This window comes from Methanoculleus sp., from assembly GCF_035363275.1.
Classification (GTDB): domain Archaea; phylum Halobacteriota; class Methanomicrobia; order Methanomicrobiales; family Methanoculleaceae; genus Methanoculleus.
Genome location: NZ_DAOSET010000018.1, coordinates 1 through 48,687 on the forward strand (window position 1 = coordinate 1; position 48,687 = coordinate 48,687).

Annotated in this window: 62 protein-coding genes and 2 tRNA genes; 30 read left to right on the plus strand and 34 right to left on the minus strand. The window is 62.5% G+C overall.

Features of this window, described 5'->3' with window-relative positions:
- Positions 1-7: 7 nt before the first annotated feature.
- A tRNA-Arg gene (locus tag PLN84_RS05220) sits at positions 8-79 on the plus strand.
- A gap of 174 nt (positions 80-253) precedes the next feature.
- Here PLN84_RS05220 and PLN84_RS05225 read toward each other — a convergent pair.
- A complete protein-coding gene (locus PLN84_RS05225) occupies positions 254-1,390 on the minus strand; it encodes a PAS domain S-box protein (RefSeq protein ID WP_292386090.1) in 1,137 nt (378 codons plus the stop codon).
- Entirely contained in the window at positions 1,380-2,528 is a 1,149-nt protein-coding gene (gene ercA, locus PLN84_RS05230) for an alcohol dehydrogenase-like regulatory protein ErcA (protein WP_292386091.1), read from the minus strand. Before ercA ends, PLN84_RS05225 begins: the two co-directional genes overlap by 11 nt.
- Before the next feature lie 294 nt (positions 2,529-2,822).
- Between ercA and PLN84_RS05235 the strand changes: the two genes are divergently transcribed.
- Entirely contained in the window at positions 2,823-3,296 is a 474-nt protein-coding gene (locus PLN84_RS05235; protein WP_292386093.1) for a nuclear transport factor 2 family protein, read from the plus strand.
- A 144-nt stretch (positions 3,297-3,440) separates the two neighbouring features.
- On the opposite strand, the gene PLN84_RS05240 is transcribed toward PLN84_RS05235, so the two are convergent.
- Together PLN84_RS05240 and PLN84_RS05245 are read right to left on the minus strand one after the other, a co-directional pair.
- Positions 3,441-4,724: an STAS domain-containing protein gene (locus PLN84_RS05240; RefSeq protein ID WP_292386095.1), complete on the minus strand. Its 1,284-nt coding sequence runs from the start codon at positions 4,722-4,724 to the stop codon at positions 3,441-3,443.
- Positions 4,725-4,880: 156 nt separating this feature from the next.
- Positions 4,881-4,965 (minus strand) — tRNA-Leu (locus PLN84_RS05245).
- A gap of 180 nt (positions 4,966-5,145) precedes the next feature.
- Between PLN84_RS05245 and PLN84_RS05250 the strand changes: the two genes are divergently transcribed.
- Positions 5,146-5,649 carry a regulator of amino acid metabolism, contains ACT domain protein gene (locus PLN84_RS05250; protein WP_292386098.1) on the plus strand — a complete coding sequence of 168 codons (504 nt, stop codon included), beginning with the start codon at positions 5,146-5,148 and terminating at the stop codon, positions 5,647-5,649.
- Here the strand turns inward: PLN84_RS05250 and PLN84_RS05255 are convergent.
- From PLN84_RS05255 to PLN84_RS05275, 5 genes are all read right to left on the minus strand, one after another.
- Positions 5,642-6,127, minus strand: a complete 486-nt coding sequence (locus PLN84_RS05255) for an HD domain-containing protein (RefSeq protein WP_292386099.1) — start codon at positions 6,125-6,127, stop codon at positions 5,642-5,644. The two genes, PLN84_RS05250 and PLN84_RS05255, sit on opposite strands and share 8 nt — an antisense overlap.
- Entirely contained in the window at positions 6,120-6,641 is a 522-nt protein-coding gene (locus PLN84_RS05260; RefSeq protein ID WP_292386101.1) for a transcription factor, read from the minus strand. Before PLN84_RS05260 ends, PLN84_RS05255 begins: the two co-directional genes overlap by 8 nt.
- A gap of 125 nt (positions 6,642-6,766) precedes the next feature.
- Positions 6,767-7,843: an ATP-grasp domain-containing protein gene (locus PLN84_RS05265; protein WP_292386102.1), complete on the minus strand. Its 1,077-nt coding sequence runs from the start codon at positions 7,841-7,843 to the stop codon at positions 6,767-6,769.
- Positions 7,840-8,364 (minus strand): tRNA (cytidine(56)-2'-O)-methyltransferase, encoded by a 525-nt coding sequence (locus tag PLN84_RS05270; RefSeq protein WP_292558938.1) that lies wholly within the window; start codon positions 8,362-8,364, stop codon positions 7,840-7,842. Before PLN84_RS05270 ends, PLN84_RS05265 begins: the two co-directional genes overlap by 4 nt.
- Position 8,365: 1 nt before the next feature.
- Positions 8,366-8,647 (minus strand): MarR family transcriptional regulator, encoded by a 282-nt coding sequence (locus PLN84_RS05275; RefSeq protein WP_292386104.1) that lies wholly within the window; start codon positions 8,645-8,647, stop codon positions 8,366-8,368.
- 133 nt (positions 8,648-8,780) lie between these two features.
- On the opposite strand from PLN84_RS05275, the gene PLN84_RS05280 reads away from it, so the two are divergent.
- The gene (locus PLN84_RS05280; protein WP_292386105.1) at positions 8,781-9,173 is read left to right on the plus strand and encodes a hypothetical protein; all 393 of its coding nucleotides are present in this window, start codon (positions 8,781-8,783) and stop codon (positions 9,171-9,173) included.
- Here the strand turns inward: PLN84_RS05280 and PLN84_RS05285 are convergent.
- From PLN84_RS05285 to PLN84_RS05300, 4 genes are all read right to left on the minus strand, one after another.
- Positions 9,170-9,886 carry a UPF0280 family protein gene (locus PLN84_RS05285; RefSeq protein WP_292558939.1) on the minus strand — a complete coding sequence of 239 codons (717 nt, stop codon included), beginning with the start codon at positions 9,884-9,886 and terminating at the stop codon, positions 9,170-9,172. The two genes, PLN84_RS05280 and PLN84_RS05285, sit on opposite strands and share 4 nt — an antisense overlap.
- Positions 9,883-10,281 carry a 4Fe-4S binding protein gene (locus tag PLN84_RS05290; protein ID WP_292386108.1) on the minus strand — a complete coding sequence of 133 codons (399 nt, stop codon included), beginning with the start codon at positions 10,279-10,281 and terminating at the stop codon, positions 9,883-9,885. The genes PLN84_RS05285 and PLN84_RS05290 overlap by 4 nt, the downstream gene beginning before the upstream one ends.
- Complete coding sequence (locus tag PLN84_RS05295; protein ID WP_348531960.1) at positions 10,278-11,786, minus strand: homocysteine biosynthesis protein; 1,509 nt, start codon at positions 11,784-11,786, stop codon at positions 10,278-10,280. Before PLN84_RS05295 ends, PLN84_RS05290 begins: the two co-directional genes overlap by 4 nt.
- 135 nt (positions 11,787-11,921) lie before the next feature.
- A complete protein-coding gene (locus PLN84_RS05300) occupies positions 11,922-13,223 on the minus strand; it encodes a PEGA domain-containing protein (RefSeq protein ID WP_292386110.1) in 1,302 nt (433 codons plus the stop codon).
- 262 nt (positions 13,224-13,485) lie between these two features.
- On the opposite strand from PLN84_RS05300, the gene PLN84_RS05305 reads away from it, so the two are divergent.
- The 5 genes from PLN84_RS05305 (at position 13,486) to PLN84_RS05325 (ending at position 19,593) form a co-directional block, all read left to right on the plus strand.
- Positions 13,486-14,196, plus strand: coding sequence for a Nif3-like dinuclear metal center hexameric protein (locus PLN84_RS05305; protein ID WP_292558937.1), 711 nt, complete (start codon positions 13,486-13,488; stop codon positions 14,194-14,196).
- Positions 14,193-14,510: an SWIM zinc finger family protein gene (locus tag PLN84_RS05310; RefSeq protein WP_292386112.1), complete on the plus strand. Its 318-nt coding sequence runs from the start codon at positions 14,193-14,195 to the stop codon at positions 14,508-14,510. The genes PLN84_RS05305 and PLN84_RS05310 overlap by 4 nt, the downstream gene beginning before the upstream one ends.
- Positions 14,511-14,572: 62 nt before the next feature.
- Complete coding sequence (gene alaS / locus PLN84_RS05315) at positions 14,573-17,317, plus strand: alanine--tRNA ligase (protein ID WP_292386113.1); 2,745 nt, start codon at positions 14,573-14,575, stop codon at positions 17,315-17,317.
- Entirely contained in the window at positions 17,310-17,927 is a 618-nt protein-coding gene (locus PLN84_RS05320) for a helix-turn-helix domain-containing protein (protein WP_292386114.1), read from the plus strand. Before alaS ends, PLN84_RS05320 begins: the two co-directional genes overlap by 8 nt.
- A 718-nt stretch (positions 17,928-18,645) precedes the next feature.
- The gene (locus PLN84_RS05325) at positions 18,646-19,593 is read left to right on the plus strand and encodes a nucleoside recognition protein (RefSeq protein WP_292558935.1); all 948 of its coding nucleotides are present in this window, start codon (positions 18,646-18,648) and stop codon (positions 19,591-19,593) included.
- Between the two features lie 14 nt (positions 19,594-19,607).
- Here the strand turns inward: PLN84_RS05325 and PLN84_RS05330 are convergent, their stop codons facing one another.
- Positions 19,608-20,102 carry a DUF5946 family protein gene (locus PLN84_RS05330; protein ID WP_348531961.1) on the minus strand — a complete coding sequence of 165 codons (495 nt, stop codon included), beginning with the start codon at positions 20,100-20,102 and terminating at the stop codon, positions 19,608-19,610.
- A 111-nt stretch (positions 20,103-20,213) separates the two neighbouring features.
- Between PLN84_RS05330 and PLN84_RS05335 the strand changes: the two genes are divergently transcribed.
- On the plus strand, positions 20,214-20,717 hold the full coding sequence (locus tag PLN84_RS05335; protein WP_292558933.1) for an SRPBCC family protein: 504 nt from the start codon (positions 20,214-20,216) through the stop codon (positions 20,715-20,717).
- A gap of 59 nt (positions 20,718-20,776) precedes the next feature.
- Here PLN84_RS05335 and PLN84_RS05340 read toward each other — a convergent pair whose 3' ends face one another.
- The gene (locus PLN84_RS05340; protein WP_348531962.1) at positions 20,777-21,283 is read right to left on the minus strand and encodes a DUF5946 family protein; all 507 of its coding nucleotides are present in this window, start codon (positions 21,281-21,283) and stop codon (positions 20,777-20,779) included.
- Positions 21,284-21,395: 112 nt separating this feature from the next.
- On the opposite strand from PLN84_RS05340, the gene PLN84_RS05345 reads away from it, so the two are divergent.
- From PLN84_RS05345 to PLN84_RS05375, 7 genes are all read left to right on the plus strand, one after another.
- Complete coding sequence (locus tag PLN84_RS05345) at positions 21,396-21,887, plus strand: SRPBCC domain-containing protein (protein WP_292386117.1); 492 nt, start codon at positions 21,396-21,398, stop codon at positions 21,885-21,887.
- A gap of 86 nt (positions 21,888-21,973) precedes the next feature.
- Positions 21,974-22,954: an alpha/beta hydrolase gene (locus PLN84_RS05350; protein ID WP_292386118.1), complete on the plus strand. Its 981-nt coding sequence runs from the start codon at positions 21,974-21,976 to the stop codon at positions 22,952-22,954.
- 2 nt (positions 22,955-22,956) lie between these two features.
- A complete protein-coding gene (locus PLN84_RS05355; protein ID WP_292386119.1) occupies positions 22,957-23,778 on the plus strand; it encodes an alpha/beta hydrolase in 822 nt (273 codons plus the stop codon).
- A complete protein-coding gene (locus PLN84_RS05360) occupies positions 23,775-24,575 on the plus strand; it encodes a CPBP family intramembrane glutamic endopeptidase (protein ID WP_292386121.1) in 801 nt (266 codons plus the stop codon). Before PLN84_RS05355 ends, PLN84_RS05360 begins: the two co-directional genes overlap by 4 nt.
- Before the next feature lie 46 nt (positions 24,576-24,621).
- Positions 24,622-25,041 carry a MarR family winged helix-turn-helix transcriptional regulator gene (locus tag PLN84_RS05365; RefSeq protein ID WP_292386122.1) on the plus strand — a complete coding sequence of 140 codons (420 nt, stop codon included), beginning with the start codon at positions 24,622-24,624 and terminating at the stop codon, positions 25,039-25,041.
- Positions 25,042-25,128: 87 nt separating this feature from the next.
- The gene (gene lon / locus PLN84_RS05370) at positions 25,129-27,480 is read left to right on the plus strand and encodes an endopeptidase La (RefSeq protein WP_348531963.1); all 2,352 of its coding nucleotides are present in this window, start codon (positions 25,129-25,131) and stop codon (positions 27,478-27,480) included.
- A gap of 120 nt (positions 27,481-27,600) precedes the next feature.
- Positions 27,601-28,053 (plus strand): DUF1579 family protein, encoded by a 453-nt coding sequence (locus PLN84_RS05375; RefSeq protein WP_292386126.1) that lies wholly within the window; start codon positions 27,601-27,603, stop codon positions 28,051-28,053.
- A gap of 59 nt (positions 28,054-28,112) precedes the next feature.
- On the opposite strand, the gene PLN84_RS05380 is transcribed toward PLN84_RS05375, so the two are convergent.
- Both PLN84_RS05380 and PLN84_RS05385 read right to left on the minus strand, forming a co-directional pair.
- Positions 28,113-28,949, minus strand: coding sequence for an SDR family oxidoreductase (locus PLN84_RS05380; RefSeq protein ID WP_292386128.1), 837 nt, complete (start codon positions 28,947-28,949; stop codon positions 28,113-28,115).
- A gap of 11 nt (positions 28,950-28,960) precedes the next feature.
- Positions 28,961-29,755, minus strand: a complete 795-nt coding sequence (locus tag PLN84_RS05385) for an acetoacetate decarboxylase family protein (protein WP_292386131.1) — start codon at positions 29,753-29,755, stop codon at positions 28,961-28,963.
- A gap of 523 nt (positions 29,756-30,278) precedes the next feature.
- On the opposite strand from PLN84_RS05385, the gene PLN84_RS05390 reads away from it, so the two are divergent.
- From PLN84_RS05390 to PLN84_RS05400, 3 genes are all read left to right on the plus strand, one after another.
- Complete coding sequence (locus tag PLN84_RS05390) at positions 30,279-30,929, plus strand: hypothetical protein (RefSeq protein WP_292386132.1); 651 nt, start codon at positions 30,279-30,281, stop codon at positions 30,927-30,929.
- Positions 30,926-31,543, plus strand: coding sequence for a hypothetical protein (locus PLN84_RS05395; RefSeq protein ID WP_292559045.1), 618 nt, complete (start codon positions 30,926-30,928; stop codon positions 31,541-31,543). The genes PLN84_RS05390 and PLN84_RS05395 overlap by 4 nt, the downstream gene beginning before the upstream one ends.
- Positions 31,544-31,733: 190 nt before the next feature.
- Positions 31,734-32,021: a VOC family protein gene (locus PLN84_RS05400; protein ID WP_292386136.1), complete on the plus strand. Its 288-nt coding sequence runs from the start codon at positions 31,734-31,736 to the stop codon at positions 32,019-32,021.
- A gap of 23 nt (positions 32,022-32,044) precedes the next feature.
- On the opposite strand, the gene PLN84_RS05405 is transcribed toward PLN84_RS05400, so the two are convergent.
- From PLN84_RS05405 to PLN84_RS05420, 4 genes are all read right to left on the minus strand, one after another.
- A complete protein-coding gene (locus PLN84_RS05405; RefSeq protein WP_292386138.1) occupies positions 32,045-33,280 on the minus strand; it encodes a PQQ-dependent sugar dehydrogenase in 1,236 nt (411 codons plus the stop codon).
- A 104-nt stretch (positions 33,281-33,384) separates the two neighbouring features.
- Positions 33,385-33,693, minus strand: a complete 309-nt coding sequence (locus PLN84_RS05410; RefSeq protein WP_292559044.1) for a hypothetical protein — start codon at positions 33,691-33,693, stop codon at positions 33,385-33,387.
- Between the two features lie 177 nt (positions 33,694-33,870).
- On the minus strand, positions 33,871-35,244 hold the full coding sequence (locus tag PLN84_RS05415) for a hypothetical protein (RefSeq protein WP_292386142.1): 1,374 nt from the start codon (positions 35,242-35,244) through the stop codon (positions 33,871-33,873).
- A gap of 248 nt (positions 35,245-35,492) precedes the next feature.
- A complete protein-coding gene (locus tag PLN84_RS05420; protein ID WP_292386144.1) occupies positions 35,493-36,083 on the minus strand; it encodes a class I SAM-dependent methyltransferase in 591 nt (196 codons plus the stop codon).
- 576 nt (positions 36,084-36,659) lie between these two features.
- Between PLN84_RS05420 and PLN84_RS05425 the strand changes: the two genes are divergently transcribed.
- Positions 36,660-36,953: a hypothetical protein gene (locus PLN84_RS05425; protein ID WP_292386147.1), complete on the plus strand. Its 294-nt coding sequence runs from the start codon at positions 36,660-36,662 to the stop codon at positions 36,951-36,953.
- Positions 36,954-37,230: 277 nt separating this feature from the next.
- Here the strand turns inward: PLN84_RS05425 and PLN84_RS05430 are convergent, their stop codons facing one another.
- Both PLN84_RS05430 and PLN84_RS05435 read right to left on the minus strand, forming a co-directional pair.
- Positions 37,231-38,136 (minus strand): 4Fe-4S binding protein, encoded by a 906-nt coding sequence (locus PLN84_RS05430; RefSeq protein ID WP_292559043.1) that lies wholly within the window; start codon positions 38,134-38,136, stop codon positions 37,231-37,233.
- Between the two features lie 242 nt (positions 38,137-38,378).
- Positions 38,379-38,771 (minus strand): VOC family protein, encoded by a 393-nt coding sequence (locus PLN84_RS05435; RefSeq protein ID WP_292386151.1) that lies wholly within the window; start codon positions 38,769-38,771, stop codon positions 38,379-38,381.
- 201 nt (positions 38,772-38,972) lie between these two features.
- Between PLN84_RS05435 and PLN84_RS05440 the strand changes: the two genes are divergently transcribed.
- Positions 38,973-39,134 (plus strand): hypothetical protein, encoded by a 162-nt coding sequence (locus PLN84_RS05440; RefSeq protein ID WP_292386153.1) that lies wholly within the window; start codon positions 38,973-38,975, stop codon positions 39,132-39,134.
- Between the two features lie 37 nt (positions 39,135-39,171).
- Here the strand turns inward: PLN84_RS05440 and PLN84_RS05445 are convergent, their stop codons facing one another.
- The 4 genes from PLN84_RS05445 to nudC are packed head-to-tail and all read right to left on the minus strand — an operon-like array spanning position 39,172 to position 42,213.
- Complete coding sequence (locus PLN84_RS05445; protein WP_292559042.1) at positions 39,172-39,897, minus strand: TetR/AcrR family transcriptional regulator; 726 nt, start codon at positions 39,895-39,897, stop codon at positions 39,172-39,174.
- A gap of 59 nt (positions 39,898-39,956) precedes the next feature.
- The gene (locus PLN84_RS05450) at positions 39,957-40,757 is read right to left on the minus strand and encodes an EFR1 family ferrodoxin (protein WP_292386158.1); all 801 of its coding nucleotides are present in this window, start codon (positions 40,755-40,757) and stop codon (positions 39,957-39,959) included.
- On the minus strand, positions 40,754-41,374 hold the full coding sequence (locus PLN84_RS05455; protein WP_292559041.1) for a flavodoxin family protein: 621 nt from the start codon (positions 41,372-41,374) through the stop codon (positions 40,754-40,756). Before PLN84_RS05455 ends, PLN84_RS05450 begins: the two co-directional genes overlap by 4 nt.
- Entirely contained in the window at positions 41,371-42,213 is an 843-nt protein-coding gene (gene nudC / locus PLN84_RS05460) for an NAD(+) diphosphatase (RefSeq protein ID WP_292386165.1), read from the minus strand. Before nudC ends, PLN84_RS05455 begins: the two co-directional genes overlap by 4 nt.
- 700 nt (positions 42,214-42,913) lie before the next feature.
- On the opposite strand from nudC, the gene PLN84_RS05465 reads away from it, so the two are divergent.
- On the plus strand, positions 42,914-43,312 hold the full coding sequence (locus PLN84_RS05465) for a DUF3795 domain-containing protein (protein WP_292559040.1): 399 nt from the start codon (positions 42,914-42,916) through the stop codon (positions 43,310-43,312).
- Between the two features lie 93 nt (positions 43,313-43,405).
- Here PLN84_RS05465 and PLN84_RS05470 read toward each other — a convergent pair whose 3' ends face one another.
- From PLN84_RS05470 to PLN84_RS05490, 5 genes are read right to left on the minus strand one after another with little or no spacing between them, the layout of a single operon-like run.
- Positions 43,406-44,056 carry a phenylalanine--tRNA ligase beta subunit-related protein gene (locus PLN84_RS05470; RefSeq protein WP_292559039.1) on the minus strand — a complete coding sequence of 217 codons (651 nt, stop codon included), beginning with the start codon at positions 44,054-44,056 and terminating at the stop codon, positions 43,406-43,408.
- A gap of 21 nt (positions 44,057-44,077) precedes the next feature.
- The gene (locus PLN84_RS05475; RefSeq protein WP_292386172.1) at positions 44,078-44,296 is read right to left on the minus strand and encodes a type II toxin-antitoxin system PemK/MazF family toxin; all 219 of its coding nucleotides are present in this window, start codon (positions 44,294-44,296) and stop codon (positions 44,078-44,080) included.
- A gap of 5 nt (positions 44,297-44,301) precedes the next feature.
- The gene (locus PLN84_RS05480) at positions 44,302-44,412 is read right to left on the minus strand and encodes a type II toxin-antitoxin system PemK/MazF family toxin (protein WP_292386174.1); all 111 of its coding nucleotides are present in this window, start codon (positions 44,410-44,412) and stop codon (positions 44,302-44,304) included.
- A gap of 1 nt (position 44,413) precedes the next feature.
- Positions 44,414-44,944 (minus strand): hypothetical protein, encoded by a 531-nt coding sequence (locus PLN84_RS05485; RefSeq protein ID WP_292386175.1) that lies wholly within the window; start codon positions 44,942-44,944, stop codon positions 44,414-44,416.
- On the minus strand, positions 44,934-45,275 hold the full coding sequence (locus tag PLN84_RS05490) for a transcriptional regulator (RefSeq protein ID WP_292386176.1): 342 nt from the start codon (positions 45,273-45,275) through the stop codon (positions 44,934-44,936). Before PLN84_RS05490 ends, PLN84_RS05485 begins: the two co-directional genes overlap by 11 nt.
- Before the next feature lie 108 nt (positions 45,276-45,383).
- On the opposite strand from PLN84_RS05490, the gene PLN84_RS05495 reads away from it, so the two are divergent.
- The 4 genes from PLN84_RS05495 to PLN84_RS05510 all read left to right on the plus strand — a co-directional run bounded on the left by PLN84_RS05495 (position 45,384) and on the right by PLN84_RS05510 (position 47,064).
- Entirely contained in the window at positions 45,384-45,620 is a 237-nt protein-coding gene (locus PLN84_RS05495; protein ID WP_292386177.1) for a type II toxin-antitoxin system HicB family antitoxin, read from the plus strand.
- 78 nt (positions 45,621-45,698) lie between these two features.
- Entirely contained in the window at positions 45,699-46,016 is a 318-nt protein-coding gene (locus tag PLN84_RS05500; RefSeq protein WP_348531964.1) for a nucleotidyltransferase family protein, read from the plus strand.
- Positions 46,013-46,384, plus strand: a complete 372-nt coding sequence (locus PLN84_RS05505) for a DUF86 domain-containing protein (protein ID WP_292386181.1) — start codon at positions 46,013-46,015, stop codon at positions 46,382-46,384. Before PLN84_RS05500 ends, PLN84_RS05505 begins: the two co-directional genes overlap by 4 nt.
- A gap of 542 nt (positions 46,385-46,926) precedes the next feature.
- Positions 46,927-47,064: a type II toxin-antitoxin system HicB family antitoxin gene (locus PLN84_RS05510; RefSeq protein ID WP_292386276.1), complete on the plus strand. Its 138-nt coding sequence runs from the start codon at positions 46,927-46,929 to the stop codon at positions 47,062-47,064.
- 54 nt (positions 47,065-47,118) lie between these two features.
- On the opposite strand, the gene PLN84_RS05515 is transcribed toward PLN84_RS05510, so the two are convergent.
- Both PLN84_RS05515 and PLN84_RS05520 read right to left on the minus strand, forming a co-directional pair.
- Positions 47,119-47,343 carry a type II toxin-antitoxin system HicA family toxin gene (locus PLN84_RS05515; protein ID WP_292386183.1) on the minus strand — a complete coding sequence of 75 codons (225 nt, stop codon included), beginning with the start codon at positions 47,341-47,343 and terminating at the stop codon, positions 47,119-47,121.
- On the minus strand, positions 47,340-47,573 hold the full coding sequence (locus PLN84_RS05520; protein ID WP_292386185.1) for a type II toxin-antitoxin system HicB family antitoxin: 234 nt from the start codon (positions 47,571-47,573) through the stop codon (positions 47,340-47,342). Before PLN84_RS05520 ends, PLN84_RS05515 begins: the two co-directional genes overlap by 4 nt.
- Positions 47,574-47,747: 174 nt before the next feature.
- On the opposite strand from PLN84_RS05520, the gene PLN84_RS05525 reads away from it, so the two are divergent.
- From PLN84_RS05525 to PLN84_RS05535, 3 genes are all read left to right on the plus strand, one after another.
- Complete coding sequence (locus PLN84_RS05525) at positions 47,748-47,945, plus strand: hypothetical protein (protein WP_292386187.1); 198 nt, start codon at positions 47,748-47,750, stop codon at positions 47,943-47,945.
- On the plus strand, positions 47,930-48,265 hold the full coding sequence (locus PLN84_RS05530) for a type II toxin-antitoxin system PemK/MazF family toxin (protein WP_292386189.1): 336 nt from the start codon (positions 47,930-47,932) through the stop codon (positions 48,263-48,265). The genes PLN84_RS05525 and PLN84_RS05530 overlap by 16 nt, the downstream gene beginning before the upstream one ends.
- A 113-nt stretch (positions 48,266-48,378) precedes the next feature.
- Positions 48,379-48,687: AAA family ATPase (locus PLN84_RS05535; protein WP_292559038.1), on the plus strand; the 309-nt coding region annotated here is incomplete at its 3' end.

Here is a 48,687-nt window from a genome sequence, read left to right on the forward strand (position 1 = left end):
TTCTCGTGTCCCGGTAGGGTAGTGGATATCCTAGAAGCCTGCGGAGCTTTTGACCCGGGTTCAAATCCCGGCCGGGGCGTCTTTTCGGGGTTACACCCCCATCCGCTTTATGATACGCGAGCCCGTCGCGCTTTGCGGGCGCCGACCGCCGGGAAGGTACTACTCTCATCAATGACGGGGCTCAATTCGCCCCGCACGAGTCGGCCCGCGAACCTGACGCTCCCGAAAAATCCGATCCGAAAAAAAACGTGTATCAGGAGTCTTCTTCCTTCGCGGCCGATGAGCGGGCGAGCGTCTCTGCAGGAGGATCCGCATCACCGCCGCGCCTCCGCAGGAAACGCCGGACGTTCGTCGACTCCATCCATCCCTGGTCGAGTTGCGTAACGATCTCGTCGATCCGGCCTGATTGATCGAGGATCTTTCTGATGAGAGGGTCATCGATCATCTCAGCATACCCCACGATCACCTGCAGCGAGTTCCGGATATGATCCCCAAGAATAGCAAACTGCTCGATATTCTTTTCAAGCTGCGCGTATGCCTCCCGTTTCATCTGGTCGGCGAGTATCCGCTCGGTAATATCCATGACGATCAGCATGATGCAGAGCGGCTGTCCGGCATCGTTCTGGACGACACTGCCTGAGACCTGAATGTGAAATGGAGACCGGTCGTTTCGCAACCCGATCGTCTCTTTCATAATCGCGTTGCTATCAAGGATATGGACCGTAATCTCTCCGCCAAAGGTGGGATCCACAAAGAATGCATCCATGTTTCTCCCTGTGATTGCTTCCCCTCGTTCGTATCCGAAGATTGAAGCAAATCCCGGGTTGGCATACATGATGGTCCCGGTGAGATCAGCTATGAGAATGCCGTTAATCGAGGACTCAAGGGCGCTCTCTTTTATTTTGAGTTCTTTCTCGGCAAAGATCCGGTTCGTGATGTCCCTCGCAATCGCTACGATGTACGGTTCGCCGTCGAAGGTGACGGACCGGACGGTGATCTCCACCGGGATCTCCACTCCCCCACGCGACAGCAGCGATGCGATGCAGGTCTGCCGGGATCCGGAGGGGTGATCGCTCTTCTTCCGGACGAGATCGACAAACCGGGCGCTCTGTTGCGGGGAGAGCAGGTCGGCAAACGGGATCGCAACCAGTTCCTCCTTTGAGTAGCCAAGATATGCCCCCGCAGATGCGTTAACGTCCGCAAGTTTTCCGGTCTCCGTACGGATCAGGAATATTGCGTCATGTGTCTGGTCGAGCAGGGCCCTGAACCGTTCGAGTTCCGCAAGCCGGCTCTGGAGTTCCGGGTAGTAACTCTTGTGCAGGGATGCCTCTCCAAGGCCGATGATCTTCTCCCGGAGCAGATCCCGGTCATCAGGAGGTTTAGAGCGCATATTCATAGATCCGTTCGATCTCTTCACAGGTGAGCCTGCGGGGGTTCGTCACCATACAGGGGTCGGTATACGCCTGCCAGGCAAGTGTGGGGATCATCTCCTTCCGGAGGCCGAATCCGGCAAGGGTCCCCGTGATCCCGAGCGACCTCCTGAACGCCGCTACCCCCTCTGCAAGAGAGGCTCGTTCGTCATCTATCGGGCCGATGATCTCTCCTATCCGGTCGTATCGATCCGGTGCCGCCTCGTAGTTGGCCGCGATCACGTGCTCGAGGAGGAGCGTGTTGCACCGCCCGTGCACAAGATCGCAGGCCCCTCCGAGGCTGTGCGCCATCGCATGCACGGCCCCCAGGCTGGCGTTCGAGAACGCGAGGCCGGCATGAAGGCTGGCAAGGAGGGTCGAGAAGCGCAGGTCCAGGTCACCGGGCTCCCGTATGGCCGCAGGCAGTGCGCTCCGGATGAGCCGTAGCGCCTCAAGGGCATGCATGTCGGTCATCGGGGAACTGGCATTGGATACATACGCCTCGACCGCATGGCAGAGGGTGTCCATCCCGGAATCCACGGTCAGTTCCACCGACATCGTCGTCAGGGGTTCGGGATCGAGCAGGGAGATGTCGGGAACGAGTATTTTAGAGATGATGGCGATCTTGCGCTTCTTCACCTCGTCCGTGATGATGGCGAACTGGGAGACGTCGGCGGAACTCCCGGCGGTCGTCGGGATGCAGATGAGCGGCGGCGCGGGAACCGGCACCCGGTCGACGCCCTCAAACGTGAGGATATCCCGCATGTTGGAACTTGCGATCCCGATTCCCTTGGCGCAGTCCATCGGGCTCCCTCCGCCGACGGCGACGATGCCGTTGCACTCTTCGGCCCGGTAGACCTCCATGCCCGACATCACCTCCCCGGCGCGGGGATTGACGGAGACGGCATCAAAGATGGTGAACGATACCCCTGCTTCGGTCAGGCTCTCGCCGACGGCATCCGCCCAGCCTGCGGCCCGGACACCCGGGTCGGTGACGAGAAGCACCTGTTTCATTCTAAAATTGCGTGCATACCGGCCCGCAAGGTGCAGCGCTCCGTATCCGCAGATAAACTCCGGAGCGACAAATTTTCTCAGGTCAAGCTGGCTTCTCGGTATCATTGTATGATGCAGACCATTCCGGGACAGAAAGCAAGACTGCTACCCACCTGTACGAAGTCGGAACCATATATACTTTGGCGATGTGTTCTGAAGGGTAGATAGATATTATGGTGTTGCCGTCGTAGAATACACGCAGATTGTCAGATTCGGTATACGCATCGGGCGCTATTTATATGGATAACAGCGAGTCCACAGGAGAGAAAACCTCTGCCGATCGGATTCTGTCCGCACATAGACCCTGCAGTCATGCAGAGTGACCGCACCTATATCAACCTGTACGGGCTGAGAGGGCGTATGGCCGAGAAGAGTCGTCCGCCACTGCCGCCGTTCACGTATGAAACAGCGGTGCAGAAGGTCCGTATGGCCGAAGATGCCTGGAACTCCCGCGATCCCGATAGGGTTTCGCTTGCCTACAGTATCGACAGCGCCTGGCGCAACAGAACGGAGTTTATCAACGGCCGTGAGGAGATCGTCGCGTTTCTGAAGCGAAAATGGGCAAAAGAGCTCGATTACAGGCTGATAAAAGAGGTCTGGGCGGTTCATGAAGCACGTATCGCCGTGCGGTTCGCATATGAATGGCACGATGATTCGGGTACCTGGTTCCGCTCCTACGGAAACGAGAACTGGGAGTTCGACGAGTCCGGCCTGATGCGCCGCCGCTACGCGAGCATCAACGATCTGCCGATCCAGGAGGGGGAGCGGAAGTATCGCTGGCCGCCGGGACGGCGTCCCGACGATCACCCGGGACTCTCCGATCTGGGGCTATAACCTTCCCGGAGTTTGGGGCAAAGATCGATTCCGGAGCCGCCGCCGGACCGCAACTCTACAGAAAGGGGTGTCGGAGCAGGTTCCGGTCATCCTTCTGTTCAGGCAACCGGTGACTCCCGCCGACCATCCCTGATGGAACCTGCCTCACTCCTCGACCGCGATCTCCGAGATATAGGCCACCGCGAGTTTCGCCCGCCGGATCCGGGTGTTATCCTTGAGGTGCCGCATATCGACGAACTCAGCCTCGTTCACGATCCGCTCGACCTGCCGGGAGAGATCGACCGAGGCATCCCACGGCACTCCCCGGAAGATGACGCCATGGTTGTGAAGCTGCAGCTGCTGCGTTTTCGGACGGTTCTGGTCGGTGAGGGCGGAGAGGCGCTCATCGTTACAGGCGGAGTAGTCTATCCCGAACCCGAAGCTGACCATCGTGTCGCCGTGATACCTCGGCTCATCGTTCTCTTCGAGCCAATCCTCTGCGTTCTCCTCAGCGTTGATGGGGAGGCCGTTCGCTGGCGATGACGCAGCGATAGGTGATCTCTTCACTCCCAGGCTGCAGACCCCATCGACAACGGCCCACATGGCAAGTGCGGCGATACCGGAGAAATCGCGCCTCTGCTCCCGGGCAAACTCGAAGATCGTGCGGTATACGTCAGAGAGCATGATGCTGCCCTCGTCTCCTGCGTCGATGGTGACGATCTCGTGAAACGGCCCGTCGAGCGCTACGTTATACCCGGAGTAGATGGAGAGTTCTCCGGTGTCCTTCACCGGTGTGAAGAAGTCGGGTGTGGCGTTTCCGTCGGTCGGCAGCCATACGACCGAGCCGTGCAGGGTGATCATCTCCCCAAGGAGCGGGAGCGTCTCCGCCACGCCCTCTCCGAGCGCGCCGATCCCGAGCGAGTAGTGGAGAGCTGAAAACGGTATTGCGCGGATGTCTCTTTCGGTCAGGCGGGCGTATAACATCTTCTCCAGGCTGCCGGTGACCCGGAGCGACGCACTCCGTGCAGAGGTCGGCTCGATGGTATAGGCCACGCCGCCCCTCGTGAACGGGGTCCGGGCCAGTTCGTTGATGACCGAGAGGCTGTCCTGCGGTTTTCTGCAGGCGAGGACGGCCTCCCCGACCGTGGGGTAGAGGGAGAATACCGGCGTCACGCCGGCCATATCGAGAACGCTTTTCGGGTACTCCTGCACCCCGGCAAGGGCCAGGACGCCGCTCCGCTCTTTCAATCGTTTCTTTACGGCAAGAAGAACCCGGATGCCCGCACTGCTCAGGTAACTTACTCCTGCAAGGTCGAAGACGACCGACCGGTCGTCGTCCTGCAGCGACGCCTGCACGGCATCGGAGAGCTCTCCCGCACCGTAGCCGTCAAGCCTTCCGCGCATCACGAACGTCAGGATGCCATCTCTTCTCTCGGTCGCTAGGTCCATATGTATCCCGGTACAGGTATCGGAACGCTCCCGGTTATTTTTACCGAACCGTCTCCGGCCTCTTCCACCGACAGAGATGCAACCGCACGTGACCGGACCCTGCTTACTCACCGTAAGCCGCAAAAACACCTACAGAGAACAGATGAAAAGATAGAATGCGAGGGAGGCGATTCGAACGCCCGAACACCTTCGTGACAAGGCCCTCAACCTTGCGCCTTTGACCTGGCTCGGCAACCCTCGCCCTGTTCTTCTCTATACAACGCACTGCAACCATAAAACATCTTGCTCTCCGGGCCCGTGCCCTTGCTGTCCCGGAGGCCGGGAGCCGCCGCCGGACCGCGATCCCGGGTACAGACCTGGACCATGGCGCACCGTGACCCGCGTCGGTGTATATTTATTTGCTCCGCTCCAATAGTTCCGTATGTGGGCCGACATCTCACGGGAGTTCGCTGATTCGCCGTCCCAGGGCCGGGTAGTCCATTTCCTGCTGGAGAACGGGTTCGGCATCAACGAAGAGGGGCGCGTCGTCTGCAACGGCATCGAGATCCCCGCAACGCATATCGGCAGGGCGATCGAGACCGACCGCAGGGTCGTCGATGCCACTGCCCGCCGCATCCTCGATAACCCCGGCCTGGCGAAGATCTTCCTCCGGATGCGCGCCGCGCCCGACCTCTCCCGGGTCGCCGAGGCCCTCGGCCTCTCGGTGATCACGCTCTACCCGAAGGACGCGCACCAGAAGGGGATCGTCGGTGCGGCGGTCGAAGTCCTCGTCGATCACGACCTCCCCATCCGCCAGATCTTCGTCACCGACCCTTACCTCGCAGAAGAGCCGAAACTCGTGATGATCGTGGACGCACCAAGGGTCCCGGCGTCGGTCTACGAACGCCTGCGTGCGCTCCCCCAGGTGCAGCGGCTGGTCATCTGAAGAGTTCCACTTCGAACGCTAGATGACAGATCCGCTCCCTCTGCCTCCTCGGGAGCGCGATTGCGTGCTGCAGCCGCTCTTCGAGCGTGATGGCGCGGGTCCCCTTCACCAGATTGTCTGCGTGGGCAACGATCTTCTCCTCAACCGTCTGGGGCATGCAGTCGCGCGGCACGAGATTGAGGAGCGAGCACTCGTCGGCCGTCAGCCCCCCACCGATGTGCCGCTCGACGATGGCGGCGATTGCCTCATCCAGATCGAACGAGCGGCACAACGCGCCGCCCACCTCCGCGTGGCGGATATCGTGCGTCACGCCCCGGCCGATGTCATGGAGGAGAGCGCCGGCCGCGACCAGGTCGCGGTCGACGGCGCTGTCGGAGGCATAGGTGAGCGCAAGGTCGCGCACCGCCCGGCAGTGGGCGACGACCCCCCCGGAGCACCCCGCGCGCCGGAGGAGGGCGATGCAATCCTCTTCACGCACTCCCGAGGCTCTCCTTGATCTTGTCGACCCTTCTTCTGAGGGCGGTGGCGATGAGTTCGTTGTCGAAGTGTTCGAGCATCGCCTCACAGTTCGGGCATTCGAAGTTCCAGTTTGCCGCATCGGTGAAGGTGTAGACGATGCTGCAGTTCCTGCACATATAAAAGTCGTTCTTCTCCTCGTAGGTGAGCCGGGTATCGAGGTGCTCGAGCACGTCCCGGATCTCTTCCTCGAGCACGTCATGGACGCGGTCCAGCCGGAGGTGCCAGAGGTAGGTGAGCCAGCCGGTCTCGGTGTTCTTCAAACGCCGGTACTCAGCGAGACGCTTCTCGTAGAGCGTGTAGAGCGTGTGACGGACGGTATTAAGGTTGACCCCGGTCATCTCGGCGAGTTCCTCGTCGCTGTGCTCCCCACCCTCGGGGAACCGCCTGATGAGTTCGATACCGTCCTCCCCGATCATGCGCAGGACATAGGCGTTGATTGCCGGATCGTTTAACAGTTCAGTGACGGATACCATGCTCAAATCTCCCCATAGCAGGATAGTCTATAATAGTTATGGTTCAGCATCGATGCGCACCATATTCTGCTCTCAATCTTTAACATCCTTTCCCGTTGAAGGGGCTGCTCGTGCGCGGCCGGCGGTCACTCCCCGAGCAGCCGCCGGACGGCCGCGGTGCTCTCCTCCAGATCCGCGGCAGCCTTCGCCTCGGTTTGCCCAACCCCATAAACGCTCACGACGGCATGCCCTTCCTCGAACTCGGTGCCGGGCCAGGGGATATCGGCGATCCGGGGCGCAAGCGGTGCGAGATCCGCATCAACCTGCATATCCCGCTCCGCAAAGAGGATTCGCCGGACTGCGACCTGCCGGGCCGCAGGCATCGCCGCCGGGATGATCCCGCGGCAGGCGTCCATGTGCATGGCAAAGACGTTCTGCCCCGTCGCCATCTCAACCGTATCCACGGTCGCCTGGAACCGGGGGTTGATCTCGATCGTCCAGGGTCTCTCCCCCGCCATGAAGTCGATCCCGACCGAGCCCACGCATCCGCTCGCGGCAGCGATCCGCTCGGCCGCTGCGATCATCTCCCCGGCAAGCGGGTGGGCGAATGGGGTGACGGAGCCGGCAAACCCGTGCGCGCTCTCGCCCTCCCCCCGCAAGATCTGCCGGTTGACCGCGACGGCCCGCGCGCGCCGGCCGTCGGCGACACAGGAGACGCTCGAGGGGATCCCGTCGACGAGTTGCTGTGCGACATACGGAACGTCCGGCCAGGCCTCCTCCCACCGGCGGAGTTCTTCGGCGGTCTTCACGACTGCGTTCCGCCACCCTCCCGCTCCCCGGCGCGGCTTGACCATCATCGGGTAGTGGTCGGCCCCGGCAAGCGGCGGGACCGGGACGTCCAGCCTCTCGAAGAACCGCTGGATCTCTAGTTTATCCAGGAATCGCTCCACTTTCGCGGGCGGCGTGCCGCAGAGCGGGATCGTCGTCCCGATCGTCTCGGCGCCCGAAGCGACGACCAGCGCGTCGACCGGGTGACGGGCGGCGAGTTCGGCGATCTTCTCCGGGAGTTCGGCGAGGTCGTCGAACCCGAGGCACTCCTCCGTGCACCAGGCAAGATCCTGGTCGCAGAAGTGGTCGACGGCGTAGACCGTGTAGCCGGCCCGGCGGGCCGACTGTGCCACGTGCCGCGTGGCGAACCCCGCAACCAGCACCCGGCCCGTCACCGCTCCACCGTCTTCTTCCCGACCTTCGTCGGCTCGATCCGGATCTTCGCGTCCGGGTACTCCCGGTTGAGTTCCTTCCCCTCGAAGAGGTGGTCGAGGAAGAGGGCGAGGCTCGATATCTCCGAGTGGGGCTGGGTGGTCACCGAGACGTTGTAGTCGGCAAGGCCGTAGATATCGCCCGGCACCTTCTCCGCCCCGACCACGACGAGCACCCGCTCCTCTCCCCGGATCTCGTCGATAACGTCGGTCATCCGGAGCCCGTACATCGTGAGGTGGGCGACCTTGCCGCCGCCGGCCTTCCAGTCCTGGATGCACCGCCGCCACTTGACGTCGTTCTCGACGAAGAACTCCCCTCCCCACCGGTCAGCCACATCCTCGATGCTCGTGATCACGCCGTGGTCGTTCGCGGCGAGGTACATCCCCCGCGCCCCGAGCGCCCGCGCCGCGAGGCCGACATGGGTCGTCACCCGCTGGTCGCGTTCGGGCCGGTGGCCTATCCTGAGTACTGCTACTTCGGGCATATCACTCGTCCCTCTTCTTCGCCCTGATGACACCGTTCTCGATGACGAACGGGAGATCTTCCGTGGTATGCCGGCACTGGCACTCGATCAGCGACTCCTGAATGGAGAGGAGACGCACCTCATCGTCGGAGCGCCGGACCAGGAGGTAGCGCTCGAGACGATCAAGCGATGCCGTGACCGCGCTCTGTTCAAAACCGGTGGCCGCTGCCAGGTCTTCGACCGTAACGCAGCCGGTTGCAGGAATCCGATGATATATGGCCCAATCCAGATCTTCCTCACGCACACCTATTCTTTTTTCCGGATAGACCGATATAGTTATTCATGCGCCGTCTGCACCGATCCGGCTCTACCCGCCGCTATCCGGGCGGATCTCAAGAAGGTGCAGGACGACAGACAGGAAGGGTGGGAACCGAACGATGGTAACTTATGCAGAACTTGCGGACCTTGCCGACGGGCTCTTCGAGGCGAGCGGCGATGACGACGAACTTCTCGCGGAGAGGCTGGATACGCTTGACGGAGAGACCCGGGCAGCCCTGCTCTCCTCCGACTTCCTCAACGCCTACCAGGTCTTCTACTACTTCTTCCGGGAGACGCCCGACGAACTCGCGATGGAGCGGCTGCAGCTCCATGCGGCATCGGACCTCGCCCGGGGGATCGTCGTCGACGAGATCGATATCTACGACCTGATCTTCACGCTCGCCGATGGAGAGCCCGTGCTCCTCCTCACCGACGGTGATACGGTGCTTGCCCGGTTCCGTGGCCCGGAAGCATACGCGGCTATGGTCAGGTACCTGGACGAGTCTCTCTAGAGCGGCGACCGACCGGCGGTGATTAACCGTTCGTCCACCTTCGCCCGCACGACCGCCGGAAGGTCCCCCCAGCGGATGACCGCGTCGTTGATGATGGCGAGGACGCCCGTAACCCCGGTCCCGGGGAGGGTGTCGAGGACGGAGGTGTCGTCTGCCCCGATCCGGTTGCAGATCGCCGTCGCCCAGGCATCCGCGACGGCGACGTCGGGGGAGAAGACCGTCACGGCGTCGGCGATGCCGAGACTGATCGACGGACCCACCGTCGCCGATGAGGTGCAGATCCCGAGGATCTCGTTCTGTGGCGGGAGCAGGAACGCGATACGCCCGCTCAAGGGTGATGCGCCTGCGTAAACGCCTATCTTCACCTCGCGGTCGCTCACCAGAGCGATATCCCCCCCGTTGTCGACGAGACCGAACGCTGCCCCGGCCTCGACCATCGCCTCAACCCCCGCCCAGGCGATGGCCCCCGCCACCGCCGCCATCGGCCCCACCCCGGCCCCTGCTGCGGCCCGGGCCATGCGCCCGACGGTCCGCCCGGGGGACGCCGGCGTATACGGTTCAAAAGTTGCCGAAAAATAGGGGTCGAGGGCGATCTGCCGCTCGACCTCCTGCCGGGCGGCCAGCATCCCGGACGTTGCCGCCGCGACCTCCTCAGGGGTCCCGGCAAGGATGGTCGCGATCGTCTGCCGGAACTCGAAGTGCTCCCGGATCATCCCTGCTGCGAGAGGGCGCCGTGCGGGCATGCCCGGATGCACTTGCCGCAGAGGACGCACCGCTCGGCGATCACCCGGAGGCGCCACTCCTCGTCGAAGGAGAAGACCTCCTGGGGGCAGACGCTGATGCAGGCCCCGCAATCAACGCACTCCGCCTCGTCGAGAGTGATGGCATTCTCCATCACGTGGACCGCGACCCCCATCTCCTCGAGGCGGCGGCGGACCAGGTCCGCGTCCCTATCGGGGACATCGATCAGCACCTCCCCTGCCATCGAGTCTATGTTCGCCTTCTCCACGTTGATGAGGACGCCGGTCTCCTTCACCACCCGGGCGATCACCGGCTCCCGTCCCGGGTCGGCTTTCCCTTTTCGGGAGAAGGAGAGCAGGAGCTTCATCGCCGCCGCCTCCCGCCGAAGAGCTTCCCGAGATCGATCGCCGAGAGAATGCCGACTACCCGGTTCGTCGCGTCAACCACCGGAAGCGCGCTGATGTTGTTCTGCTCCAGTTTCCGGGCGGCGACGTCCACCGGCTCGTCCGGGGTCGTCTTGATCACCTTCCGGGTCATGATGTCTTTGACCTGTCGCAGTTTACCGTCGTTCACCACCGCCTTCGAGACATCGTAGGTGGTGATGATCCCGACCAGCGTGCCGTTCCCGTCGAGAACCGGGAGGTGGTTCGTCTCGTCCTTGAGGAGCCGTTTTGCCGCCACCCGGATCTCCTCGTCCTCCGTGATGCTGATCACCTGCCGGTTCATGATCTCGCGGACGCGGGGGCTGACGGCCGTCTCCCGCATGGGTCTCGCACGTTTTGTCGGGTCGATCCGCCGGGTGGGAAGCGCAAGTTCCATCTTCCCCCTCTCTATCCAGTCCTTGAGTTCCGTCGCAACCGCCCGTGCCCGCCGGTAACTGGAGAGCGATGACGTCCTGACCGTCTCACCGCCGATCTCGACCGAGCCGCTCCTCAAGTCGGCGTAACTGACCTTCGCGAGCGACGGCCGGTCGCGCCGGGGCGTGCCGTAATCGATGATGTCGGTCAGGATATCCTCGTCGCGCACCGCAGTGCTCCGGACGATCCCGGTATCGAGCACCGGGATCGGGATGCCGACGCCGACATACATCGTCACGCCGTAGCCGTTCATCACTGCCGCACGCAGGAACTCCTGGCGCATCTGCTTCATGTCCCCGGTCACCATCAGCGTCCCAAAGCCGCCCCCAGCAGAGTGCTGGGTCCCCTCGCCGACGATCATTCCTTCGGCACCGGCAAGGAAGATCGAGACGCCGCTCCCGATGACCCGGAATTCGGGGTCGTTTGCGAGCGGTGAGAGGGTCCCTGCGCCGGAGTAGGAGACGTTGCCGCACCGCGGGAGGAGGGTGCCCATGTAGGTCTGGAGCGTCCGGTCGGTGGCGTTCGTCGCCGCGTTGTAGCGCTGGTAGGAGTTCCGCGGGTTGACCATGATCGCCTGGTTCATGTCCTCGAGGAGCAGCTCCGTGGTGATGCTCCGGCGCGGGTAGCAGTCGGTCCCGTGAGAGGTTGCCCGCAGCTCGACGGTGCCTCCGGCGACGAGTTCTTCGAGGACGTGGGCGCCGCCGTAGACCTGGTCCTTGGACTCGGCCTCCTGGGTTGCGCCAAGGTAGGCGTCGACCGCCGCTATTCCCGCGTATGCCTCCACGTCGTTGAGCCAGACGCGCTCCATCCGTATGGGGGGGTCGGCGTGCCCGAAGTTGAAGAAGGCACCGGAGGAGCACATTGCCCCGAACGTCCCGGTCGTGACGACGTCGACCTCCGCCAGTGCCCCTTCCTCTCCGAGTGCGTCGACAATGGCCGGCATCTCTTCGGCGGTAACCACTCGTGCACTACCGTCGCGTATCCGGGCATTGATGAGGTCAAGGGACTTTTCCATGAACGTATATTCATTTGGGAATATTTATAGGTGTTGATTATTACTTTTAGTAATATTGACCTGGGATATGCAGGCATTCCGGCAGCGATCGAATCGTGCATGGCTATGCTAAAAAGAAGGGGGGGTTCTAACTCTTCAGTCCCGCCTGTGCAGGGCAACAAGAAGCCCGAGGATGCCGAGCGCCCCGACTACCGCAAAGGGCGCCATGCCTGCGCTGGGTGCCTGGGTCGGGACGGCAGAAAGCGAGGCCGAGGCGGAAGCGGTGCTTCCGGCGCCGACCTGAACGGTGGTCGCCCAGTCGCCGTAGCCGCTGAGCGCCACCCTGACGGCATGGGTGCCGGCGGCAACACCGTCGACGGTCACCGGGGTGATGCCCTTATACGCGTTGTCGATGTAGACCTCGGCGCCGGAGGGGGATGAGGTGACCGCGATGGAGCCGGTCGTCGTGGTTGACTGGCCGGGCTGGAGGGCCGCGCTGACATGGCTCGTGGTTGCACTGCTGACACCGACCGGCGTCGTGTAGTCCTGGTAGCCCGAGAGAGCGACCCTGACGGTGTGGGAACCGACCGCGACGTTCGAGATCGTGTATACTCCTGCCGAGGGGGTCTTGCCCTGGTACTTCTCGTCGAGGAAGACGTCCGCACCTGCCGGGTAGGAGACGACATCGATTGCCCCGGTGGTATCGGAGGGGACGGCCGTCAGCCGGGCGTCGACGTAGCGGGTGACGCCGGAGGTCACGGCCACGGTCGACCTCCAGTCATAGTAGCCGGCAAGATCGAGTTCGATGTTGTGGTTCTTTGCCGAGACGCTGGAGAGCGTCAGGGGCGTCCGGCCTTTGTAGACCCCGTCCATGTAGACATAGGCGCCCGAGGGGGAGGACGTGACCTTGACCGACCCGTACTGCTCGATCGCTGTCAGGGTGAACTGGACGTTCGACTGCTGGCCCGCCCTGACCGTGACGGTCGTGTGATCGGACTGGTAGCCGGACCGTTCAGCGTCAAGGGAGTAGGTGCCGGGGACGAGGTTCTGGATCGTGAGCGGCGCCACTCCGCGGTAGTTCCCGTTTAAGTAGATGGCCGAGCCTGAAGGACTTGACGTGACCCGAATCGAACCGGCGGTCTCGACCGGTTGCAGCGTCGCGTAGACGTTCACGGTATCGCCCATAGCGGGTCCGGAGGGCAGGCCGGCGGAGTACGTGCGGTAACCGCTCTTCTCAACCCGGACGGTGCTGTAGGGCGACCCGGTGGTGTAGACCGGGATATCGATCCATCCTCCGTATGTAGTACCTTGGTACTCTCCGTCGAAATATACGTCGGCACCGTCGATGTTGCAGTGGACGCGGTACCATCCTTCATCTCCTCCGATGCCTGCAGAGACGGCAGGGATGCCGGCACAGAGGAAGAGGAGCGTCATTCCGATGATAAGGGTTCTTAACATGCTCTGTCTCCGATAGATAACAGTCGAATGTCGGCTTTTTGATGGATAATTATTTCTATTTTTGTATCTCCGATTTCTGATACCATTTGATAATACCGGTCGTTTTTCTCAAGGAAAGATGCCCGATGTTACCGGAGATGAACGATCCACCCGACCCGGGTATTTTCATGCCCAGAGGTGATCTGTACTGAGGGAGGCGACCCTCGTTCTCCGGGCAACCCCGTCCACCTTTTTATCCCGCGAGATCAACATGGGGTACTGCATGGATATCCAGAGGTTCATCACCGCGATGGAGCAGGTTGCTCCCCCCGAACTGGCTGAAGACTACGATGCCGGGAAGATCGGTCTCGTCGTCGAGGGGAAGGACGAGATCGGGACCGTCTGCTGTGCGCTTGACGCCACAGAGCGCGTGGTGGAGGCCGCAGTCCGTGCCGGCGCGGATATGCTGGTCGTCCACCATACACCCCTCTGGAGCCCGATCACGGCGGTCCGGGGGCCGATGTCGCACCTGCTCCGGACCATCCTTGCCGCCCGGATGAACCTCTATGTGATGCACACAAACTTCGACCGTGCCGAGGGCGGCGTCAATGACGTCCTGGCATCAAAACTCGGTCTTTTTGCGACCGAGCGGATGACCGTCGGCCTCGTCGGCGACTGCTCCCTCGACGTGACCGAGATCGTCCGCCGCCTCCCCGGCGGGGGGATACGGGTCTACGGCGAGATCGAGACGATCCGCCGCCTGGCGCTCGTGGGCGGCGGCGGGTTTGACCCGGACCTGATCCGGGAGGCCGCCGCCCTCGGGGCGGAAGCCTTCCTCTCGGCGGAACTAAAGCACAGCGTCGCCCGTGCGTCGCCCATCCCCTGCCTCGAGGCCACCCATTACGCCCTCGAGGCCCCGGCCATGGAGGCGCTCTCCTCCCGCATGGGATGGCATTATATCCCTGACCCACCGCACGTAGTGGTAGTTCTATGAGCAGCATCTGGCAGAAGATGGAGCGGGACGGAAAGCTGACACCGGAATTTCGCGCCTGTATCGAGCATGCCTACGGGGAGCGGGGGAGAAAGGCGCTCAGAGCCGTCGATGAGAGGCGGGTGAAGCGCTATCTGGACTTCTTCATCGTGGTGGGCCACAGTGACGAGTATATCGTGGAGGAAGACTTCTGCACCTGCAACGACTTCCTCTTCCGGGGCTGCGAGTGCTGGCACATTCTTGCGGTACGCATCGCCGAGCGGACGGGATTCTACGAATCCTACGACCTCTGGTACCAGGACGTATGGAAACGTTAACGGTGTAGCGCAAACAACTATATCAGTTCCAGTCATACGTTGATCATACTGCGTGATTTTCAATGCTCGAAGAAGAATATACGCTCGATTATTTCCGATCCCAGGGATTTGTGCGGAAGATCTGCAAGAGTTGCGGGGCTGCTTTCTGGACCCGGGACCCTGAACAGGAACTCTGCGGCGACGCTCCGTGTGTGACGTATAACTTCATCGGCAACCCGGTCTTCAAACCCCATACCGTTGACGAGATGCGGGAGGCGTTCCTCTCGTTCTTTGAGCGGCACGGTCACACGCGCCTCCAGCGCTACCCCGTAGCCGCACGGTGGAGAGACGATATCTACCTCACCATAGCATCCATCGCCGACTTCCAGCCGTTCGTCACGAGCGGGGTCGTTCCCCCGCCGGCAAACCCGCTGACCATCTCCCAGCCCTGCATCCGCTTAAACGACCTTGACTCGGTAGGGAGATCCGGGCGCCACCTGACACTCTTTGAGATGATGGCCCACCACGCCTTCAACACCCCCGAGGAACAGGTCTACTGGAAGGAGGAGACGGTTGCCCTCTGCGACGAGTTCATTGCGTCGATCGGCGGCGACCTTAACCGTGTCAGTTACAAGGAGCACCCCTGGTACGGCGGCGGGAACGCCGGGGCCTCCGTCGAGGTGCTCATCGGCGGCCTTGAGGTCGCGACGCTGGTCTTCATGAACCTCGGGCGGCAGAAGACCGATCAGCCGCCCGTCGATGTGAACGGGGAGCCGTACTATCCGATGCGGCTGAAGATTGTGGATACCGGCTACGGCCTCGAGCGGTTTGTCTGGGCCTCGAAGGGTTCGCCGACGATCTACGACGCGGTCTTCCCGGAGATGGTGAGCCGCCTGATGCGCTCGTCTCACCTCGAGCACCTCCTTGACAACCCGGAGTTCACGAAGATCATGGGGCTCAGCGCCCGGTTCGCCGGGGTGATGGACATCTCCGGGACGAACCTCTACAACCTGCGGCGGAAGGTCGCCGAGGCGATCGACGTGCCTGTCGAGCGGCTCGAGCGGATCGTCGTCCCGATCGAGAAGGTCTACTCCGTCGCCGACCACACCCGCTGCCTCGCCTACATGCTCGGCGACTGCATCGTCCCCTCGAACGTCCGCGAGGGGTACCTCGCCCGGCTGGTGCTTCGCCGGACGCTCCGGATGATGAACGACCTTTCGATGGACGAAGACCTGGGGGACCTGATCGAGGCGCAGATGCAGGTCGTCGGGACCGGGAACTTCGGGCAGAGCGTCGATGTGGTCAGGGAGATCGTGGAGAGCGAGGAGGAGCGGTACGCCGCGACCCTCGAACGCGGGACCCGGATCGTCCAGAAGATTGCCCGGAACTACAAGGCGAAGAGCACCCGCGTCCCTCTCGCAGAGGTGATCACTCTCTACGACTCGCACGGCATCCCGCCTGAGATGGTGAAGGATGTCGCTGCCGCCGAGGGGGCTGTCGTGGAGGTTCCCGACAACTTCTACTCGCTGATCGCCGACATCCACTCGGAGGCGCAGAAGGCAGCGGAAGGAGAGGACCCGCTTGCTCCGTACCGCGAGCGGGCGAAGACGCTCCCTCCGACGAAGAAACTCTTCTACGACCTGCCGAACGAGGTTGAGTTCGAGGCGATGGTGCTCGACTACTTCGACGGGATGGTGGTGCTGGACCAGACGCTCTTCTACCCCGAGGGAGGCGGTCAGCCGTCCGACACCGGCACCCTGGTGACGTCCGAGAGCATGGTCCGGGTGGAGGAGGCGACGAAAGTCGGGGAGGTGATCCTCCACCGGGTCACGGGAGGTCCCCTGAAGCGCGGCGAGCGGGTGAAGGGAATGGTGGACGAGGAACGCCGGCGATCGCTGATGCGCCACCACACGGCGACCCACGTCCTCCTGCACGCCGCAAAGAAGGTGCTCGGCGTCCACGTGCACCAGGCGGGCGCCCAGAAGGGGAGCGAGACCTCGCGCCTTGATGTCCGGCACTACACGCATATCACGCCCGACGAACTCAAGCGGATCGAGATCGAGGCGAACCGCCTGGTCATGGCCGATACACCGGTCTATATCCATATCGAGGAGCGGACGAAGGCCGAGCAGAAGTACGGGTTCGACCTCTACCAGGGAGGGGTGCCGCCGGGCCGGGAGATCAGGACGGTGCGGGTGGCGAGCGACGTGCAGGCGTGTGCGGGTACGCACGTCCGGACGACCGGCGAGATCGGTTTCATCCGGGTCATCGGCGTCGAGCACATCCAGGACGGCGTCGAGCGGCTGGTCTTTGCGGCCGGCATCGCCGCCGTGCATGCCGTGCAGCATATGACGGATCTCCTCCAGGCATCCTCCGATGTGCTGAGCGTCCAGCCCGAGAACCTGCCGGCGGCGGTAGCGCGCTTCTTCTCGGAATGGAAGGAGCAGAAGAAGGAGATCGAGCGGCTCCAGAAGAGCGTGGTGGACCTCCAGGCGCAGCACCTCGAGGGCGAGATGGTCGACGGGGTCCGGGTCGTCGTCAGGCAGGTGGATGCGGCCCAGAAGGAACTCGTCGATCTCGCGAGCAGCGTCTCGGCAGAGGGCGGCGTGGCGCTCTTCGTGTCGGGAAACGGAAACGTGAAGGTGGTAGCAGCCTCCGGCGTACCGATGGTGAACGCCGCCGATATCGTGAGGAAGGTATGCGGCATCCTCGGCGGGAAGGGCGGCGGTAAACCGACGCTTGCGCAGGGTGCCGGAACAGACGCCTCCCGGCTTGATGAGGCGCTGGAGCACGGACGCAGAGAGATCCTTGAAGCACTCCATGGTTGACGATGTTGTAGTTATCCAGCCGGGCGATGAGCGGGCTCAGAAGATCGCCCGGGCAATGGCGAGCCAGACGGCGAACGCGGTTATTCAGGCTTTCGGCAGCGGGCCGCTGACGTCCTCAGAGGTTGCCAGGGCGATGGCGATCCCGATCACCACCGCCTCCTACCACATCGAGAACCTCCTCGACGCCGGGATTCTTGAGGTTATGGAGACCCGCTGGAGCGAGAAAGGGCGCGAGGTGAAGGTCTACGGTCTTGCGAACCAGGTGTTCATCATCGCGCCGCCGGTGAGCGATCTGCGGTCGGTGCTCCAGAAGTACGCGACGCTCTTTGCGGTCGCCATCTTCGCGAGCCTCAGCCTTGCGACGTTTCTTCCGGTGGTCATGCCGGGGATCCAGGCCATGCCGCCCGGCCCGATGGCCTCCGGTGGAAACGGCGAAGAGGTCGTGACGCTCCGGACACCTGCCTTCGATGCCGCCGGGGGACTGCCGGTCCACGACCTGGTGATGGGGTTCTTCTTCGGGGCCTGCGCGGTGCTGCTCGCGCTCCTGGTCTACGAGGTCTACTACTGGTGGCGGACCTCCCCGCGGGCGGAAAAAGGGAGAAACGGATAAAAGAGGTCTGGTGAGGGGGTATCAGGGGATCTTTATCGTCGCCCCCTGACAGATCCGGCTCCCTGGGGTTGCCCGCTTCCTGCTTCAACCTTTGCCCCGCATTTGGGGCATCTTGTCTTCTTTGGATTGATCTCTGCACCGCAACTGTAGCACTTTGGCATGGTCTATCACCACAATATGCCTGATCGGAGTATGACACCATAAGGCTATCCCATCGGGATCCTGCCGTAAATTCCGGCGGCAGCCGGAAACCACGGAATATTGGCTTATCTACGTCGAACGCCGTTTCTCTTTCGTGAGATCCGTTTGTCTTGCATTTAAGGCAGGCCGGATGCCGGCCCTGTGACCGGGGATGGAAGGCAGGTCCTGTCCGGGGAAGAAGAGCTGAAGCACACGGCAGTTAAAAACCCGAAACACTCCTGAATTCGCCGCAGGATGCCACCACGGCATATGAATAACCTTTTTGCGATCGCGGGGGGGCGATGACGGCCGCCATCACCCTCTTCATCGGGACGTCGACGTTCTTCTGGATCATGAGGCGCCCGGGCCCGAGATCGGCAGCACAGGCCTATGGGGATTGCAGAGCCGGCCGCGCACCATTGCCGGCATCCAGAACCGTGATATGTACAGAGGGCGTATGAAACAGTGTTTCGGGACGAGCTCGCATGCCGCGCCGTGCAGGCAAAACCCCGGCGAGCCGTAGATCATGAGCAGCGCAATGGAGATCCTTTCAGCGACTCTGGTCCTCTCATCCGAGCTCCTGCTCCGGACGGTCCCGATCGTCATTATCGGCGTGCTGATCGCCGAGATCTTGATTGCTCTCCGGATCACCGAGAGGATCGCGAGCGTTGCCTACCCGGTCACGACCTTCTCCCACCTCCCCCGCGAGTGCGGAGCGAGTTTTCTCCTGGCATTCGTCTCGCCGCAGGCGGCGGACGCGATGCTTGTCGACTACTACCATAAAGGGATGATCGGGCGGGGCGAGCTCGTCGTCGCGGCGCTCATCAACTCCTTCCCGTCCGTCGTCATGCACTGGCGCTACCTGATCCCGGTTTATGTCCCGCTGCTCGGGGTCTTTGGCGTGATCTACTTTGCCATCCTGATGGCGATTGGGTTTCTCAAGACCGGGATCGTCATGATTGCCGGGCGGATGCTTCTCCCGGCGGTTCCGGCGACCCGGACGCCGGAGGAGCATTCCGGGCGGACGTTACCCCCGAAAACGGCCCTGAGAACCTCCCTCCGACCGGCCGCGAGAACCCTCCGCCGGATCCTCGGGATTATGATCCCGACGCTCGTCGTTGTGGCGTTTCTCATCGAGGCCGGGGTATTCGACGCCGTTGCGGCGCATCTGGAGGGCGCGAGCAGGCTCTTTCCCATACCGCCCGAAGGCCTCGCGATCATCGCGGCAAAGTTCGGGTCGTACATCGCCGCAGCAAGCCTTGCGTCTGGACTGCTCGCTGCCGGTGATATGGTCGGCAGGGATATTGTCGTCACGCTGCTCGTGGCGAACCTGCTGACCAGCGTCGTCACCTACCTGCGCTGGCTCGGGTCCTTTTATGTCGCGATCTTCGGGCCGAAGCAAGGCACCGAGATCATGCTCCTCTCGGTCGCGCTCCAGGACGGCCTCCTGCTGGTGACGATCTTCCTGCTGGCCTGGTTCTGGTGAATGACGACCCTGCGTCATTGGACCTTCTCCGTCGTCTCCCGCACCCACCGGTGCCGGTCCTCCCAGGCTTCCCAGACCGCCGCAGTCCAGCGCATCAGCGCCTCTTCCTTCTTCGCATCCGTCGCGGCCAGAAGGATGTCCATCACGGTCAGCTCTCCCCGGTCTTTGGGGGGTTCCAGCCGGGGCCAGTCCCTTCTTCTCCCGATCTTCATATGGACAAGCTGCACCTGCCGGCCTGTATACCCTCTTTCCACAGCGAGGTAGAGCCCGATGAGCGCGAACACCGCCGTTATCGGGCGCATTCGCTCTCCAACGTGTTGCGCCGCGTAGGCGTCGACTGCGTGCTGGTGGACGAACCCGGCGTCCTGCTGCACGAGGGTCCAGCAGGTCAGGTCATAGTACGCCTCCAGGCACTCGCCCGCGGCGTTGTAGCGCTCGGGAGGGTCGAGATCTCGCTCGGGCTGACTCTGCCCGCATCCGGGACCGACGACAAAATTGCTGCCGGTCATGACGTATTTCTTTGATCCGGCGCCGTCATACTTGTTTTCGCCGGTGCACCTGCAACAGAACATTTTTCATACAGGAGCGATGAGGGCCAGAGAAAATAGGAGGGAGATACAATGGCAGAAACAAGTCTCATCGCTGAACCCGGAAAGCAGGAGATCATCATCACGCGGGAGTTCGACGCGCCGCGTGACCTCGTCTTCAAGGCGTGCACGGACCCCGAGCTGGTAGCGCAGTGGTGGGGCCCGAAGGGCACCACGACCACGATCGAGCAGATGGATGCGAAGCCGGGCGGCACATGGCGCGTCGTCCAGCGTGACGCCGGGGGGAACACGTTCGCGATGCACGGCGTATTCCATGACGTCACCCCGCCCGAGCGGGTCGTCGACACCGTCGAGTACGAGGGCATGCCGGGCCATGTCGTGCTCGAGACGGAGACGCTCGAAGACCTCGGCGGCGGCAGGACAAGGATGACGGACCACCTGGTCTTCCAGTCAGTCGAGGATCGCGACGCGATGCTCCAGCCGGACATGAAGGAAGAGATGGTTTCGACCACAGAACTTCTTGCGGAGGTTTTGCAGCGCCAGATCTCGCAGAAGCAGGCTGCGCCGGCGCGATAATCCTGGAATGGAGCAGGGTAGTGCCGCAGGCCGCCGGGAGTGGCCCGGTGGCACCGGCACTACCCCACGCCGTAGAGCACCCTCTTCGTCGTCTCCCGCACCCACCGGTGCCGGTCCTCCCAGGCTTCCCAGACCGCCGCAGTCCAGCGCATCAGCGCCTCTTCCTTCTTCGCATCCGTCGCGGCCAGAAGGATGTCCATCACGGTCAGCTCTCCCCGGTCTTTGGGGGGTTCCAGCCGGGGCCAGTCCCTTCTTCTCCCGATCTTCATATGGACAAGCTGCACCTGCCGGCCTGTATACCCTCTTTCCACAGCGAGGTAGAGCCCGATGAGCGCGAACACCGCCGTTATCGGGCGCATTCGCTCTCCAACGTGTTGCGCCGCGTAGGCGTCGACTGCGTGCTGGTGGACGAACCCGGCGTCCTGCTGCACGAGGGTCCAGCAGGTCAGGTCATAGTACGCCTCCAGGCACTCGCCCGCGGCGTTGTAACGCTCCGCAGGACCGAGGTTCCGGTCGGGGAGCTTCACCCCGCATCCGGGGCAGACAGTGAAAGCGCTACTGTTCATGAACTATGCCAGTTCTGGCGTCATCGCACTTCTTCGCATCGGTGCGTATGCAGGCGAGGAAGTTTTTTATGCAGGGGGTCCCGATCACGGAAAAATTGGAGGGAACGGCAACATGGCAGAAGCAACACTGACGGAAGAGAGAGGAAGGTTATTCATCCAGCGCATCTTCGCGGCATCGCGCGAACAGGTCTGGAGGGCGTGGACGGACCCGGAGGTGATAGCGCAGTGGTGGGGGCCGGCGGAGTTTACAGCGCCGGTCGTCAAAGTCGACCTCCGCGAGGGGGGCAGGTACCTCTTTGCCATGCGCTCGCCCGAAGGCCAGGAGGTCTGGAGCACCGGTGAGTACCGCGAGATCGTCGCGGGTGAACGGCTCGTCTTCACCGATTCGTTTGCGAACGCCCAAGGCAACGTGGTCCCGGCCTCGACCTACGGGATGAGCGGGGACTGGCCGCTGGAACTCCTGGTGACGGTGACGTTCGAGGAGCACAGCGGCGGGACGAAGATGACCCTGCGGCATGAAGGCATCCCGGCGGGCGAGCCAATCGAGCAGGTCGAGGCCGGGTGGAACGAGTCGTTCGACAGACTCGCAACCGTCCTCGGGTAGCCGGGACCTGATGCCCCGGGTTCTCCCGGCCTGCAGGACCCGGCGGGAACGGGTAGCCTTATGGCTGGAGTGGAGCGTGCATCCCTATGGTTAGTCTCCTGGTCCCCCTCATCCTGCTCGGCGTCGCCGTCGTGGGGGCGGCGGTCACGATGCGCTACCGGCGCGAGATGCGTGCCGTCCGGGAGCAGATCAAAGGCCCGGGAAGCCGGGTGGTCCGGACCGGGTGCGGGCCGATCGGGTATGCCCGGTCCGGGGACGGCTACCCGGTGCTCGTCGTCCACGGCAACGCGGGCGGGTTCGACCAGGGTTTGCTGCTCGCCGGGTGGACCATCGACCAGGCGCTCCAGGTCATCGCGCCGTCAAGGTTCGGCTACCCCGGCACGCCCATGCCTTCGCGTGCGAGCGTCACCATGCAGGCGGACGCCTTCGCCTGCCTGCTTGATGCCCTCGCGATCGAGCGGGCCGCCGTCGTCGGCTACTCGGCAGGCTCCGCCTCGTCGATCCAGCTCGCCCTGCGCCACCCGGAGCGCGTCTCGGCGCTTATCCTCGTCGAACCCGTTGCGCCGGGGAAGGGGCCGGTCATGCCGAGACCCATCTTTACCGTCTTCTTCAGGAATGATTTCGTGTACTGGGCGACGGTCACCTTCTTTCGGCCGATCGTAGAAGGAGCGTGGGCCGGCGTGCCCCGAGGAAAAAGGCTCACCCCGAACGATAAGGCCGAAGTCAGGACGCTGCTTTCAAGCCTCCTCCCGGTCAGCGCCCGGGTCGACGGAAGCTCTTTTGACACTTACGTCTCAACCCCCGGCCTGCTCAACGCCTCCGGCAATGACTACCCGTTTGAGAAGATCCGGGCCCCCACGCTGGTGGTCAGCGCCGTGGACGATCCGCTGGCGCTCCACGAGAATGCACGCGCCCTTGCACGGAGGATTCCCGGCGCCCGCCTCCTCGCCGTGCCGGGGGGCGGCCACATGCTTCTTGGGCATCACGAAGAAGTCCGGCAGGGGATTACGGAGTTCCTGCACGAGAACGGCATTCCCGGCCTCTCTCCAAACGAGAAGGTGAAATGATCATGGCAACGAAGATGGAAATGCGGCCGGGCCGCTACGCGCCCGTGAACGGGCTTTCGATGTATTACGAGATCCACGGCGCCGGCAGGCCGCTGGTGCTCCTTCACGGCGCCTTCATGACGATCGAGGGGTCGTTTCAGCGGATGCTCCCCACCCTTGCAGAGACCCGGCAGGTCCTCGCCGTCGAGCAGCAGGCTCACGGCCGTACCGCCGACATCGACCGCCCGCTGACCTACGGGGGGATGGCGGCGGACACCGTCGCCCTCCTCCGGCACCTGGGGGTCAGCGAAGCCGACATCTTCGGCTACAGCATGGGGGCCGCCATCGCCCTCGAGATCGCCGTCCGGCATCCCGACGTCGTGCACAAACTCGTCCTTGCCTCGCCGAGTTACACGAGAGAAGGGTCCTACCCCGAGATGTACGAGGGGGAAGAGAACCTGAAGCCCGAAGACCTGGCCGGCACCCCGTTCGCGGAGGAGTATGCCCGGACGGCGCCGAACCCGGATGCCTGGCCCCGGCTCATCGAGAAGGTGAAGCAGCTGGACCGAGAGTTCCGGGGCTGGACGGCTGAGGAGATCCGGTCGATCCGGGCGCCGACGCTCGTCATCATAGGCGACTCCGACGTCAACCGCCCCGAACACGCGGTCGAGATCTTCCGGCTGCTCGGCGGCGGCGTGCCGGGGGATATCGTCGGGCTCCCGGCGTCCCGGCTCGCGGTCCTCCCCGGCACGACCCATATCACGCTCATCGACCGCACCGACTGGCTGCTTGCGATGATCGGGGAGTTCCTCGATGCACCCGCGCCGGAGGCGGGGGGGGCATGAACCCCGGGCGGTCGCCCCCGGCCTTCTTCCTCCTGATCTTCGTTCTCTCCCTCCCGTTCCTCCTCTTTGCCGCAACACCCCTCCCCGGCCCGCTGAACCTCCCCGTGAGCGCGTTCATGCTCGTCTGCCCGGCCCTGGCGGCCGCGATCCTGGTCCGGCGGGAGGAGGGGGCCGGCGGCGTAAGAAGACTGTTCGCCCGGGTTCTTGACTACAAAAAGATCCGGCCGGTTTGGTATCTCCCCATCATCCTCCTGATGCCCGCGATCATGCTCCTCTCCTACGGTGTGATGCTTCTTTTTGGCCTGCCGCTCCCCGCCGACCCTTTCGTCCCGTATCTCCTGATCCCGGTCTTCGTCCCCCTCTTCTTCATCGCCGCTGCGTTCGAGGAAGCGGGATGGATGGGATATGCCGCCGACCCCCTGCAGGAGCGGTGGAGCGCTCTCGTGACCGCCCTGATCCTGGGAGTGGTCTGGGCGGAGTGGCACTCCATCCCCTGGCTCCTGCTCAACACCCCCGCCTGGGCGGCGGGGCAGGCACTCTCGACAGTCGCGCTCCGGGTCGTCATCGTCTGGCTCTACAACAACACAAATGGGAGTGTCTTTGCGGCAACCCTCTTCCACGGCATGATGAACGTCGCCGAGTTCTCGTTCCCGAACCTCGGCTCCCACTACGACCCGGTCGTCACCGGGGGGATCGCGGCGGCCGTCGCCGTCGCCGTCGTGTTCCTCTGGGGGCCGGAGACGCTTGCCCGATTCCGGCATGGGCGCCTGCGTGGCCCTTGCTGCCGGCTCTCCTGACCGGAACCTTTATAGTTAGGCATACCCTAACTAATGAGCATCGACTATGGCGGCGAGAGTTGAGCACCTGTTCGAAGTCCTTGACCGCCTGATCGCCATCAGAAACGAATGTTCGAGCCAGATCTTTGCCGAGTGCGGCCTCGCGGATATAACCGTGAAGCAGATCGCGTATCTACGCACGATCGACGGCCACGCCGACGTGACCTTCAGCCGGCTCGCCGAGATCACCGGGACCTCGAAACCCACCGTCACGGAGATGGTCAACAAATTCGTCAGGATGGAATGCGTCTACCGGGAACGATGCCCCGGTGACGGCAGGATCGCCTACATCCGTCTCACCGAAAAAGGGCGGATGATAGCAGAAGCCGAACAGAACGCCCTCTCGCGAATGATCGAGAGGATGACGCAGACGCTCGACGATGCCGAGATCGACCTTCTGGTCAAGATTCTCGGGAAAGTCCGGTAATTTTTTCGCCGGCGGCATAGTTAGGGAAAGCAAAACTAATTTATTGGAGTAATCATGCACTCACCACAACCCGATATCACCGGAGAAATGATGGTCATACCGCTCTTCGAGGCCGTGGTCTACCCGAAGAGCCGGACAAAGTTCAAGGTCGGCCCCGCGACCGGGAAGATGCTGCTCGCCGCGGTGAACAGCGCCGGTTCGACCTATGCGGTCGGTCTTGCGGCCCGCGAAGGCACGGACCCCTCGGAAGCCTCGGCCGACTCGCTCTACCCGGTGGGGAGCCTGATCGAGATCGCGCACGTCCAGCCCGCGAACGACGGCTACCTCATCTTCGGCGAGGCCGTCGCGAGGGTGAAGGCCACGAGGCTGATTGAGGCCGACGGGCTCTTCTCCGCCGTCTGCGAACCCGTTCCCGACCACTTCGACCTCGACGAGGGGACCCGGGCGGAACTCCTCGCGAAGATCCGGGCGGTCATCCGCGATGTCAGCGGCCACTTCCAGGGCTCCGAGCAGTTCACCAGGCCGATTGAGAAGATGGACTCCATCGACCAGATCATGGGGTTCGTCATGCCGTTTCTCCCCGTCGACCTTGCGGAGAAGCAGGAACTCCTCGAGATCGCCTCGGTCCGCGGCCGATACACCGCGTTCCTCGACCTCCTGACCCGCGTGAAGGAGGGGATCGAGATCCGGATCGAGGTCGCGAAGAAGACCTCTGATAAGGTCGGCAAGGCGAATCGCGAGGCGATGCTCCGCGAGCAGCTCAAGGTGATCCAGGACGAGCTCAACGGCTGCGACGGCTCCTCCGGCGAAGACGGCTACCGTGAGCGGATCGAGCGCTCGACGATGCCTGAAGAGGTGCGGAAGAAGGCGCTCGCGGAGCTGAAGAAACTTGAATCCGGCGGCAGCCAGCACCACGAGAGCCAGGGGATCCGGAACTACCTCGACCTCCTGCTCGACCTCCCCTGGACGGTCGAGGAGAAGAAGATCATCGACATCAACGAGGCCCGGCAGGTGCTCGAGAGCAACCACAACGGGCTCGAGAAGGTCAAGGAGCGGATCATCCAGCACCTCGCGGTCATGAAGCTCAAGGAGGAGAAGCAGGGCTCGATCCTCCTCTTCGCCGGCCCGCCCGGCACCGGGAAGACGAGCCTCGGCAAGAGCATCGCCGACGCACTGGGGAGAAAATACGTCCGGATCAGCCTCGGCGGCGTCAAGGACGAGGCGGAGATCCGGGGGCACCGGCGGACCTACGTCGGGTCGCTCCCCGGCAGGATCATCCAGGGGATGAAGAAGGCCGGGACGAAGAACCCGGTCTTCATCCTCGACGAGGTCGACAAACTCGCCGTCTCCTACTCCGGCGACCCGGCGAGCGCCCTCCTCGAGGTCCTCGACCCCGAGCAGAACAACACGTTCGCGGACCACTACCTGGAGGTCCCCTACGACCTCTCGGACGTGCTCTTCATCGCGACCGCAAACAGCCTCGCGACGATCCCGGCGCCCCTCCTCGACCGGATGGAGCTTATCGAGATCTCGGGCTACACGAAGAACGAGAAGTTCGCGATCGCAAAGGACCACCTGGTCCCGAACACCCTCGCGGAGCACGGCCTCGATACGGAGAAACTCCGGTTCGAGGACGAGGCCCTTACGGTGATCATCGACCGCTACACCCGCGAGGCGGGCGTCCGGGCACTCAAGAAGCAGCTCGCCCGTGCCGCACGGTACGTCTCGGCGAAGATCGTCTCAGGCGACGTCGCCCTCCCGTATATCGTGACGGCGGACCTGCTCCCGGAGGTCCTCGGGAAGGAGACGGTCCGGCAGGACGTGGTGCGGAAGGAGAACCCGCCCGGCGTCGTCACGGGCCTCGCGTGGACCCCTGTCGGCGGGGACATCCTCTTCATCGAGGGGACGTTCATGCCCGGCAAGGGCAAGCTCACCCTGACGGGCCAGCTCGGCGACGTGATGAAGGAGTCGGCGCAGATCTCCTTGAGCCTCATCCGGTCGCGGTTTGCGGCCGTTGCACCGGGCTTTGACTTCTTCGGAAGCGACATCCACATCCACGTCCCGGCGGGAGCGACCCCCAAGGACGGCCCCTCGGCGGGCGTGACGCTCTTTACAGCCCTCGCCTCCCTCATCACCGGAAGAACGGTCGACCCGACGACCGCCATGACCGGCGAGGTGACGCTCTCCGGCGCCGTCCTCCCCGTGGGCGGGATCAAGGAGAAGGTCCTTGCCGCTCACCGGGCAGGGATCCGGAAGGTCATCCTGCCGCAGGAGAACGAGAAGGACCTCGCGGACGTCCCCGAGGACGTCAGGACCGACCTCGTCTTCGTCCCGGTCCGGACCATCGAGGACGTCCTCCGCGAGGCGCTCGATGTCACGCTGCCGGGCCCGGTCATCCACTATGCGGGCGACCGGTTCGTTCCGGCGCACAACCTCTGAGCGGGGACGGACCCCCACCCCCCCCTCTCCCGGGCACTACTAAGATTGTTCACTTTTCTCCTCATACGGGACGCAAACTTATCTGGGATCGCGGCGTCAGTCGGGGGCCGGGGATATGATATGCAAGATCCGAAAGGTCTGGACCGGCTCAGAGACCGGTTCGTGGGGGAGTGGGACCTCGACGTGACCCTGCAGATGCCTGACGGCAGCACGATGACCGGCACGGGCACGGCCACGGTCCGGGAGGTGGCCGGCCGGTACGGCATCCAGAGCGACCTCAAGTATACCATCGGCGGGGAGTCCTACGAGGAGACGGACCTCTGGACCTACGACCGCGAGAAGGGGACGGTCCACATGTTCGGCGCTGGCTCCGACGGGAGCACGCACGACCATACGGGCAGGTGGAAGGACGCGGATACCCTGGAACTGCACTGGAGCGATCCGGGGGAGGCGGAAGAGACGATCACGGCCGCCTGGGAGGCCGCCGACACCCTCCGCATCCGGTCGGAGACGAGGGTGGGGGGCAAGCCCGGCCCCGTCATGGACTCGGTGGGGAGAAGGCGGAAGGGATGAAAAGGCTCCACGCGGTGCAGCCATAGGGTATTCCCCGGATGCCGGAGCAGGGCAGGGTATCAGAAATACGTCCCGCCCGTCTCGAACGCCACCCTGCGGTCGTGTGCCATCTTCTGCAACCACTCTTCGATCTCCGGCCTGTCGAGGATGTAGCCCTTCCAGAGATCGGTGTAGGGTTCTTCGGGCACGACGATGATCCCTTTGTGCTCCGCGACCCTGTCCGCGATGAGCGATGCCGCCTTATCGGCGGGATACGCGTCGTCGGGGATTCTCAGGTCGCCGCGTGCCTGTCCGTCGATCCCCTTGTTGAAGATCGGGGTCGCGATGTTCGCCGGGCAGATCGTCGAGAAGTGGAGCCCTTTCTCGGCGTATTCATACTTCAGGCACTCGGTAAGGCCGGTGACACCGTACTTCGTGAGGGAGTAGAGCGCCTGGAACGGGGGAGGGACGATGCCGGCTATCGAACTGGTGTTCACGATGTGGCCGAACCCCTGCTCGAGCATGATCGGCACGGCGGCATGGACCCCGTAGATGACGCTCCAGAGGTTGGTGTCGATGATCGTCTTCCAGTCCTCGAGGGTGGCCATCTCGAACGGGATGGTCCCCCCGACGCCTGCGTTGTTGAAGAGGATATCCAGCCTGCTCGCCTCCGCTACGACCCCTTCGATACCCTTCCGCACATCCTCCTCCTTCGTCACGTCCATGATGAGCGGGCGCACCCGGTCGCCGTAGGCAGAGAGCTCGCCTGCGGCCTTTGCAATCTTCTCCGGACTGCGTCCCGCCATGTAGACGATTGCTCCCCTCTTTGCGAGCTCCTCGCTGATCGCATATCCAATCCCTGAGTTCGCACCGGTGACGATGCAGACTTTGTCCTTATAATAGTTTAAATCAGCCATCTTCTTCTCCTTCACTCAATGACCCTGGCGCCCATGGCATGAAGGACGGCGTTTCCCTCGATCAGCGCCGCCTGGGTGATCTTCGTTACGGGCAGGGAAGCGAGGCTGTTGATGATGTAGTACTGGACCGGATTCTGCATCGGGGTCTGTTCGATCCATGTGAGGCTCCCCGTTCCGACCTGCAGAGTCTCCACCCCGATGCCCTGGGGGTAGAGGACGAACTGGCTGAGTTCTGCTCCCGGAGCCCCGACCTTTGGGATATACCTCCAGCCAAGGGTGTTCACGGACGCGAACTGCGACTTCAGCCCCTCCAGTTCCTTCCCGGTGACCGGGCCGGCGGCCTCGAAGTTCATGGTGAGGAAGGTGTTCCCCTCGTAACTGACGGACGTCGCGTAATGGGGTTTCGAGATATGCAGGTCTTCGATCTCCGCGTAAATCTTAGGGATACCGGTCTGCTCCCGCCCTCCGAGGATGGGTGCGGTCTTGTTCTCCCAGACCACCAGCGTGTAGGCGCCGTCGAGTTCGTCCTTCTTTCCGTGGAACCTGACCGGTGCCGCCACGTTGATCAGGTTATACTGGCCGCCGTGCAGCCAGTTGATCTCGGTGAATCTGTTGAACGCCACCTGCACCTCAGGCGCCAGGAGCTCGAATCCTTCCGGGATGTAGTTTTCAAGAAGGTCTCTCTCGGTCCCGTAAGTTATGGACAGAGCCGTGGTCCTCTGCGTGACCAGGGTCTCCGGGTCGAATTTGCCGCCCCCGAAGTGGATCGGCATCAGGTAGGTACAGTCGTCCTGCGGTCGGAACATAGGCTTCCCTATCTGTGCCATAACAGCTCAATGTATATAATCCTATAGATCTTTGCACCGTCAACTCGCCGGAATTTTTTGGTAAAAATGTCAGGATATAGGCCAGGAAACGGCGCCGGAGCGGTTAAGAGGCCACTGTCACGATAACGCCGGGGGGAACCTTTGAAGCGCCAGAGCGTGCCGCCCCGGCGGCATAAGGTTTCACGGAACCGTGCCGAATCCCGCCCGGAATATAAACATGACTTCCCCCGGCTCCCCGACAGTAACCCCAACACTACCTGATATAACCCCCCGGCTCCCCGCGCGCGGGGAGCGCTCGTCAAAGGGCGGAGGGCAGATCGACCGTCTCCTCCCTGCCACCGGTGTTCCGGGACGACACGGGGGTGAGATTTGCCGGCGAGGACCCGGGGAAGACAGTACCCGAACATCTAGCTATAAATAAACCCTGAACGCTAAACCAATTATTTATCCGATAGTTCGTACACGGACCCCTGCTATCGGATCCATTGAGGGAGAGATTCAATTGACGCCAGAGAGCCCACGGAATAGAAGAGCAGACTCAACGGCAGGAAAGGAGCTGGATATCTCCCTTGAGGTCGTCATCCTGCTCGTCTTCGGCGTCTTCATGCTCATCTTTGGTCTGCTTCTCTTCAGGATTCACACGGGAGAACTGCCGTACTCCCCTGACAGCACCTACGGCCTCTTCCTCGTGATCGTCGCGTTTCAGATCATCACGATGGGGAAGACCCCGTTCGGGGATCTCCGCCGCTCGTGGCCGATCATCATCATCGGGATCAGCACGGCAGTCATCGGGATGCTTGCCTGCTTCGTTCCCGGCCCGGTGAGCGCACTGGTCCGCAGCCTTGTCGGAGTACTGCTCTTTGCCGGCGGGATCGCTCTCCTTCTCCAGTTGTTCTTCTCGGCGGAGAAGGCCAGGATATGGCTGAAGGTTCCCGGAATCCTGCGGCAGCTGACGCTCGCCTGTATCCTTGTATATGTCATGTCGATAATCCTGGGCATGGTCACGCTTCTGCCCGGCATCACGACCGACCGCGAGACAGCGGTCCTCCTCATCGTCTACGGCATCAGTTTCTTCTACCTCTCCTGGTGCATCCAGAAGGTCTCCCGGGTGTACCCCCCGAGTGAGACGAAGGCTCAGGTGGGATCGCAATGACCCCGAACGGTCTTTATCAAAAGGACGGCACCGGCCTGTTCCGCGAGGTCTCCCTTCCCCTCCCGGTTGCGATCGTCCTCCCGGTCGCAACCCTCCTGGTCCTTCTCGGGCTGCTGCTCTTCCCCGTAAACCAGGGGGTGCTCCCGTTCTCCCCGGACGGTCAGCTCGGCCTGTTGCTCGTCATCATGGCCATCCAGATGCTGGCTCTCGGGGATACCCCGGTAGGCCAGTACCGGCGCTCCCGGCTGCTGATGGCCACGGGGATCGTCTTTGCCGCAATGGGTGCCGTCTCGTGCATTGTCCCGGGGCTCCTGACCGGCGTGATCCAGGTCCTCCTCGGCCTCCTGAACATCACCGGCGGAGCGGTCCTCCTGACAAAGAGACTCCTCTCGATGCTGCACGACCTCAGGAACCCCCCTACCGAGCCCGTTGCTCTTCCCCACCTCCTCAAGCAGCTGCTGGTCACCCAGACGGTGCTGAATGTCGTATCGATCACCTTCGGCATAACCATGCTCGTGCCCGGCCTCGCTCCGGGCACGGTCATCGCAGGGATCGTCGTGATCAACGGCCTCCTCCTCTTCGTGCTGGTCTCTATCCTCTTAAAGATCCAGTAGTCCGGGGCTTACGATACGCTCGTTCCCCGCCCTTCGGGCGACGTTCAGGAAGTTCTTGCCCCCGTGCGCCGGAGAGATTCGACAATTACATCTTCGTTCGGGTCCTGGGGTTCTCCCTGGTCTACCGAATGCAGGACCGAGGACACACCTTGCGCACGTCCGGCGGCTGAAGCACCAGGACATCCTGCTCGTGCCCTGCAGAGACGATAGCAGGGAGCCGGGCCGCGGCGTCACGATCACGCTCGCGTTCTCCGGCGATCCGGTTGACCGGATCGCCGAACTCAACGCCTTCGCCGCAAGGATCAGAGAGGCCGGTGCGGTCATCGAAGGCCCGGTGGACCGGCCCTGGAACACCCGCGACGTCGTGGTGAGCGACCCCGACGGCTACCGTCTGGTCTTTTCCACGCCGGACTTTGCACGGATGCGGGACTTCGAGACGGCCATGCGGGGTGTCGGGGAGGACCTTACGAAGTTTTAGACTCGCATTCAACAAAACCCGGATCAGGGTGCCGGCACGAGCCGGTAGACCCGACCGGTCTCCCCGACCGGTCCCCGTTCCTCTGCGGTCAGGACGTAGAGCTCGTGCTTCGCGTCCTCCCCGAACGCGAGAACATACGCCCCGACGGTCCGGCTCCCGGCCACCTCGACCTCGGTGAAATCCCACTGGCCGCCGGGATCTTCCGTCGCACTGAAGATGATCCCGTCCCCATCGGTCCCCGCCCGGTTCCACTCCCCGAAGACATAGCGCCCGACGAGCGCGGGAATCGCCCTCCCCCGGTAGACGTAGCCGCCGATGACGACCGCCCCGATGCCGCCGGGCTGGTTGGCGTTCGGGTACTCGATGATCGCGTCGATCAGTGGCTCGCCCCGCCGGCCGGTCCGGGGCGCGTCCGCCGGCGACTCGCGGGGGTTGCCGGGGTCGAAGGCGTGGTTGCCTTCCCTGAGGTTCCAGCCGTGGTTGCCGCCCGGGACGATGATCTTCACCGACTCCCAGAGGTACTGCCCGGCATCGGCGGCAAACAGCCGGTGCTCGCCCCCGGCGTCGAAGGCCGTGCGCCAGGGGTTGCGGAGACCGTAAGCGTAGATCTCGTCCCGGCCCTCTCTTCCGACGAACGGGTTGTCCGCCGGGATACCATAGGGTTTCTCGCCGTCAACGTCGATCCGGAGAATTTTCCCAAGCAGCGTCTCGATATCCTGCCCGTTCCCTCCCGGCGGGTGACCTCTCCCGACGTCGTTTGCGCCGCCGCCGTCACCGAGCGGGATGTAGAGGTAACCGTCGGGGCCGAAAGCGATCGAGCCGCCGTTGTGGTTGGCCTGGGGCTGGTCGACCTCCAGGATCATCCGCTCTGACCCGGGGTCCGCCCGGTTGGGCGTGGAGACGGCAAACTCCGATACCCTGCTCGTGTGGTCCCAGCCCTCCGGCGCCCCGTCCCGGAGCGGGGCGCTGTAGTAGACGAAGAACCTGCCGTTCTCCCTGAACTTCGGGTGGAACGCGAGGCCGAGGAGCCCGCGCTCGTCGTAGCCGGTGCGGAGGTCGACAACCCGGCCGGTGATATCGAGGAAGGGCTCATTAACGCCGGCGTCGATGACCCGGATGACGCCGGGGAGGTCGGCGACGAAGAGCCGTCCTGTCCCGTCGTCCGGGGATGCCAGCGCAACGGGCATGGTGAATCCTCCGGTGACGAACTCGAGGCCCACCCGTTCCGGGGCGGCGCCGGGAAGAAGAATGTCTGGCACGATCTCCTCACTCCGGGAGGATGGATCGGGTAGAGGCATTTAAAGGTACCCGGCGGTACGGATCCGCCGGGTCAGACCCTCGTGATAACGACGCATCAGGGGGATCACCCCGGCCCTCGCTCCCCCTCCATCCTCTTCGCCTTCATCTCCTTTGCCCGGCCGATGAGGTACTCGAGTTCCACAAGTTCCCCGGCGCTCCCGCAGGCGCCCCTGCTGCACGCCTCGTCGTGAAGCCTCCAGCACTCCTCTTCGATCCGTTTGAGGTCGTCCATCGTATGGAGGTGATACCTGGCGATGATATCCGCATGCTCGCGGGTGAACGCGGCGATCTCCTTCAGAAGAGCCATCCGGTCTCCCTTCGGCACCGGCGATCCTGTGCTGCACCGGTCCGCCCGGGAAGTTGTGCGGTCCATGCTACGTCCTTGCTGCCGGGAGAGTTATTCTTTCCGGAACGACCGGGAGCGGTGCCCGCGCCATGAGCAAAAAAACGATTTTTAAAGGGTTATGTGCCGGGGGCGGTGAAGGGGTTCTTCCCCTCTGCCGCACCGGGACGGGCGGTTCACCCCCCCATCCCGATAATTTCCGGAAGTCTATGACTCGTGAACGAACCCCATGTCGACGCCGACGAGCCCGACGACGGTGCCGGTCGCGTCCCTGACCGGGGCATACCCGGAGAGGATGGTGGCGGTCTCGTTGCCCCACTCATCGATGTAGAACCCGGGTTCAGCAGAGGGTTCCTCAAAGCCGGCGAGGAACGCGACGTCCTCCTCCGTGGGCACGTAGACGTCGCCTATTGCGGCCGCGTACGCGCTGCCGTAGTCTGCGTCAACGGCGTAGTCGGTGGCGTTCTCGGTCTTGCGCATGGTGTAGACATAGACGACCCCGGGGTTTGCGTCACGGAAGGTGTTGAGTTCATCGCGGATGGCGGTGAACGCCGGGGTCGTCTCGTCGCCGGGCTTGAGTGCCGCCATCGTGGTGCCGTCGATCTCTCCTGCAGCCTCCACCGCGAGAGCTTTCAGCCGCTCCTGCGTGATTGGGTTCCCTGCTTCGATGGCTGCCATCCCGACGCTGGCGCCGCTCGCGTTTGTTATCGGGGCATACCCGCAGATGAGACTGTAGATCTCAGCCGTGGGTTCCTCAAAGCCGGCAAGCAAGACGGTGTCGAGGTCCGTCAGGGTGTAGCCTTCGCCTATCGCGAGGGCGTTGTTGTCGCTGCCGTAATCCGCATCCACGACGTATTCGGTGATGTTTCCGGCTTTCCGCATCGTGTAGATGTAGAAGATCTCAGGGTTTGCGGTCCGGAAGATGTTGAGTTCATCGCGGATGGCGGTGAATGCCGGGGTACTCTCGTCGCCGGGCTTGAGCGCCGCCATAGCGTCGCCGTCAATCTTGCCTGCAACCTCCACCGCGAGGGCTTCGAGCCTCTCCTGCCCGATCGACCCGTTCGGCTCGAGGCAGACCAGCCCGACGCCGGCGCCGGCCGCGTTCCTCACCGGAGCATACCCGTACACGGCGGAGTAAACCTCAGCGAAGGGTTCTTCAAAGCCGGTGGGATACGGGTTTCCGGGTTTCACAGCGCGGTACCCGCCACCGATTGCGTATGCACCGGTGCTGCCGTAGTCTGCATCAACGATATGCTCGGTGCCGTTTTCCACCTTGCGCATCGTAGAGATGTAGACGATCTCGGGGTTTTCGTCCCGGAACGCGTTGAGCCGGTCGTGGATGGCGATGTACGCCGACGTGTTCTCGTCGCCGGGCTTGAGCGCGGCAAGAGCATCGCCGTCGATCTGCCCTGCAATCTCCGCCGCGAGGGCCTTTGCCTCGTCCAGCGTGAGCACCTTCTGCACCGGCACGATCGTGCCGGGGGTCGGTTCGGTCTCGCCGGGGGCAAATGCAATCATGACCCCTGCGGCAACGACGATCAGCGCAACAATGGCGACGATCAGGATGTTCTTGACGGTCATACCAGATTCTCCTTCAGGATTTTATTGCAGAAGTGGGCATTTAAACACTCGCAAATGTATCGCGGTTGGATGTGGCGCTATGGTAATTTCAGCGCCTTTGTGGCGGAATACCGGGGGTAACAGTGGGGATGTTTGAGATACGTATTCAGGCCAAATCGTCGCACTCAGGCTGACGTGCTCCGGGATTTCAGGGATAGCGCCGACGATGAGAGGATTGGAGGCGGCGTGCCCCGGCAGAATTGACCCTGTCAGCCCTGCCCTATCCTTGATATCGACGAGAGCCAGGCATGGTGCCCTTCGGGCTGGACGACGTTCTCGAAGACCGCCGGCTTGATGTAGTTGATGAGCCAGCCCTCGCGGAAGGTCTCCCGGATCTCCTCCTGCGTGATCCTCCTCGGGAGCGGGTATTCGCCGGGGTTCTGGTCACTGAAGCAGAGCATGAAGTAGTTTCCGCCGGGTTCGAGAACAGCTGCGAGGCTTTTTACGAAGACGGGCCGGTCTTCGTCGGGGAGGACATGGAAGAAGCCGGAGTCGATGACGGTATCAAACGTCCGCTTAAGCCCGGCGAGGTCCAGGGCGTTCCAGACGCGGAACGGCGCCCGGAGCCCCCGTGCCGCAGCCTTCTCCTTCGCCGTCCGGATCGCAAGGGAAGCGGTGTCGACCCCGAGCACCTCGTGGCCTCTCTCTGCAAAGAAGAGGGCGTGCTCCCCCGTGCCGCATCCCACATCCAGGACGGAGCCCGTAACCTCTCCTGCCCGGGCGAGGTCGACGAACGCCTTCTGGGCCCGGCCGATGTCCCAGGGCGGCGTGCTCCGGTAGACCGAATCGAAGATATCCATGTGGTATAATGGATCCCGGAGTAACTTAACCCGTTGGAAACGGATGGACAAAGAGATCCGGGTCTTATCCCTCCCCCTCTTCCCTATGGCTGCTAAAATCTGCTTTATTCGGACGACATCCTGCACCTTCTCGTCGAAAAGCCCCACGGGGAGGTAGAGCGGGAAAGGCCGGACCGGTCTGGGCCGGAATGCTGCAAGATGCGTAACGTAGTGGAACGTCTTTTTCAGCGGGACCAGGGCGTTCGGGAAGAGCGGATCGCCGGCTGATCGGAGCAGTCCTGGCCGGCACCAGGGAGCAGCATACGGAGACCCGGCGCGCACAGTGTTTTTAGGGGAGGTGAACCGCTGGTTCGACATGGGGGTGCAGTACCGGGGGAGGGAGTGCCCGGGGCACGACGCTATGCTGCAATATGCCCATAAGCCGCCGTAGAGACTCTTGCGTGCCCCGGGATCCAGTATATTGAACCATCCGGTTCAATGATCCGACTCGCACCATGGTAGGTGCTTATGCCATACCCATGTCAATCAGGGTACAGCGGTGCCGGGCAGATCCGGTAACCGCAGGGGGGAAGCAACATGACCAAGCGAACGATTGCCCTCGGGCTTGGAGCCGTTCTTCTGGTTCTGCTTGCGTTTGCCATACCGGCGAGCGCTGCGGCTCTGTGGTCCGGAGGAGCCGGCAATGCAAACGAAGACTGCCCCGGCTGCCAGTATGCCTGCAACGGTATCTGCAGCGGAGACCTTGACCAGACCCGCGATCAACTCCGCGATGGGTCCTGCACGACGACCCCTGTAGCGACAGGTGACGGCGATCAGACCCGTGACCAGCTCAGGCTGCAGGACGGAACCGGCGAGAACTGCAGGAAGTAGGAATCTCATCCAGCAGCCACCACAGTGGAAGGATGCCCCGCATTCTTCCCGTTTCTTCTGTTCGTTTGCTCCGGAGACCAATCGCTGCTTCCATTCGAGAGAAAAACACGCTTTCGACCGAAGACTGGGCCGTTACAACAATAGTAGACCCTGTGGCGTGCCTGTTCCGGATGCCGGGCGACAGGCACCGGCGCAGATGGTCGAGACTCTGCCGGCCCGGATGTTACGCCCCTCTCCCCGATCTCACGAGCCGGGAAGGCACAGGAGCGCTTGAAACTCATCGCCGGTATCCGGGCCCGGAAAGAGATCGTCCGGAGCGTCCCGGGCGCAAGAGGTGCCCCGGAGGGCACCGGAACGGTGACGATACTCTTTTGCCGGTGCTGCCGCTTGCGCCGGCAGACGTCACGGGAGTCCCCGATAGGTCGGGGCGGGAATTCTCCTCCTCGGCCCCTCCCGGAAATGCCGGGCACGCGGTGACGCAGAGGCTGCACCGGATCGTTGCAATCCTGGCGACCGCCGGCGCAAGCGGGGCTATCCTTCTGAGCAGCACCTGCCGCCGGATCAGCCACTTCACGACCGGGACTGCTCCGGGCGGGACCCAGGTGCGCACGGTCCGGCACCGAAACGCATCGACGCCGTCCGGTCCCACCGCTCCGTTCGGGCACGCCCGGGTACAGGCTCCGCACCCCGTGCAGAGCGGAGCGCCGCTCGGTCCGGCTCTCTTTCCTGTCTTCTGACCCGGGGACGCGGTCACGACACCGCCGAGGAGCAGCCGCGAACCGAAGCGGGGATTGAGGAGGAGGGTGTTCTTCCCGATCTCTCCAAGCCCCCCGGCCGCTGCAATCTGCTTCATGCGGACGACGCCCTGGACCTTCCCGTCGACAAGCCGCACGGGGAGATAGAGCGGGACGGGCCGGGCCGGGATCTGCTCCGCCTCGAGGCAGCCGGCGAGCCGTAGGGCAGCGTTGTCGAGACGCTCTGCAATCCGAAGCATCTCGCGGGTCTTCTCCCTTTGCGGCAGCCGGTATACCGGGACCGGGACTTCCTTTCCGAAGACGATCACGGACCGGGCGGCCGGGAGGAACTGCAGCACCGCTGTCCTGTCCGCGTCGCTGAGCGCCTCGATGCCGACCGAGCAGTAGACGTCGACTCCCTCATCCTCAAAGAACGTTGCAAGATCCATCCCGGCGCTCCCTGGAGTATATGGATGCCTGCAGGGGTATCAACCTTGTGAGCGGAAGTTCGTTTGAACGCCGTCAATCAGGCTCTGGTTCATGCTCCACGGCCGACTCCTGGGTAGGAAGGCGGGAGGAGGAGAAACCTGCTCCCGTGGGGCAAAGCCGCATCGCACCGCTTGTGGATCGGCGTGCTCGCGGGCGGTATCCAGAGTTTCACCCGCTCCGGGGATGCCTCCAACGAAAGAGGTCATTCAGGCGTCGTCTGAATCTGGATGAGATTGCCGCAGGTGTCGTCGAAGACTGCTATGGTCACCCGGTCGAGAACTTCCGTCGGCTCCATCGTGAACTTCACACCCAGCCCTTTCAGTCTCCCGTACTCCGCACGGGTGTCTTCAACACCAAAGGACGCGGCGGGGATACCCTGTTCATAGATTCCTTTCTGGTATGCCCGCGCTACGGGATTGGCGTTCGGCTCAAGCAGAAGTTCGGTCCCGCCTTGATCGTCGGGGGAGACGACGGTAAGCCACCGGTACTCTCCGGCAGAAACATCGCTTTTCTTCACAAAGCCCAACACATCGGTGTAGAATCTCAGAGCCCTGTCCTGATCGTCCACAAATATGCTGGTCAGTATGATCTTCATAACCGTCCATACCCGGAGAACTATATGTACGTTTGGCAACTGATCAGCCCGAATCAGGACGAAGTTCTCATGCCCAGACGATCAGCGCACCGGCAGCGGTCGAAGCGCCGGGTCTCACCGTCAGGCGCGGCGCCATACCCGACCGGGGTTGGGCCGGGGAGATGCGATACCGTCAAATCCTGGGGGCTCTCAAGAGAGTGTATGAGCGAATCGGCCCGGAAGGTTCTCCGCTGCCCGGTATGCCGGAGCACCGAGATCTCCTGGGATGCCCGTGGCCTGTACGCGACGCTCTATCACTGTAAGCAGTGCGGGTATCAGGGAGCGTTCATCCTCGAATGTGACGAGGATGCCGATAGCGTCTGAGTGAAAGCGTGCCGGTCGGCCGGGTGAAAGGCTAACATTAAGGTTGCCTCCTCTTTTCCTTCTTGAGTGCCGGAGGTCCGGTCAACAAGAATCCGGATGATTCAAAGTCCCTGAGGTCCGTGCTGTGGGTTCTCCCGTCGGGAGCGATGGCCGGCGTGATGAACCGGAAGAACTCGCTCGCGAACTGCTCGTAGCTGAACCCTTCCGCCTCAATCACCAGCTTCCACCTGTTCTCCAGGGAGAGGATGCCCATGAAGGATATCATAAGGTACATCGAGGTCAGGAACGGATCGAGGTCGGGTCGGATCGTCCCGTCATCGATCCCCTCCCGAATCGCATCCGCCAGGATCCGGCGGCAGGTGCCGTAGCCTTTCCCGATCTCTGCAGCATAAGGGTTCTCCCTCGAGAACCGTTCGGACCCGTAGAAGTGGATGAGCCGAAGATAGTCCGGGTATTCCTGCGAGAACCGGTAATACGCCTGGCCCATCAGGACCACTTTGACGATGCCGAGAACCTCTCTTTCCATGCACTCGGTGTATCTCTCCGTGAGGATCCGGACACCGCGGAGGACGATCGTCGCGAAGAGGGCCTCCTTATTCTTGAAGTAGAGGTAGATGGTGGCCTTGTTCAGTTCGACCTCGTGGGCGATATCGTCCATGGAGACGTCTTCGTAACTCCGGGCAAAGAAGAGACGCTCGGCTGCATCGATGATCTCGGCTTTTCGCTGCTCTTTCTCCCGTCGTCTTCTCTCGGCGATTCCCATACTTCCGCTTCACCAGATCCCTTTCCTGGAACTCCCCATCTGCCGGGAGGAATATTCCGTCACAGGAAGTACTCGGGCTCCTTGCGCTCCCGATACAACGTGCTCAACCGCACCGAAGCGTCCCAGACCAGGCCGGACTTCATCGTTCTCGCGTGCGCGGGACAGCGTTTGATGCAGGCACAGCACGTGATGCACTTCTCCGGGTCGGTCGAGTAACCCTCGTCCGGATCGATCGCGCCCGTGGGGCACTCCTCCGCACAGGTCCCGCACCGGGTGCACGCATCGCTGACCGCGATGAAGTCCACCGTCCAGAGCGTCGGGTCTCCCCGGTAGGGGCAGCAGCCGGGTATCGCTACGTCAGGGATCCGGTCGACTGATGGAATGGCCTCGAGTTTCTCCCGTATCTTTCGCCCGAACGTCTCTGCCAGGTGCAGGTCGGCTGCATCCGGGCGGCCTTCTGCCGTCGGCGTCCCGGCGCTGGAGAACGAGTGTTCCCCGATGAATGCTCCCCCGGCGATCGCCCTACACCCACGCTGAACCAGCATATCGTTTAACTCGATGAGTGCATCGTCATACACCCGGTTGCCATAGACGACGACACTTACCGCAGGCGTATCATGGGCCCTGATCGCCTGCAGCCAGTCCATCAAGAGGGCCGGCACCCTTCCCATGTACACGGGGACTGTAACGATGAGGAGTTCATTTGCCGACGTCTCCAGCGGCTTAATTCTTGCCTGCGGCGTGGTGATGTCGATGAGTTCCACCATGTTGTGGTTGATTCCCCGTGCGATACCCTGGATGACCGTCTTTGATCTTCCCGTGGGCGAGAAACAGACCAGTTTCAGCGAATCTATCTTCATATGGTCTCCTCCGGTTGATCCGCGGACGCGATCGTCTTCAGCAGCCAGGCCATGTTCTTTCCGGCTTCTTTTGCCCTTGCTATCCCTTCTTCGTCTCTCCGGACGTCCCCGATATCCCGGCCGATGCCGATCACCGGGGCTCCCGTGACCGTCATCCCGCTGTAGAGCATGAAATGCAGCAGGGTATCGACGGTATGGTTTGCCCCGGATCTCCGCACCGCTGCCGCGGCGATTGCCGCCTTGCGCCGGAAGGGCCCGTCGTTTGCCCTGGCTACCACGCCTGCCCGGTCGATCAGGGCTTTCATCTCGGACGTGACGTCGAGGAAGTAGACCGGGGAGCCGAGGATGATCCCGTCGGCCTCGACCATCTTCTCGATACAGTCGTTCACGATGTCGTCGTCAACGACACACCGCAGATCCTTGTTCTCGAAGCATCTCCGGCAATCGGTGCATCCCCGGATCATCTGCCCGCCGACCTGGACAAGGTCCGTCTCGATGCCTTCGTTCTCAAGTTCGTCGAGGATACGCCGGATCAGGATGGACGTGTTGCCGTCTCTCCGGGGGCTGCCATTGAATGCAACGACGTTCAGTCTCTTCATCGCTTTCACCGCCTTCATTCCTGTTCCGGACCCTGCGACGCTACCCAGTCGTCGATGAGCGCACGGGTCAGGCTGAGTCTCGGAGGAAGAGCCGGGAGATGGTCGCGGTCAACCCATACGGCGCTCTCGACCTCAACACCGTCCGGGACAATTTCTCCTCCGTCGTACTCGGCGACGAACCCGATCATGAGTGAATCGGGGAACGGCCACGGTTCGCTTGCACGATACCGGACATTCTTGATCGCGATCCCCGCTTCTTCGCGGACTTCGCGGCGCACGGCATCCTCGATCGTCTCGCCGGGCTCGACAAAACCGGCAACGAGGCTGTACCTGCCGGGTGGCGCCCTGACTCCCCGGACCATGAGGATGGCGTCGTTCTTTCTTACCAGCACGATGATCGCCGGGGAGAGCCGGGGATAGACGATCCGGTGGCAGGACGGGCAGACTCTGGCCCGCTCGGTCCGTGCAGGTTCTGTTGGTGTGCCGCACCTCCCGCAGAACCGGGTGTTCCTGTCGTAATCGATGATCTGAACCGCAAGCCCGGCAACGGCAAGTTCCTCGTCCGGGATGAGGCCGGCAAGTTCGCGTACGCCGGAATGTGCCAGCCCGTCGGGCAGGGGCAGGTCGCCGGGGACCTCGACGGCATAACAGGCAACCGGTCCCCGGTGGCCGAGATATTGGGCATCCCTCTTCAGCCCTTCCGGGCATACTCCCTCAAAGATAGTCGGCGCGCTGCCGTTCCTGACGCAGACTCCCCCGTCGCGGACAAACACCAGGCATGCGTCGTCCGGGAGCCGGTCCGGTTCCGGGTACTGCCTGTGCAGGCAGTTGACTGCAAATGTTGCTTTATGCTCCATGATAGCCCCCGATTCCCGTGACTCCGAGTTTTTCCCTTCTATACACGTTCCCACGGGATTTCTCTCCGTTGAGTCTCTATCTGATCCATCCCTCCCCCAACCGGGAGGCGTATCTCCAGGCTGCCCGAAGGTAGTCTCACCAATAGTACATCCCTTGATTATATTATAACTGCCGGTTAGTTAGTAACTGTTAGTTATGATATTTAAATATTGGAGTACGGCGGAGCATGCACACAACTCATGTCGCGTCCGGGTGAAGGCGGGGAGAGGGCCCCGGCAGGAAAGGCCTCGCCCGGGTGGGCCCCCTGCGCCCTCAAACCGGCGAGACGTTCCGAAGATGACTGTCTCCGATGAGAATCGCTTGAGAGACGCTGCTATCCGGGCTGGGTTCCAGCGGCAACTCGGAGCACCGGGTCTCACCGTCAAGCGCTGCGTCATACGGGATGCGACGTACATCGCCGCCGGTCCGGGACGCACCTCCTGCGGGCACGTCCCGGGAAGAACCGGCACGGATACGGCGGCACCCGGGCAAAAAGGCCTCGACGCCCTGGGTGTGCGGGAACGATCATCCTCGGGCGGGTCATCGGTCGAGGTCTCCGATGAAGGAGGATACGTGCGGTGCTTGGTGGTCACCTCCGTTTCGTCCTGAGGCGGACCCAAAAGAGAACGTTCTTGCCCTGCCGCGATCATACGGGAGATCATGACCCCCCTCTCTCCCGGCCTGATCGCCCCCTGCGGAATGAACTGCGGGCTCTGCATCGGCTATCTCCGGGAGAAGAACCGTTGTCCCGGCTGCCGGACGGAGGATGCCGGCAGACTGCCCCGGTACTGCGCCGGATGCAGGATCAGGACCTGCGAAGACCGCACGGGAGACTACTGCTACGACTGCGCCGGATATCCCTGCCCGCGGCTGAGACGCCTTGATAAGCGCTACACGACAAAGTACCGGATGAGCATGCTGGAGAACCTCCGCGATATCCAGGAGCGGGGCGTCGCGGCGTTCGTCGAGCAGGAGGAGGTCCGCTGGAGATGCCCGCAGTGCGGTTCGATCCTCTCCGTTCACCGGGATCGCTGCCCGCGCTGCGGCCGGGCGTGGTGAGGGGGGAGCACCGCCCGCGCTATTCTCCAGGTCGACCTCCGGTCGCTTCCCCCGGCCATCCCGGTTGCCGGGCAATAGACGGTGGTCGAAGATTCACCGGGTGCCCAAAGCGTATTCCTGCAGGTATGCAACAGCCAGTTCGTATGCCGAATGCACCTTCTCTCTCTCAACCCCCGGCACGCCGCATGCCACAATGTGTACCGTCTTTGTGGCGAGGGTAATCTTTGTTGCATCCGAGTCCCGGTACGGGTAGACGGCGACGATCTCGTCGTCATCTGTCAGGATGACCTGGTTCTTATGGAGCATGACGGGTGCTGCCATCCCGATGCCGAGGAACTCTTCGCCCTCTTCTGCAAACCGCATAGAGAGGTCCCCGGCCAGGGTATCGGCATCAAACGCGGCGATGGGTATGCCTGTGCGAATCGAGGCCAGGTTATAGGCGTCCACCGCGGTGTTGATCGCCGGGAGCATCTTTTTGGCCAGGATCCTTCTCACCAGCGCTTCCGAGGCGGGCCGCGTTTTGGTCGGATCGACGCCCACCTTCCAGAAGAAGTCCCTGTACGCCCTGAAGAGAGGTTCATCTTTGATCCTCTCCAGCGTATATCGTTCTCTTATTGACTGGACGGTCTCGTCTCTCAGGGCTTCCAGGCGCGGGCTCTTCTCCTGAATCGAGAGCGGTCCGACATCACCCTCCGCAACCGAGAGACCGGGGAAGGCGGCAAGAATCTCCTTATGCATCTTCATAGTTCGTACCGTTCCTGCCTGCTATCCCAGCGAGAGCAGGTCTTTCAGAATGACGTTTATCGCCTCCATATCCTCGGCCGCGCACTCTCCGATCTTCCTGACGAAACGGTCCTGCGAGAGAGCAACAATCTGGAAGACCAGCGCAGCACTGTCGGAGGAGAGCCCGTTCTCCGCACTCTTCTCGATGCCATGGATGTGCGGGAATGAAAAAGCCGCCGGGGTCGTCGTCAGCGGGACCACGATGGTTATACCCCCGTAGGCGACGCGAGGATCACGGCGGGCCGAAGCCCGCTCTGCTCGTGCCCCCGTGCGTCGGTGAGATCGACGAACCAGATATCGCCCCTGCTCCGGCGCATCCTAATGCCTCATCGACCGGATACTGGCCCGCTGCCACTCCTCTAACTCGGCGTCGAGCGCCGCCTTCTCCTCATCGGTGGGGACGAAGAGGTACTGCTTCGCCCGGTTGACACCCTTGACGATCTGCTCGCTCGAATAGAAGGACTTCATCCTCCTGACAGTCCGGTACGCCTGCTGTGGCGGTTGGTGCATCTCGTAGGCCAGATACCCGTAGGTCGCCCCGATCTCAAGCAGGGACGGGCTTTTGTCGAAGAGAGCAGTGAGTTCGGCAACCGAATCCGCCTCGGCGGGGGAGAGTGTGCTCGCCGTCTCGCACCGGGAAAACTCGTCGGCGTGCTGGTAATACTCCCGTGCAAGGTCCGGCGAGTAGGGTCCCCGGACGTAGAGGCGAAACGGATACGCGAACTCGATGCCCTTCAGTTTCAGCAGGTAGACGAGCTTCTGGGCGATGAGCCGGTGCTCGAAGAGGTCTTTGTCCATCCGGAACCCCGCCTCCCGGAAGCAGGCAATGACTTTGCTTCTATCGTCCACAGTGATCACCTGCGCAGCCCAGGAGTTTGCAGAGCCAGCCCCGGACACGCTGCCACTCGGCGAGCCCTTCCGGGGTGATGGCGTAGAGGTCGAGTTCCTTCTCCTCAAGCGTCACCTTCTCGGAGCGGAGGTATCCCATCTCGACGAGCTTCTTGAGGTTTGCGTAGAGCACGCCGTCGCTCAGGTTCAGCCCGGCTTTGAGCTGCCGTGCGGTGGCCCCGTCCTCGCCGAGCTCGGAGAGCGCCCAGAGTATCTCCAGGCGCACCCGGGAGATGAGGGCGCTGTTCACGTCCTCGGACTCTTCCACGATTGCTATCAGATCGTCAGGCATAGGCAACTTTCAACTTTGAGTAGATGTTGGAGTCCGGGGTGATAAAGGGTTCGGGCGGTGCTCCTTAAGTGTCAACGGGCCCCGTGTTCTTACAGGGGACCCGATGCGATGAAACCTGCTAGCTACCGCATTCTCCTCCGGAAGGAGCCGGAGGGCGGGTACACCGTCACCGTGCCGGCCCTCGCCCGTGCTCGCGTCACGCTCAGGGGGACCATCGATGAGGCGGTAGCGATGGCACGGGAGGCCCTCGAGGTCTATATCGAGAGCCTGCGGGAGAGGGGGAAGAGATTCCGACCGAAGAAGGGTGGCCTGGAACACAGGCTCACCGTCGAAGTCCCGGGATGAACGCCCGGGCCGGACCCCGTGAACCGGCGTACCCCGGGATACCTATACTAGAGAGGAAGACGCATATCCCGATCAGGAATGGATACCGTCACCCGCGAGGCCGGCGGGGAGTGTGCGAGGATCATCGGCATTCTCCGAAGGAACAAGGCGCACCTGGAGGAGACCTACCACGTCGGATCCATCGGCATCTTCGGCTCGTGCCGGCGTGGCGAGGAGCACGAGGGAAGCGACGTGGACATCCTGGTCGAGTTCTCCGAGGTGCCGGGGATCTTCGGGTTTCTCAGGCTTGAGCGGCACCTGTCCGAGATCCTCGGTAGACCGGTGGATCTTGTCGAAAGGAGCGCGCTCAAGCCCCGTATCGGCCGCCGCATCTTAAAAGAGGTTATCTACGTATGACGGCCCCGCGTAGCACGCTCGACTACCTGGACGATATCCTTGATGCCGTCGAGAAGATCGAGATCTTCACCCGGGGCATGTCGTATGAGGAGTTCTCCGAGGACGACAAGACCGTCTACGCGGTCACGCGGGCGCTGGAAGTGATCGGCGAGGCGGCGAAGTGTATTCCCCGATCGGTCAGGGAGAACTATCCCGGAAACCCCTGGACCGAGATGGCCGGTATGCGCGACAAACTGATCCACGCCTACTTCGGGATCAACAGGGCGATCATCTGGAGGACGATCCATGATGATCTCCCCCCTCTCAGATCCGCGATGCAGGCCCTCCGCGATGACCTGACCGCGAGCGGGTCTCCGTTGGATCCGTGAGCAGCTCGCCCTCACGGTCGGGATCCCTACGGCAACGGGGGCATCAGGGAGCGTTTATCCTGGAGCGTGAGGTGAGAGAAATGGATGACCCCTCAATGAAGGGGTTAGAGCAGGACAACTATAATCTGTCCGGAGCGCTCACATACGCATAATCTGGAGTGTCCGGCATGGGAATGCACTATATCTGTGCCGCAGAAGGCAGGAAGACCGACGTTATCGTGCCCATTGACCTCTAGGAGAGCCTGACCGCCGGAAAACCTGCAGACAGACCTGTCGGGGTTGCCGAGCCCGCGAGATACCGGGGGATATATCGGGACCTGGATCTCGACCTGGAGGCTGAGGTCCGGAATCTGCGGGACGAGTGGGACCGGACATGAAACGGTACCTGCTCGATACAAACATTCTCATCTACGACCTCGCAGATGCCGTTCCGCGGTGAGTGATTCGGGCGAGGTGGTACACGCACGGAGACCTCTTAGATCCTCGGGGAGTGTATCATCATGAGCAGGGACGTGATGCGATGAAAACCTGTCAGTTACCGTATCCTCCTCCGGAAGGAGCCGGAAGGCGGATATACCGTCACCGTGCCGGCCCTCCCCGGTTGCGTCACGTCCGGAGAGACCGTCGACGAGGCGATAGCGATGGCACGGGAGGCTGTCGAGATCCTGCAGGCAGAGTAACCTCCTGCCGCTACTTTCTACCGGGAACCGGCAGGAGAACGAACGGGCAACAGACTACAAGAGTGCCCGGAACTCGTCGACAGTGATCCCGGCCTGAAAAAGAATCGTCTGAAGAGTCCTGGGCGCAAGGGTCTGTTTGGGATGCACGGGAACAGTGACGATGACGTCACGCTGCGCGTGATAGAGGTAGTGATGGCTTTCCCGGGTGCCGACCACCTCGAACCCGGCTTTCCTGAGAGCACCGACCACCTTTGCACCGGTGGTTCTCGGAAGTTTCATGTCCCGGCGTTGCTCGTGTTCAAGGGAACGGAGACCTCAACCGGGATTGGTTTGCCGAGTTTCCTGGCCACCTCGACGTATCCTGCGATCGCCTCCTCGATATGCGCCAGCGCCTCTTCCCAGGTAGACCCCTCGCTGACACATCCCGGAAGGGACGGTACCGTTACGGTATACCCTCCATCCTCATTTTGTTCCATAAGAACCGTATAACGGAGACGAGTTTCCGACACGCGATCCCTCCTGTGGAGGATTGTCCACGAGACTATATAGGGGTTATGGCGGTGATTCTGCAGTAGGTACGGCTCGCAGAGGGGCATGGATCACCCCGATAAATGACCTTTCTTCAGACAGAGATATGTAGATTGAAGCACCAGAGGATCATAGACCGCAGAGGTGAGGCTGCCATGACTCAGGTAAAAGAGGAGATCATCAGCGAGCTCGATGACCTGCCGCCCCGGACATACGGTGAGGTGCTCGATTTCATCCGGTTCCTCAAGTCCCGGCGCAGGAAGGCCGCCCCCGACACCGCGCTCGCGAGCGAGCCCGTGCTCCGGAAAGATTGGCTCCGGCCCGAGGAGGACGAGGCGTGGAGCGATTTGTAAAGGGAGATGTTATCGTTGTGCCGTTTCCCTTCTCGGATCTGTCGACGGTGAAGCGGCGGCCGGCCCTTGTCGTTGCGGCGCCCGGAGGAGACGATGTAATTCTCTGCCAGATCACGAGTCAGCAGGTCCGGGATCGCTACGCCGTCGGTATTACCGACCTCGACTTTGCAGAGGGAACACTCCACAAACCGAGCAATATCCGGCCGAACCGGCTGTTTTCTGCCAGTGTCGACCTGATTCTTTATCGAGCTGGACGTCTCAACGACCTGGCCGTCATGTCGGTCACCGATCGGATCATTGAGATCTTGCAGGCAGGTTAACTTCTTGCCCCTACTTTCCGCCGGGAACCTGCAGATACGGCCTTCGTGTCCCCCTTCACTCCCAACCCGCGCACGGCTCCTCGTTATCTACTACCTCTTCTCCAGTCTCTTTTATGACACATTCCTCTCTTCTCCGTAGCGACCAGACCCTCTTCAGGGACCCGGACATCTTCGAGCTCACGTTCGTCCCCGAGCACCTCCACCACCGTGACGCCCAGATCAGGGAACTCGCCTTCCTCATCAGCCCCACGCTCCGGGGCGGGAGCGCCCTCTCTGCCATCCTCCGCGGGCCACCGGGGACCGGGAAGACCACCACCGTCCGCCGGATCTTTTCCATGATCCGGGAGGAGACCCGGCAGGTCGTCCCGGCCCACATCAACTGCCGCCACGACCATACACCGCTCACGGTCTACCGGAGCATC

Bases quoted from the DNA above. Each gene is read 5' to 3' on its own strand.
- PLN84_RS05445 (WP_292559042.1), bottom strand. From the start codon at position 39,897: ATGGGAATCGCCGAGAGAAGACGACGGGAGAAAGAGCAGCGAAAAGCC.
- PLN84_RS05450 (WP_292386158.1), bottom strand. From the start codon at position 40,757: ATGAAGATAGATTCGCTGAAACTGGTCTGTTTCTCGCCCACGGGAAGA.
- PLN84_RS05335 (WP_292558933.1), top strand. From the start codon at position 20,214: ATGGCAGAAACAAGTCTCATCGCTGAACCCGGAAAGCAGGAGATCATC.
- PLN84_RS05350 (WP_292386118.1), top strand. From the start codon at position 21,974: ATGGTTAGTCTCCTGGTCCCCCTCATCCTGCTCGGCGTCGCCGTCGTG.
- PLN84_RS05505 (WP_292386181.1), top strand. From the start codon at position 46,013: ATGACGGCCCCGCGTAGCACGCTCGACTACCTGGACGATATCCTTGAT.
- PLN84_RS05395 (WP_292559045.1), top strand. From the start codon at position 30,926: ATGACCCCGAACGGTCTTTATCAAAAGGACGGCACCGGCCTGTTCCGC.
- PLN84_RS05225 (WP_292386090.1), bottom strand. From the start codon at position 1,390: ATGCGCTCTAAACCTCCTGATGACCGGGATCTGCTCCGGGAGAAGATC.
- PLN84_RS05290 (WP_292386108.1), bottom strand. From the start codon at position 10,281: ATGAAGCTCCTGCTCTCCTTCTCCCGAAAAGGGAAAGCCGACCCGGGA.
- PLN84_RS05500 (WP_348531964.1), top strand. From the start codon at position 45,699: ATGGATACCGTCACCCGCGAGGCCGGCGGGGAGTGTGCGAGGATCATC.
- PLN84_RS05430 (WP_292559043.1), bottom strand. From the start codon at position 38,136: ATGGATCTTGCAACGTTCTTTGAGGATGAGGGAGTCGACGTCTACTGC.
- PLN84_RS05425 (WP_292386147.1), top strand. From the start codon at position 36,660: ATGACCAAGCGAACGATTGCCCTCGGGCTTGGAGCCGTTCTTCTGGTT.
- PLN84_RS05295 (WP_348531960.1), bottom strand. From the start codon at position 11,786: ATGGAAAAGTCCCTTGACCTCATCAATGCCCGGATACGCGACGGTAGT.
- PLN84_RS05410 (WP_292559044.1), bottom strand. From the start codon at position 33,693: ATGGACCGCACAACTTCCCGGGCGGACCGGTGCAGCACAGGATCGCCG.
- PLN84_RS05360 (WP_292386121.1), top strand. From the start codon at position 23,775: ATGAACCCCGGGCGGTCGCCCCCGGCCTTCTTCCTCCTGATCTTCGTT.
- PLN84_RS05470 (WP_292559039.1), bottom strand. From the start codon at position 44,056: ATGAAGATGCATAAGGAGATTCTTGCCGCCTTCCCCGGTCTCTCGGTT.
- PLN84_RS05490 (WP_292386176.1), bottom strand. From the start codon at position 45,275: ATGCCTGACGATCTGATAGCAATCGTGGAAGAGTCCGAGGACGTGAAC.
- PLN84_RS05420 (WP_292386144.1), bottom strand. From the start codon at position 36,083: ATGGATATCTTCGATTCGGTCTACCGGAGCACGCCGCCCTGGGACATC.
- PLN84_RS05440 (WP_292386153.1), top strand. From the start codon at position 38,973: ATGAGCGAATCGGCCCGGAAGGTTCTCCGCTGCCCGGTATGCCGGAGC.
- PLN84_RS05465 (WP_292559040.1), top strand. From the start codon at position 42,914: ATGACCCCCCTCTCTCCCGGCCTGATCGCCCCCTGCGGAATGAACTGC.
- PLN84_RS05435 (WP_292386151.1), bottom strand. From the start codon at position 38,771: ATGAAGATCATACTGACCAGCATATTTGTGGACGATCAGGACAGGGCT.
- PLN84_RS05375 (WP_292386126.1), top strand. From the start codon at position 27,601: ATGCAAGATCCGAAAGGTCTGGACCGGCTCAGAGACCGGTTCGTGGGG.
- PLN84_RS05345 (WP_292386117.1), top strand. From the start codon at position 21,396: ATGGCAGAAGCAACACTGACGGAAGAGAGAGGAAGGTTATTCATCCAG.
- PLN84_RS05270 (WP_292558938.1), bottom strand. From the start codon at position 8,364: ATGCCCGAAGTAGCAGTACTCAGGATAGGCCACCGGCCCGAACGCGAC.
- PLN84_RS05330 (WP_348531961.1), bottom strand. From the start codon at position 20,102: ATGACCGGCAGCAATTTTGTCGTCGGTCCCGGATGCGGGCAGAGTCAG.
- PLN84_RS05305 (WP_292558937.1), top strand. From the start codon at position 13,486: ATGGATATCCAGAGGTTCATCACCGCGATGGAGCAGGTTGCTCCCCCC.
- PLN84_RS05515 (WP_292386183.1), bottom strand. From the start codon at position 47,343: ATGAAACTTCCGAGAACCACCGGTGCAAAGGTGGTCGGTGCTCTCAGG.
- nudC (WP_292386165.1), bottom strand. From the start codon at position 42,213: ATGGAGCATAAAGCAACATTTGCAGTCAACTGCCTGCACAGGCAGTAC.
- ercA (WP_292386091.1), bottom strand. From the start codon at position 2,528: ATGATACCGAGAAGCCAGCTTGACCTGAGAAAATTTGTCGCTCCGGAG.
- PLN84_RS05280 (WP_292386105.1), top strand. From the start codon at position 8,781: ATGGTAACTTATGCAGAACTTGCGGACCTTGCCGACGGGCTCTTCGAG.
- PLN84_RS05480 (WP_292386174.1), bottom strand. From the start codon at position 44,412: ATGCGCCGGAGCAGGGGCGATATCTGGTTCGTCGATCTCACCGACGCA.
- PLN84_RS05365 (WP_292386122.1), top strand. From the start codon at position 24,622: ATGGCGGCGAGAGTTGAGCACCTGTTCGAAGTCCTTGACCGCCTGATC.
- PLN84_RS05415 (WP_292386142.1), bottom strand. From the start codon at position 35,244: ATGACCGTCAAGAACATCCTGATCGTCGCCATTGTTGCGCTGATCGTC.
- PLN84_RS05235 (WP_292386093.1), top strand. From the start codon at position 2,823: ATGGCCGAGAAGAGTCGTCCGCCACTGCCGCCGTTCACGTATGAAACA.
- PLN84_RS05455 (WP_292559041.1), bottom strand. From the start codon at position 41,374: ATGAAGGCGGTGAAAGCGATGAAGAGACTGAACGTCGTTGCATTCAAT.
- PLN84_RS05325 (WP_292558935.1), top strand. From the start codon at position 18,646: ATGGAGATCCTTTCAGCGACTCTGGTCCTCTCATCCGAGCTCCTGCTC.
- PLN84_RS05320 (WP_292386114.1), top strand. From the start codon at position 17,310: ATGGTTGACGATGTTGTAGTTATCCAGCCGGGCGATGAGCGGGCTCAG.
- PLN84_RS05260 (WP_292386101.1), bottom strand. From the start codon at position 6,641: ATGGTATCCGTCACTGAACTGTTAAACGATCCGGCAATCAACGCCTAT.
- PLN84_RS05380 (WP_292386128.1), bottom strand. From the start codon at position 28,949: ATGGCTGATTTAAACTATTATAAGGACAAAGTCTGCATCGTCACCGGT.
- PLN84_RS05495 (WP_292386177.1), top strand. From the start codon at position 45,384: ATGAAACCTGCTAGCTACCGCATTCTCCTCCGGAAGGAGCCGGAGGGC.
- alaS (WP_292386113.1), top strand. From the start codon at position 14,573: ATGCTCGAAGAAGAATATACGCTCGATTATTTCCGATCCCAGGGATTT.
- PLN84_RS05355 (WP_292386119.1), top strand. From the start codon at position 22,957: ATGGCAACGAAGATGGAAATGCGGCCGGGCCGCTACGCGCCCGTGAAC.
- PLN84_RS05250 (WP_292386098.1), top strand. From the start codon at position 5,146: ATGTGGGCCGACATCTCACGGGAGTTCGCTGATTCGCCGTCCCAGGGC.
- lon (WP_348531963.1), top strand. From the start codon at position 25,129: ATGATGGTCATACCGCTCTTCGAGGCCGTGGTCTACCCGAAGAGCCGG.
- PLN84_RS05300 (WP_292386110.1), bottom strand. From the start codon at position 13,223: ATGTTAAGAACCCTTATCATCGGAATGACGCTCCTCTTCCTCTGTGCC.
- PLN84_RS05340 (WP_348531962.1), bottom strand. From the start codon at position 21,283: ATGAACAGTAGCGCTTTCACTGTCTGCCCCGGATGCGGGGTGAAGCTC.
- PLN84_RS05525 (WP_292386187.1), top strand. From the start codon at position 47,748: ATGACTCAGGTAAAAGAGGAGATCATCAGCGAGCTCGATGACCTGCCG.
- PLN84_RS05285 (WP_292558939.1), bottom strand. From the start codon at position 9,886: ATGATCCGGGAGCACTTCGAGTTCCGGCAGACGATCGCGACCATCCTT.
- PLN84_RS05240 (WP_292386095.1), bottom strand. From the start codon at position 4,724: ATGGACCTAGCGACCGAGAGAAGAGATGGCATCCTGACGTTCGTGATG.
- PLN84_RS05385 (WP_292386131.1), bottom strand. From the start codon at position 29,755: ATGTTCCGACCGCAGGACGACTGTACCTACCTGATGCCGATCCACTTC.
- PLN84_RS05310 (WP_292386112.1), top strand. From the start codon at position 14,193: ATGAGCAGCATCTGGCAGAAGATGGAGCGGGACGGAAAGCTGACACCG.